Source organism: Alteriqipengyuania triglochinis, assembly GCF_054655655.1.
This window is the reverse complement of sequence record NZ_BAAHNC010000003.1, coordinates 388,216-445,886: the sequence shown is the minus strand read 5'-3', so window position 1 is coordinate 445,886 and position 57,671 is coordinate 388,216. Positions and strand designations below refer to the sequence as shown.

Annotated in this window: 43 protein-coding genes, 1 tRNA gene and 1 pseudogene (2 of these 45 only partly in view); 16 read left to right on the top strand and 29 right to left on the bottom strand. The window is 61.7% G+C overall.

Annotated features, from left to right (window positions below; all coding sequences use genetic code 11):
* The 3 genes from ACYQ0L_RS12310 to ACYQ0L_RS12300 form a co-directional block, all read left to right on the top strand.
* On the top strand, window positions 1-754 hold the 3' portion of the coding sequence (locus ACYQ0L_RS12310; RefSeq protein WP_459789530.1) for a PepSY-associated TM helix domain-containing protein. It extends 728 nt beyond the left edge of the window; only the last 754 of its 1,482 coding nucleotides appear in the window; the start codon falls outside the window, past its left edge; its stop codon occupies window positions 752-754.
* Window positions 755-899: 145 nt separating this feature from the next.
* Window positions 900-3,782, top strand: a complete 2,883-nt coding sequence (locus tag ACYQ0L_RS12305; protein ID WP_459789528.1) for a TonB-dependent receptor — start codon at window positions 900-902, stop codon at window positions 3,780-3,782.
* A complete protein-coding gene (locus tag ACYQ0L_RS12300) occupies window positions 3,782-4,840 on the top strand; it encodes a phytase (RefSeq protein ID WP_459789527.1) in 1,059 nt (352 codons plus the stop codon). The genes ACYQ0L_RS12305 and ACYQ0L_RS12300 overlap by 1 nt, the downstream gene beginning before the upstream one ends.
* A 69-nt stretch (window positions 4,841-4,909) precedes the next feature.
* Here ACYQ0L_RS12300 and ligD read toward each other — a convergent pair whose 3' ends face one another.
* From ligD to ACYQ0L_RS12230, 14 genes and pseudogenes are all read right to left on the bottom strand, one after another.
* Window positions 4,910-7,435 (bottom strand): DNA ligase D, encoded by a 2,526-nt coding sequence (gene ligD, locus ACYQ0L_RS12295; protein ID WP_459789526.1) that lies wholly within the window; start codon window positions 7,433-7,435, stop codon window positions 4,910-4,912.
* A 1-nt stretch (window position 7,436) separates the two neighbouring features.
* Entirely contained in the window at window positions 7,437-8,276 is an 840-nt protein-coding gene (gene ku / locus ACYQ0L_RS12290) for a non-homologous end joining protein Ku (protein ID WP_459789525.1), read from the bottom strand.
* A gap of 61 nt (window positions 8,277-8,337) precedes the next feature.
* On the bottom strand, window positions 8,338-10,578 hold the full coding sequence (locus ACYQ0L_RS12285; RefSeq protein ID WP_459789523.1) for a TonB-dependent receptor: 2,241 nt from the start codon (window positions 10,576-10,578) through the stop codon (window positions 8,338-8,340).
* A 177-nt stretch (window positions 10,579-10,755) separates the two neighbouring features.
* Window positions 10,756-11,037, bottom strand: coding sequence for a UvrB/UvrC motif-containing protein (locus ACYQ0L_RS12280; RefSeq protein ID WP_459789522.1), 282 nt, complete (start codon window positions 11,035-11,037; stop codon window positions 10,756-10,758).
* A gap of 87 nt (window positions 11,038-11,124) precedes the next feature.
* Window positions 11,125-11,466, bottom strand: a complete 342-nt coding sequence (locus tag ACYQ0L_RS12275; RefSeq protein ID WP_459789673.1) for a Rossmann-fold NAD(P)-binding domain-containing protein — start codon at window positions 11,464-11,466, stop codon at window positions 11,125-11,127.
* 371 nt (window positions 11,467-11,837) lie between these two features.
* Window positions 11,838-11,942 (bottom strand): annotated as a pseudogene (locus ACYQ0L_RS14925) (3-beta hydroxysteroid dehydrogenase); the annotation flags it as partial.
* Window positions 11,943-12,436: 494 nt separating this feature from the next.
* Window positions 12,437-13,135, bottom strand: coding sequence for a response regulator transcription factor (locus tag ACYQ0L_RS12265; RefSeq protein WP_459789521.1), 699 nt, complete (start codon window positions 13,133-13,135; stop codon window positions 12,437-12,439).
* The gene (locus tag ACYQ0L_RS12260; protein WP_459789520.1) at window positions 13,128-15,773 is read right to left on the bottom strand and encodes an ATP-binding protein; all 2,646 of its coding nucleotides are present in this window, start codon (window positions 15,771-15,773) and stop codon (window positions 13,128-13,130) included. Before ACYQ0L_RS12260 ends, ACYQ0L_RS12265 begins: the two co-directional genes overlap by 8 nt.
* 12 nt (window positions 15,774-15,785) lie before the next feature.
* Entirely contained in the window at window positions 15,786-16,340 is a 555-nt protein-coding gene (gene kdpC, locus ACYQ0L_RS12255) for a potassium-transporting ATPase subunit KdpC (protein ID WP_459789518.1), read from the bottom strand.
* A 28-nt stretch (window positions 16,341-16,368) separates the two neighbouring features.
* The gene (kdpA, locus tag ACYQ0L_RS12250; RefSeq protein WP_459789517.1) at window positions 16,369-18,027 is read right to left on the bottom strand and encodes a potassium-transporting ATPase subunit KdpA; all 1,659 of its coding nucleotides are present in this window, start codon (window positions 18,025-18,027) and stop codon (window positions 16,369-16,371) included.
* Window positions 18,028-18,047: 20 nt separating this feature from the next.
* Complete coding sequence (kdpB, locus tag ACYQ0L_RS12245) at window positions 18,048-20,072, bottom strand: potassium-transporting ATPase subunit KdpB (RefSeq protein WP_459789516.1); 2,025 nt, start codon at window positions 20,070-20,072, stop codon at window positions 18,048-18,050.
* Window positions 20,072-20,161: a K(+)-transporting ATPase subunit F gene (kdpF, locus tag ACYQ0L_RS12240; RefSeq protein ID WP_459789514.1), complete on the bottom strand. Its 90-nt coding sequence runs from the start codon at window positions 20,159-20,161 to the stop codon at window positions 20,072-20,074. Before kdpF ends, kdpB begins: the two co-directional genes overlap by 1 nt.
* Before the next feature lie 146 nt (window positions 20,162-20,307).
* Window positions 20,308-20,511: a site-specific integrase gene (locus ACYQ0L_RS12235; RefSeq protein WP_459789513.1), complete on the bottom strand. Its 204-nt coding sequence runs from the start codon at window positions 20,509-20,511 to the stop codon at window positions 20,308-20,310.
* A gap of 144 nt (window positions 20,512-20,655) precedes the next feature.
* Window positions 20,656-21,561, bottom strand: a complete 906-nt coding sequence (locus tag ACYQ0L_RS12230; protein ID WP_459789512.1) for a LysR family transcriptional regulator — start codon at window positions 21,559-21,561, stop codon at window positions 20,656-20,658.
* A gap of 102 nt (window positions 21,562-21,663) precedes the next feature.
* On the opposite strand from ACYQ0L_RS12230, the gene ACYQ0L_RS12225 reads away from it, so the two are divergent.
* From ACYQ0L_RS12225 to ACYQ0L_RS12215, 3 genes are all read left to right on the top strand, one after another.
* Entirely contained in the window at window positions 21,664-22,530 is an 867-nt protein-coding gene (locus tag ACYQ0L_RS12225; protein ID WP_459789511.1) for an SDR family oxidoreductase, read from the top strand.
* A 760-nt stretch (window positions 22,531-23,290) separates the two neighbouring features.
* On the top strand, window positions 23,291-26,428 hold the full coding sequence (locus tag ACYQ0L_RS12220; RefSeq protein ID WP_459789509.1) for a PAS domain S-box protein: 3,138 nt from the start codon (window positions 23,291-23,293) through the stop codon (window positions 26,426-26,428).
* Between the two features lie 495 nt (window positions 26,429-26,923).
* The gene (locus tag ACYQ0L_RS12215) at window positions 26,924-28,957 is read left to right on the top strand and encodes a hypothetical protein (protein WP_459789507.1); all 2,034 of its coding nucleotides are present in this window, start codon (window positions 26,924-26,926) and stop codon (window positions 28,955-28,957) included.
* Window positions 28,958-29,058: 101 nt separating this feature from the next.
* Here the strand turns inward: ACYQ0L_RS12215 and ACYQ0L_RS12210 are convergent, their stop codons facing one another.
* The 3 genes from ACYQ0L_RS12210 to ACYQ0L_RS12200 all read right to left on the bottom strand — a co-directional run bounded on the left by ACYQ0L_RS12210 (window position 29,059) and on the right by ACYQ0L_RS12200 (window position 31,901).
* The gene (locus ACYQ0L_RS12210) at window positions 29,059-30,006 is read right to left on the bottom strand and encodes a tyrosine-type recombinase/integrase (RefSeq protein WP_459789506.1); all 948 of its coding nucleotides are present in this window, start codon (window positions 30,004-30,006) and stop codon (window positions 29,059-29,061) included.
* 75 nt (window positions 30,007-30,081) lie between these two features.
* Entirely contained in the window at window positions 30,082-30,378 is a 297-nt protein-coding gene (locus ACYQ0L_RS12205; protein WP_459789505.1) for a hypothetical protein, read from the bottom strand.
* Between the two features lie 1,136 nt (window positions 30,379-31,514).
* A complete protein-coding gene (locus ACYQ0L_RS12200; protein WP_459789504.1) occupies window positions 31,515-31,901 on the bottom strand; it encodes a hypothetical protein in 387 nt (128 codons plus the stop codon).
* 156 nt (window positions 31,902-32,057) lie between these two features.
* Here ACYQ0L_RS12200 and ACYQ0L_RS12195 point away from each other — a divergent pair, with 156 nt between their 5' ends.
* Window positions 32,058-32,774, top strand: a complete 717-nt coding sequence (locus ACYQ0L_RS12195; protein WP_459789502.1) for a recombinase family protein — start codon at window positions 32,058-32,060, stop codon at window positions 32,772-32,774.
* A 1,053-nt stretch (window positions 32,775-33,827) separates the two neighbouring features.
* Here the strand turns inward: ACYQ0L_RS12195 and ACYQ0L_RS12190 are convergent.
* A complete protein-coding gene (locus ACYQ0L_RS12190; RefSeq protein WP_459789500.1) occupies window positions 33,828-35,021 on the bottom strand; it encodes a hypothetical protein in 1,194 nt (397 codons plus the stop codon).
* 401 nt (window positions 35,022-35,422) lie between these two features.
* Here ACYQ0L_RS12190 and ACYQ0L_RS12185 point away from each other — a divergent pair, with 401 nt between their 5' ends.
* The 3 genes from ACYQ0L_RS12185 (at window position 35,423) to ACYQ0L_RS12175 (ending at window position 41,065) form a co-directional block, all read left to right on the top strand.
* On the top strand, window positions 35,423-35,950 hold the full coding sequence (locus tag ACYQ0L_RS12185; RefSeq protein WP_459789498.1) for a hypothetical protein: 528 nt from the start codon (window positions 35,423-35,425) through the stop codon (window positions 35,948-35,950).
* 262 nt (window positions 35,951-36,212) lie between these two features.
* Window positions 36,213-40,163 carry an NACHT domain-containing antiphage protein EruA gene (gene eruA, locus ACYQ0L_RS12180; RefSeq protein ID WP_488193061.1) on the top strand — a complete coding sequence of 1,317 codons (3,951 nt, stop codon included), beginning with the start codon at window positions 36,213-36,215 and terminating at the stop codon, window positions 40,161-40,163.
* Between the two features lie 95 nt (window positions 40,164-40,258).
* On the top strand, window positions 40,259-41,065 hold the full coding sequence (locus tag ACYQ0L_RS12175; protein WP_459789494.1) for an ATP-binding protein: 807 nt from the start codon (window positions 40,259-40,261) through the stop codon (window positions 41,063-41,065).
* Window positions 41,066-41,104: 39 nt separating this feature from the next.
* Here ACYQ0L_RS12175 and ACYQ0L_RS12170 read toward each other — a convergent pair.
* The 6 genes from ACYQ0L_RS12170 to aspS all read right to left on the bottom strand — a co-directional run bounded on the left by ACYQ0L_RS12170 (window position 41,105) and on the right by aspS (window position 46,343).
* A tRNA-Met gene (locus ACYQ0L_RS12170) sits at window positions 41,105-41,181 on the bottom strand.
* Window positions 41,182-41,296: 115 nt separating this feature from the next.
* Window positions 41,297-41,863, bottom strand: coding sequence for a 2'-5' RNA ligase family protein (locus ACYQ0L_RS12165; RefSeq protein ID WP_459789493.1), 567 nt, complete (start codon window positions 41,861-41,863; stop codon window positions 41,297-41,299).
* Window positions 41,827-42,789, bottom strand: a complete 963-nt coding sequence (gene mltG / locus ACYQ0L_RS12160; protein WP_459789491.1) for an endolytic transglycosylase MltG — start codon at window positions 42,787-42,789, stop codon at window positions 41,827-41,829. Before mltG ends, ACYQ0L_RS12165 begins: the two co-directional genes overlap by 37 nt.
* Window positions 42,789-44,048: a beta-ketoacyl-ACP synthase II gene (gene fabF / locus ACYQ0L_RS12155; protein ID WP_459789489.1), complete on the bottom strand. Its 1,260-nt coding sequence runs from the start codon at window positions 44,046-44,048 to the stop codon at window positions 42,789-42,791. Before fabF ends, mltG begins: the two co-directional genes overlap by 1 nt.
* Window positions 44,049-44,156: 108 nt before the next feature.
* Window positions 44,157-44,393: an acyl carrier protein gene (locus tag ACYQ0L_RS12150; RefSeq protein WP_010412439.1), complete on the bottom strand. Its 237-nt coding sequence runs from the start codon at window positions 44,391-44,393 to the stop codon at window positions 44,157-44,159.
* Between the two features lie 129 nt (window positions 44,394-44,522).
* Window positions 44,523-46,343, bottom strand: a complete 1,821-nt coding sequence (gene aspS / locus ACYQ0L_RS12145) for an aspartate--tRNA ligase (RefSeq protein ID WP_459789487.1) — start codon at window positions 46,341-46,343, stop codon at window positions 44,523-44,525.
* Between the two features lie 197 nt (window positions 46,344-46,540).
* Here aspS and rnd point away from each other — a divergent pair, with 197 nt between their 5' ends.
* The 3 genes from rnd (at window position 46,541) to ACYQ0L_RS12130 (ending at window position 49,779) form a co-directional block, all read left to right on the top strand.
* Entirely contained in the window at window positions 46,541-47,719 is a 1,179-nt protein-coding gene (rnd, locus tag ACYQ0L_RS12140) for a ribonuclease D (RefSeq protein WP_459789486.1), read from the top strand.
* A 6-nt stretch (window positions 47,720-47,725) separates the two neighbouring features.
* A complete protein-coding gene (locus tag ACYQ0L_RS12135; protein WP_459789485.1) occupies window positions 47,726-48,622 on the top strand; it encodes a hydrogen peroxide-inducible genes activator in 897 nt (298 codons plus the stop codon).
* A gap of 194 nt (window positions 48,623-48,816) precedes the next feature.
* The gene (locus ACYQ0L_RS12130; protein ID WP_459789483.1) at window positions 48,817-49,779 is read left to right on the top strand and encodes a division plane positioning ATPase MipZ; all 963 of its coding nucleotides are present in this window, start codon (window positions 48,817-48,819) and stop codon (window positions 49,777-49,779) included.
* Window positions 49,780-49,802: 23 nt separating this feature from the next.
* Here the strand turns inward: ACYQ0L_RS12130 and ACYQ0L_RS12125 are convergent, their stop codons facing one another.
* Window positions 49,803-50,948, bottom strand: coding sequence for a GGDEF domain-containing protein (locus ACYQ0L_RS12125; RefSeq protein ID WP_459789482.1), 1,146 nt, complete (start codon window positions 50,946-50,948; stop codon window positions 49,803-49,805).
* 129 nt (window positions 50,949-51,077) lie between these two features.
* A complete protein-coding gene (gene pgsA / locus ACYQ0L_RS12120; protein ID WP_459789481.1) occupies window positions 51,078-51,647 on the bottom strand; it encodes a CDP-diacylglycerol--glycerol-3-phosphate 3-phosphatidyltransferase in 570 nt (189 codons plus the stop codon).
* 125 nt (window positions 51,648-51,772) lie between these two features.
* Between pgsA and ACYQ0L_RS12115 the strand changes: the two genes are divergently transcribed.
* Window positions 51,773-53,086, top strand: coding sequence for an MFS transporter (locus tag ACYQ0L_RS12115; protein WP_459789479.1), 1,314 nt, complete (start codon window positions 51,773-51,775; stop codon window positions 53,084-53,086).
* Window positions 53,087-53,424: 338 nt separating this feature from the next.
* A complete protein-coding gene (locus ACYQ0L_RS12110; RefSeq protein WP_459789478.1) occupies window positions 53,425-55,092 on the top strand; it encodes a thiamine pyrophosphate-dependent enzyme in 1,668 nt (555 codons plus the stop codon).
* A 61-nt stretch (window positions 55,093-55,153) separates the two neighbouring features.
* Here the strand turns inward: ACYQ0L_RS12110 and ACYQ0L_RS12105 are convergent, their stop codons facing one another.
* The 3 genes from ACYQ0L_RS12105 to ACYQ0L_RS12095 form a co-directional block, all read right to left on the bottom strand.
* Window positions 55,154-55,324, bottom strand: a complete 171-nt coding sequence (locus tag ACYQ0L_RS12105) for a CsbD family protein (RefSeq protein ID WP_459789477.1) — start codon at window positions 55,322-55,324, stop codon at window positions 55,154-55,156.
* A 115-nt stretch (window positions 55,325-55,439) separates the two neighbouring features.
* The gene (locus tag ACYQ0L_RS12100) at window positions 55,440-56,192 is read right to left on the bottom strand and encodes an SDR family oxidoreductase (protein WP_459789476.1); all 753 of its coding nucleotides are present in this window, start codon (window positions 56,190-56,192) and stop codon (window positions 55,440-55,442) included.
* 80 nt (window positions 56,193-56,272) lie between these two features.
* A complete protein-coding gene (locus tag ACYQ0L_RS12095; protein ID WP_459789475.1) occupies window positions 56,273-56,665 on the bottom strand; it encodes an EVE domain-containing protein in 393 nt (130 codons plus the stop codon).
* Window positions 56,666-56,878: 213 nt separating this feature from the next.
* Here ACYQ0L_RS12095 and ACYQ0L_RS12090 point away from each other — a divergent pair, with 213 nt between their 5' ends.
* Window positions 56,879-57,671, top strand: the 5' end (the start) of a protein-coding gene (locus tag ACYQ0L_RS12090) for a putative bifunctional diguanylate cyclase/phosphodiesterase (RefSeq protein WP_459789473.1). The gene runs 881 nt beyond the window's last position; 793 of the gene's 1,674 nt are visible here — the first part of the coding sequence; its start codon is at window positions 56,879-56,881; the stop codon falls past the right edge of the window.

Genomic DNA, 57,671 nt, shown 5'->3' with positions numbered 1-57,671 from the left:
CCCCGCCCCGCTGCCCAACATCGCGCGGGCGATGCAGTATGTTTCGCAGCGCTTCCCGGAGACCGTGCCGACCTATGTCGTGGTGCACGATCCCATGACGAAGGGGCAGTTCGTCCAGATCATTGCCGAACATCCGCGCCGGCTGATCTACGGTGAAGCCTACAGTTTCGACGGGGCAGGCAACTACCAGGGCAAGGTCGGCATCTCGGATGGCGAGATCGGCCGGCAGGCCGCCGCGTCGACCTACAACCTGCATTTCGGCAATTTCGCGGGCCTGCCGGTGGAGCTTGCCTATATCGGCTTCGGTCTGGCGCTGGCCGTGATGACCGCAACCGGCACCACGCTCTGGCTACGCAAGCGCCAGCGCAAGGGGTTCGAGACGCAGCGCCTCCAGGCAATGTGGCTCGTCGTGGTCTGGGGCATTCCGCTCGCACTCGTGTTGGCCGCGTGGCTGCGCTTCCTCGCAGGCCCCGACGCACCGCTGGTGGGCGCCTTCTGGATCGGGCTCGCGGTGGCCCTGGTGGCAGCGGCGGTCCTGCCGCAGACCTTCACCGACACACGGATGCGCAATATCCTCGCAGTGAGCGTCGCGCTGACAGGAGTCGGTCACATTGTGGCATTCGGGCCGGGCGATATCGGCGTGATTGCGCTCGACGTGGTGCTGATCCTGTGCGCGGCAGCGATCGGGAAACGGCCCCGCAAATCCGCGCCCCGCGCCACGGCCGAGGTCGAGTCACACGGCCTCCCGGCATAATGGAACGTAGACAGCGCACCGGGATGTGAGGCACCGAAGCAACATTTTTCCGCTGTCATCCAACTGCCTTATGCCCGTCGCCCAAGCGTAACCTTGGGCCACTAGCGGCGCACCCCAACGGGATAACAATTGGGGTTCTCTGCTCATGACGAAGTTGCGTTTCACTACGCGTGTTGGAATTCTCGCGCTGTCGACTGCCCTTGCCGCACCGGCCCTCGCCGGCGACGTGCGCGGCATCGTGACCGACGAGAGCGACACGGTCGCTCTGCGCGCGGCCGAAGTGCGGATCGTCGAACTCAACCGCTCCGCCTCGACCGAACGCGACGGCTCCTTCCTCATCGCGGACGTGCCGGCGGGCGATTACACAATCGAAGCGCGTTACATCGGTGCCGACACGACCACGCGGACCATCACGGTCCCCGCGACCGGAACGGTCAGCGTCACGCTGCCGCTCGTTTCCGATACGGGCGAGACCATTCTCGTGGTCGGCCAGCGCGCCAATCAGGCGAGCGCCCTCTCGCGCAAGCGCGAATCGGACACTGTCGGCGACGTGCTGACCCGCGATGCGATTGGCCAGTTCCCCGACCAGAACGTGGCCGAATCGCTGCGCCGCCTGCCGGGCGTCAACGTGCTGAACGACCAGGGCGAAGGCCGCTTCGTGAGCGTTCGCGGCCTGGACCCCGATCTGGTCTCGACCTCGCTCAACGGCGTGCGTGTCCCCTCGCCCGAGAGCGATGTGCGTTCGGTCGCGCTCGACGTGATTTCGAGCGACATCATCGAATCGATCGAGGTGAAGAAATCGCTCACGCCGGACATGGACGGCGACACGATCGGTGCCTCGGTCGAGATCGAAACGACCAGCGCATTCGACCGCCGCAAGGATTTGCTGACCGCCAAGCTCGAGGGCAGCTACAACGATTATGCCGACCACCTCAGCCCCAAGGGCAGCGTGGATTTCGCCACGCGGCTGACCGACAACCTTGGCGTCTCGGGCGGCGTTTCCTACTACAAGCGCAAGTTCGAAACCGACAATATCGAAGCAGACGACTGGGCGGACGAAGGCACGATCTTCCCGGCCGAAGTCCAGTATCGGGACTACGACGTAGAGCGTGAGCGGTTCAGCGCCTCGCTCAACTTCGACGTCCGCGCCGGCGACTCGACCACGCTTTACGCCCGCGGCATCTACAGCGAGTTCGACGACCAGGAATATCGCCGTCGCACGACCTTCGACCTCGGCGATTTCGAGGATCTCGGACCGACCACCGTCTCCGCGAACGGCGCGACCTTCTCCGACGCGGAAATCGACGATCCGGAAAGCGACGATCCCGATGAAACGGTCCGCCAGCGGATCGCGGTCGAACGCGACATCAAGGACCGCTTCGAAACCCAGAAAATCCGCACCCTCGTCCTCGGCGGCGATAGCGACTGGGGCGACTGGTTCGCCGAATATTCCGGCAGCTGGGCCAAGTCCTCGGAAAACGAGAGCGGCAGCATCGACCCGACCGAATTCCGCCAGCGATTCTCGAATGACGGCCTGACCGTCGGCTTCGACTATTCGGACCCGCGCCGCCCGATGTACTCGGTCATCGCCGATCCGGGCACCTTCTACGACGCAGCCGAGTACGAGCTCAACGATCTCGAGCGCACCGCACTGTCCGATGCGCAGGATGAGGAATACGCCGCCAAGTTCGACCTCGGCCGCCGTTTCGCAATGGAGAGCGGCGAATTCACCGTACAAGCAGGCTTCAAGGGCCGCTGGCGCGACAAGAGCTACGATAAGAACGCCGAGTTCTACGAATATGATGGCCCGGGCACCTATTCGCTCGCCGACGTTCTCGGCACCCAGACCTACCGCCTTGCAGACATCGGCCCCGTGGCGAGCTACACCGGCCCGACCGACTATTTCTACGCCAACTTCGACGAATTCGAGTTCGTCCAGGTCGACAGCGACTTCGACAGCGCGGTCGAGGATTACTCGGTCGAAGAAGACATCATGGCCGGATATCTGCTCGGCCGGTACGACAGCGCATCCCTGCGCGTGATCGGCGGCGTCCGGCTGGAAAGCACCTCCAATACCATCGTCGGCAACACGGTCACCTTGGTCGAGGAAGGCGGCGATCTGCCCGGCGGCGGAACCGCAGACGAAGACGCAGTCTTCGTCAGCCCCGTGGCGTTCGAGAAGGATTACGACGACTGGCTGCCCAGCCTCAACATCCGCTGGGAAGCCCAGCCGAACCTGATCATGCGGCTGGCCGGGTACAAGAGCCTGGTGCGTCCCAAGCTCAGCAAGCTCGCCCCGCGCTTCGCGGTCGAGCAGAAAGACGACAACGAGCGTGAGGGCGAATTCGGCAACCCCGCTCTCAAACCGTATCGCGCGTGGAATTTCGATGCTTCGCTCGAATATTACATGACCAGCAACGGGGCGATCACAGCCGCGGTCTTCTACAAGGACATCGATGATTACATCGTCGATACCTTGCAGCAAAACGACACCTTTAACGGCATTGCCTATGACGAGGCAGTGATCCCGATCAACGGCGAGAAGGCGAAGGTCTTCGGCTTCGAGGCTGGCTTCTCCCAGTCGCTCGATTTCCTCCCCGGCCTGCTGAGCGGTTTCCTGGTGCAGGCGAACTACACCTACACCGATGCGACGGGCACGGTCTTCACCGACGGCGATGCCGAGGATCCGCGCGACATCCCGCTGCCGGCGACCTCGCGCCACACCTTCAACGTGGCGCTCGGTTACGACAAGGGGCCGATCGACCTGCGCCTCGCGGGCACCTATCGCGACAGGTACCTCGACGAGATCGCCGACGAGGCCGAGCTGGATCGCTATGTCGACAACCACTTCCAGCTCGACCTGACCGCGAAGTACAGGCTGACCGACAACATCAAGCTGTTCTACGAGTGGGTGAACATCAACAACGCGAAGTACTACGCGTACAACAACCTCGGCGGGCAGCGGAATCTCTACCAGTTCGAGGAATATAGCTGGACCATGAAAGGCGGCGTGAGGGTGACCTTCTGATGAGCAATCGGTTTCAATATCTCGCCACGGCCAGCCTCGCGCTGGCGGTGGCCGGCTGCACCACCATGCCCGTCATGGGCGATCCGGCCGTATCGGTTTACGCCACGGCGGAGACCAAGCCGGTCGGCACCGCCAACGACGACGCAGCCGACGATCCCGCGATCTGGCGCAATGCTCAGGATCCGTCGAAGAGCCTGATTGTCGGTACCGACAAGAAGGCGGGCCTGCACGTCTACAACCTCGAAGGCGAAGACCTCTCCTTCCTGGGTGGCGGCCTGTTCAATAATGTCGATCTGGTGACGCTGTCCGATGGCACGGTGCTGGTTGCCGCGAGCGACCGGACCGATCCGGCCAACTCTGCCATCGCGCTGTTCCGGCTCGACACCGCCACCGCGCGGCTTGAACCCATCGGTTCGGTAGCGAGTGGTGCGGGCGAGGCCTATGGCCTGTGCTTGTGGACGCCTCCGATCGGCATGGCGGGCGATGCGGCGATTGCTTTCGCGGTGCTCAAGGACGGCACGATCAATCAGGTGCGCCTGCGCGCCAATGGTACCGGCATGCTTGAGCGCACCATGCGCGTGCCCAGCCAGGCAGAGGGCTGCGTGGTCGACCATCGTACATCGCAGCTCTACGTGGGCGAGGAAAACGGTGGCATTTGGAGCTTCCGCGTCGGCGGGTCGGCGAATGAGTCGGGTCAACTGCTCGCGCCGATCGACAATGCCACGCTGGTGGCCGATGTCGAAGGCCTTGCCCTGATGCCGGAGGGGCGTGACGGCGGTTATCTGATTGCGTCGTCGCAAGGCGACAGCACCTATGCAGTGTTCCGGCTGCCCGGGATGGAGCCGGTCGGTCGGTTCCGGATCGCGCCCGGAACGTTCGGCGCTACTGAGGAAACCGACGGTATCGACCTCCACCCCGGCAGCTTCGGCCCGGACTATCCCGATGGCCTGTTCGTCGCACAGGACGGGATCAACCCACCCGCCGCGCAGAACTTCAAGCTCGTCTCCTGGGCGGCCATTATGGGTGCTCTGGAGCAGCAGAGCGACGAGACCGAGTAACGGGCCAAAGGCTGGCGAAATCCTGGCTTGATGTTGGGACAGCCCTTCCTCGGCCAGGATACACCAAGTTCACAGATCGGGGAGCTTCTGCGAAGCGGCTCCCCACCCGGCCAGTGCCTTGTTCGTGGCCCGCTCGATCAGCCTTTCGGCATCGTCGATCGAGAACGGCTTGGCGTCCTTCATTTCTTTTAGCTCGTTCCACGCGATCGGCACCGCCACCGGTGCGCCCGAACGCGCCCGCGCCGAATAGGGCACCACGGCGGTGCTGCCGCGCTGGTTGCGCAGCCAGTCGATGAAGATCTTTCCCTTGCGCTTGGCCTTGCTCATTGTGGCGATGAAGCGATCGGGCTCGGCGATGCTCAGCGCCTCGGCGAAGCGGCGCGCGAAATCCTTGTGCGCCTCCCAATTGTGTCCGGGCGTGAGCGGCACGACCACGTGCACGCCCTTCCCGCCCGACAGCATCGCGAAGCTGACGAGCCCGATATCGGATAGCCTGGCGCGAATATCGCGCGCCGCCTGTTTCACATCGCCGAAATCGAGCCCTTCGTCGGGGTCGAGATCGAAGACCATCCGGTCGGGCGCCTCGACATCGTCGGTCCGCGCGCCCCAGCCGTGGAATTCGATCGTGCCCATCTGCACGCATTGGAGGATGCCATGCGCATCCTCGACATAGAGGTAATCTTCGCTCCCGCCGTCCTTTTCGCGGATAGGGACATGGTGGACCGCATCGCCGAACGCGCCACTATCGTGCTTCTGGAAGAAACACTTCTTCGCGCGGCCCTGCGGACAGCGCACCAGGCTGATCGGGCGGCGTCCGGCGAATGTCAGCATCAGCGGCGCGATGGCCGCGTAATAGTCGGCCAGCGCACCCTTTGTCTGTCCGCTGTCTGGGAACACCACGCGATCGCGGCTGGTGATCTTCACATCCGGTTCGGGCTCTGGTGGAGGCGCCGCTTTTTCGGGCACGACCGACTTGGCGTCCTTGTCGCTGCGCAAGCCGAGATAGCTGCCGTGGCGCACATTTCCGTCGGAAGTGAATTCGGCAAAGGCGATCTCAGCGACGAGTTTGGGCGTGAGCCAGGTCACGCCCCGCGCGCTCGCGGTGTCGGTTTCGACGGGCGGCGTCTTGCGCTCGAGCCGCCGCATCTTCGCCGCCAGATCGTCGAGCTCGTCGGATGTAAAACCGGTCCCGACATTGCCCTTGTAGACCAGCTCGTCGCCTTCGTGCTGGGCCAGCAGCAGCGACGCGAAAGGCCGTCCCTTCGCCTTGCTCGCCTTCCACCCGACCACGACGAATTCCTGCCGCCGCGTGCATTTCACCTTCACCCAGGCCTTGCTGCGCGAATGGCGATAGGGGGCGTCGATCTTCTTTGCGATGATCCCCTCCTGCCCCGATCGGCACATCGCGGCGTACAGCTTCTCGCCCGCACCGATCACATGGTCGGCAACGTGGATCGGCGCGTCGGCCCCGGCCAGCAGTGCTTCGAGCCTCTCCTTGCGCTCGATATTGGGTAGCCTGGTCAGGTCCTCCCCATCGAGCGACAGCAGGTCGAAGCCGTGAAACGCCAGCGCGTCGTCTTTCGACTGGCTGCCATGGCCACGCTTCAGCACCTTCTGCAGCGTCGAAAAATCGGGATTGCCCTTGCTGTCATAGGCCACGATCTCGCCGTCGATCAGGCAGGCGGGCAGGTCTAGGTCGGCAAAGGCATCGACCAGCGGGCCGAACTTCTCGCTCCAGTCCTTTCCGCTGCGGGTATAGACGCGGACCTCGTCGCCTTTCGCGGCGACCAGCGCGCGATACCCGTCGAATTTGATCTCGTGCATCCAGCCATTGCCGGTCGGCACATCGTCGACCAGCGTGGCCAGTTGGGGCTTGGCGAATTTGGGGAGCCGCGCCGCCTTGCGCTTGCGGCGCGGCTTGGTTTCCTTCGCATTGTGAGCCGAGGCCTTTTCCATCTGCGCGAGGAAGGCATCGTCCTTCTTCCCCGCCAGCGGAAATTCGCCGTCCTTGTCTGCTGCGATCTCGGCCATCGAGCGTCCGGTCAGCACGCTGGTGAGTTCGCGCTCGACCAGCGCATCGCCTTCCTCGGCATGGTCATCCTGCAATTTGCGCAGCAGCCAGTTCTCGCGCTTCTCGCCGGGCTTTTTCTTCAGGCGGATAAGCAGCCATTCGCCCTTCATCCGTTCACCCTCGAGGCAGAAATGCAGGTGGCCCTCGTCGATATCCTTCGCGCTCTTGCCCTTGATCGGGGCCCAGCTTCCCCTGTCCCACAGCATCACGGTGCCCCCGCCGTATTCGCCCTTGGGGATGGTCCCTTCGAATTCGGCATAGGACATCGGGTGATCCTCTGTCCGCACTGCCAGCCGCTTGATATCGGGATCGGGCGACGGGCCCTTGGTCACCGCCCAGCTCTTGAGCACGCCGTCGATCTCCAGCCGCAAGTCCCAGTGCAGCCGCGTCGCATCGTGCTTCTGGACGACGAAGAGATTGCCGTCCGCGCTGGCCTGCGCCTTGCCCGACGGTTCGGGCGTCTTCGCAAAGTCGCGCTTGGCGTTGTAGGTCGCCAGCGGATCGGCGCGCTTGCGCTTCGCCATCTCAGGCGCTCTTCTTGCGCTTGGAGGAAGACTTCCCGCCCGAACCCTTCTTGTCGCCGACCGACTTCTTCAGCGCGGCCATCAGGTCGATCACATTGCCGCCCTCTTCGCCGTCGGGCGCGTCGACATCCTCGATCACGGCTGTCTTGCTCTTCGATTTGGCCTTCTTGTCGATCAGCTTCTTCAGCGCATCGACATAGCGATCCTCGAATTCGCTCGCGTCGAAGGGCGCGCTCTTTTCCTCGATCAGCGTGGTGGCGAGATCGAGCAGTTCCTTTTTCGGCTTGGTCTCGTCGATATCGTGGAAGAACGACTGGCCCTTGCGCACCTCGTCGGCATAGCGCAGCGTTTCGAGCAGCAGGCCCTTGCCGCACGGCTTGATCGCGACGAGCTTCTCGCTCCCGCGCACCGACAATTGCCCGAGCGCAACCTTCTTCGCCTTGCGCAGCGCCTCGCGCAGCACGACGAAGGCTTCTTCGGCCAGATCGTCCTTGGGCGCGACGTAATAGGGTTTTTCGTAATAGAGCGGGTCGATCTCGCCGGCATCGACGAATTGCACGAGTTCGAGCGTCTTGCGGCTCTCGATCTTGACCGCTTCGATCTCCTCATCGTCGAGCAGGACGTATTCGCCCTTCGAAATCTCGTAACCCTTGATGATGTCGTCGCGATCGACCGGGCCGACGCCGGGTACGGTCTTTTCGTATTTGACCCGTTTGCCGCTGGGTTCGTGGATTTGGTTGAACGAGATCTTCGCGCCGGACTTGCTGGCCGAATAGATTTCCACTGGGATCGAGACGAGCGCGAGCCTGATCTGTCCCTGCCAATATGCCCGTGCCGCCATTCCCGTTCTCCTTGCAGCGAGTGAGCGCGCGAAAGCCGTGCAAGGTTCCGGCCCGGTGGCCCTAGAACGCGAAGGACACCGATCCTCCGAAGGTCCGCGGGTCGGAGCGGAAGGTGTTGTAGCCGATGAAGCCGTAGCCCGAGACCGCGTAATCGCGGTTCGTGAGGTTGCGGCCCCAGATGCTCACCTCGATCCCCGATGTATCGAAGGCGAGACTTGCACGGCTTGCCAGCGTGAGAACATCGCCCTGGCTACGCTCCGCCAGGCCCGACGGGTCGAGATAGAAGCGGCTGCGGAAGTTGGCATTCGTGCTCAGCGCAAACCCGACGTCACGGCTGACGCGTGTTTCATAGCGCACCCCGGCGTTCGCCGAAAACTCCGGCGCAAACGGAAGCGGCTGGCCGTCGTAGAGGTCAGCATTACCGCCGATAGCGCTATCCTGCCGAATACGCGCGCGGTTCCAGACCCCTCCCAGCTCGAGATCGAGGCCGCTCAGGGGCGTCCAGCCCAGCTGCGCCTCGACACCGTAGGATCGCGCGGCATCGAGGTTGGAGAGCGAATTGGAAACGATGGTCGATCCGTCGGGCAATGCGAACTCGACGAAGATTCTCGCCTGCGGATCCTGATAATCGCTGTAGAAGCCCGCGAACGAATAGCGCAGCGTGGCCGCCCTGCCCTTCACCCCGGCCTCGATCGTCGTGACGGTCTCGGCGGCGAAAAGGCCCTCGTCGGCGTAATGCAGCGCGTTGTTCGCGATCTCGCCGTTGAAGCCGCCCGACTTGTAGCCATTGGCGATCGAGACATAGGCGTTCGCATCCCCGAACGCGTAGCTCAGCGCCGCATTGCCGCTGAGCCGGGTCGTCTCGATGACATTGCCGCCCTTCGCGGGGCCCAGGCCATCGCGGTTGTTGAAGGCACGCACCCCGTCGCGAAAGACATGCACTCCCTCGCCCTGCCCGCGAATATCCTCGTAGGTCAGCCGCAGACCCGCCGTCAGCGTCAGCCGCGCGGCCAGCTCGAGCGTGTTGTAGGTGAACGCGGCGAGCGACACGCGCTCCTGTGCAATATCGGTGACCAGCGTCGCAGCCGGGGCATCGCTCGCCGGGGTTGGCCCTACCCGGCCGGGTGCGCCGACGTAATTGCACGAGCCGACCAGCGTTTGCGGATCGAGCTCGCCGCACCAGATCGTGTAGCGCTGGCTGAAGTCCTCCAGCGAAGCCGCGACACCCAGCAGCACCGACCCTCCAGTAAACTGCCGGCTGAGCCGCGCTTCGTGGGAGAATTGCGCAAAGTCGCGCGCGTAGGAGAGATTGGAGTTGGACGAGGGATCGCCGGAGGGCGCTGCGGTACCGTCGAAATCGAAGCCGTAGTTCTGGCGATAGCCCTCGAACGCGGTGAGGGAGAAAAGCTCCCATGCGCCCAGCGGCAGCGTCGTTTCGGCCGAGACACCATAGAAGGCGTTGTCGCTGTCCTGCACGCCGTCGCCAGCCGACTCGATCTGGTGCTTGCTTAGATCGAGCGAGGAGTTGCGCGGCATCGGGTTGATGCCCTTGTCCTGCTCGTAATGGCCGCGCAGCAGCATGCTGCCTACGCCCCGATCGAGCAGGGCCGAAAGACGCAGGCCGAACTCGTCGGTCTCGCCGCCCGCCTCGGCCGGGCCTGCGACATTCTCCAGCACCGGGGAGCGGCTGACGTAAGTGGTCGCAAGGCGCGCATAGGCCCCTTCCGCGATGCGACCGCCGACCGCCGCATCGACATCGACGCGGTCGAAATTACCGTAGCCCAGCCGTGCGTAATTGGCGTCCTCGGCATCCGGACGGCGGGAAATGAGGTTGACGGCGCCTGCCGACGCATTGCGCCCGTAAAGCGTGCCCTGCGGCCCCTTCAGGACTTCCACGCGCTCCAGGTCGTAGAGCAGCGCGCTCGTCTGCACATTGGTCGCCTGGAAAACCCCGTCGGCATAGACGGCTGCTGCGGTCGGGGTCAGCGCCTGGTGGTCGACCGCGCCGATACCGCGAATCTGGAACGCGACCTGCGTGCCGTTGGCAACCGCCGCTTCGACGCCGGGCAGCATTTCGGCGAGGTCTTCCGCGCCGGTAAAGCCCTGCGCCTGATCGAGCGCATCTTCGTCGAGCAGCAGGACCGATCCGGGGACGCGCTCGATCGAGAGCGGCTGCCGCGTGGCTGTGACGACGATGACCTCGTCGTCAGCAAGAACGTCTTCGCCCGGCTCCTGCGCGATGGCCGTGCCGGGGATCGCGCAGGCGACCAGCGAGATGACCGCGCAACCGGAGGATTTCATTCAGGATCTCATCGATGGAAACACGCCGGGGAGGTGACGTCCCGGCGCACTAGGGCCTGGCTTCGGGCGGCGGAATATCGCTCTGCCAGTTCTCCACACCCGCCCTTCGAACGATGGGCCATAGCCATCGATCGTTGAAGGACCGGAAAGGACAGCCACAAAACCGCCCTCAGGGCCTCACCTGCGTTTCCGCGAAGACGAGCCGGTCGTCATCAGGTCGGGCTTTGGCGGCGGCTTCCACTCGGGCGGAGGAACCGGGCGCTGTCTGCTCGTGCCGAGGCCCATGGCGCCGGGCCGCTGCCGGATCAGACCCGAAGTGTCGGCCTGTGCGGCGTCCGCGGCATCTGCCCCGCCCCGAAGGAGATTGATCTGGTCACGAAGTCGCCGCGCTTCCTCGAAATCGAGCGCATTCGCGGCGGCTTCCATTTCGCGCTGCAGGTCTTCGATCGTCTTGTCCATCACCCTTCAACGCATCGGTGCGGGTTTCGGTGCCAGCGCGCCTCGCCGCGAATGCGTTGCTGACACGTCTGCAATTCCCTAGCTCGACTAATCCAACCGCTCGATATCGGCCATGAGACCGATCTGCTCGGGAGCCCAGCCAAGCGTGCGTCTCGTCCACTCGTTCGAGGCCGGGCCGTTGTTTTCGACCCACATCGCGAGCGCACCGAAATGGTCTTCCGCCTCCTCCGGGCTCGGGGATCTCGCGAGCAGGCCCAGCTGCCGACCGATCGCCTCCGCAATCTCGCGGAAGGGCGCGCTTTCTTCGGCAACCACATGATAGGCTTCGCCGTGTGTACCGCGCTCGAGCGCGAGACGGTAGACGCGCGGGGCATCCAGGCGGTGGACAGCCAGCCACAGGTTGCTGCCGTCGCCGATATGAGCGGACACGCCCTTCTGGTGCGCGAGAGGGCGAGCGTCGGGACGAACCCGTGCGTTTCGCCCTTGCCGTGGACCGAGCGTGGGTTGCGCACGACATTCGCGTGGCTGTCGCTCTCGGCCAAGGCGAACGCGGTCTGCTGCGAAGCGCGCGGAAAGGCGGGCATCACCTGGGGCCGATCCGTTTCCTTCGCCTTCTTGCCCATCAGGTGCAGAAAACCTCCGGTGAAGATGATCGGACGCGTCGATCCGGCCAATACTTCGCCGAAAATTTCGATCGCCCCGCGGTCCTCCGCCGCCAGCACGTCTATACGCGAGATGTCGAGGCCGAAAGCCGTGTGAATGATGCCCTCCGCATCCTGTGCCCCCCGGCGCAGGACATCGAGATCACTCAGCGAACCGACCATCACCATGGCACCGGAGGACGCGAGTGCCGCGCCCTTTTCCTCCGATCGCACCAGACCGACGACCGAATGCCCCGCCTCCATCAGTTCCTGGGCGACCACCGAGCCAATCCAGCCATCGCGCTTGTCGGAAATACACGCATTGCGACCTCCTTGCCGCTCCGGGCGAAACGAAGGAAGGTCATGGCCAAATCTGCATCGACAGCGCGGCCACCCTCGCAGCCCAAATCTGCATGGCCGCCTTCGCCGATGCCACGCTTTCTTGGCTTGAGGACGAGGAGCCCGGATTGGGGAAAGGTCTCGATCTGGTCGAAGAAGCCCTGAGGGGGCTTTTTTAGCGGGAAATTGAAAATGGTAACGGAAGAGCGACCCGAACCGCCGACACGCACATTATGATTCCAACCGAAGTGAGCGCGTGGACGAAGCTACGTAGACCCCGGCAGGCACGCCATTGGGGCTTTCCAAATCGGACACCATGTTATCCTAAGTCCGAAGTTGCCCCCCCGCCCGAAGGGGCAAGTCAGAAAACCCGAGCCGCGCGGTCAGCATACAGTCCGATGTGCTGTGCAAAAATCAAATCAGACACTCCGCCCTTGGTTCACAGCTACACGATAGCCCACGCCCGGTTCGTTCACGATCAGCCGCGGATGGCTCGGATCTTGCTCCATCTTCCGTCGTAGGGAGCGGATCGCGACCCGCAGATAGTCCAAGTCCTGACGGTGGGTAGGCCCCCAGACCGTCTCTAGCAGACTCTCGTGCGTCACAACGCGTCCCGGGCGGTCGGCCAGCGCCCAGAGCAGGTTGAACTCGCGCGGCGTCAGTTCGACTTTCTCGCCCCGCAAAGTGACGGCATGCGCCTCGCGGTCGATCGTGCCATCGGCGAATTCGCGCGAAGCGCTATCGGCGAGCGGGCCTGCCTTGCGCCGCAGTGCGGAACGAACCCGGGCGAGCAACTCCTCGCTGTCGAACGGCTTGGTGACGAAATCATCGGCACCCAGATCGAGAGCAGCGACCTTTTCCTCGGTCGCGTCGCGCGCGGTCAGGACGATGACCGCGAGCCCCAGCGCGGCAAGCTGCGGGACGATCTCGAGCCCATCGCGGTCGGGCAGGCCAAGGTCGAGGAGCGCGACCAGCGGTGCCGGCTGAGCCTTTGCCAATCGCAACGCTTCCCCTGCGCTCGCCGCCTCGGCATGGCTGATGCCGGTGCGATCGAGCGCGCCGACGAGCAGACGCCGGATCGCGGTCTCGTCGTCGATAATCAGCACATCGCTACGCATCGTCAGCGGTCTCCTCGGACACGACCGTAGCCTGTGGCAGCGCGATCGCGAACACTGCGCCGCCGCCCTCGCGATTCTCCGCGGCGATGGAGCCACCCACCGCCTCGACGAAGTTCTTTGCGATCCACAGGCCAAGGCCCGAACCGCCCACGCGATCGGTTCCTTCGAGCCGCTCGAACCGGTCGAACAGCGCGGCAGCGTCCGCCGGCAGGCCCGGCCCCCGGTCGAGCACCCGCAGCGCCACGTCATCGTCCCTGCAATCGAGCTCGATCAGAATGTTGCTCGCTTGGGGTGAGAATTTGAGCGCGTTGTCGATCAGGTTGATCAGCACATGGCGGACCAGCAGAGCATCTGTATGCACCAGCGGGCAGTCGGCATCGATCGCAGTGTCGACCCGCGTGTCAGGGCCGGACTGCTGAAGATCGCGTAGGACCGCGGCGATCACATCGGTCATGTCCACGCTCTCCATGCTGGGCCGGATCGCGCCATGCTCGATCCGCGCGGCTTCTAGCAGATCGTTCAGGAAGCGCTGCAATCGGCGCGATTCCTCCCGCGCGATGAGGACTTCGCTGGCAAATGATCCCTCGGACGGGATCGCCTCGGTCGCGGCGATCACTGCGGTGAGCGGCGTGCGTAGATCGTGCGCGATACTGCCGAGCAGGGCGCCGCGCAGCTGGTCGCGCTGCTGCAGGGCATCCACCTCGCGCGCACGCGCTTCCAGCACCAGCCGCTCGTGCGCCAAGGCGGTCTGGTCGACCAGCGAGGCCAGCAGAGTTGCATCGTCGGGTCGGATTACGCGCTGTTGCGACGGTCGCGCGATGCCCAGCACTCCCATCATTCCAAGCGCGGTCCTGAGCGGGTGGAACTGCCAGTCGGCCGCATTCAGCGTGCCCGTATCGCGGCCCGCAGGCTCGCCGTTTTCGAGCGTCCACTTCGCCGCCGCCTCATCGACCATGTCGAGCTCGCGATAGTGCTCGTTGCCGCGCACCACCAGCCGGTCATCCTCGATCGAAACGAGGATCGCCTCCACATCAAGCAGGCCGCTGATCTCGCTGCACGCGACGCGCGCAGTCTCGTCCCGGTCGGAGAGCCCGCCCATGAGTCCGGCGAAGCGCGCCAGCGAGGCGTTGAGCCGGGCGACCCCCGCGCTGGTTTCGGCCTGACGTCGCACCTTGCCAGCCAGCCCACCGATGACCACTGCTACCGCGAACAGGACCGCGAAAGTGACGATGTCCGCCGTGCTGTAGATGTTGAGCGTATGAAGCGGCTGCGTGAAGAAGAAATTGTATCCCAGCGCCGCCCAGATCGAGGCCCAGATGCCGGGACGCATACCGAGCAGTGTTGCGCTGACCACGACCGGGAGCAGCAGGACCAGATCGATCGCGCTGCGCGAGATGACCGGCTGGGCAAAATGCAGCCCGAGGATGGTGAACGCCACCAGCCAGAAGGCGAAGATATTGTTGCGCTGCGAGTAAGGGTCCTTCGGCCGTGCTGGCCTCTCGTCGGCTTCGTCGACGGGGACCACGTGGACCGAAACGTCCTTGGCTTTGCGTATGACCTCCTGTGCGATCGAGCCGTGCCGCCACTCGAACCAGCGGCTGCGACGGCTCTTGCCGATCACGATCTGGCTCGCCCGCAATTCGCGTGCCTGATCGACCAGCGCTTGGCCCACGTCGGTCGCCGCGACTGTCATCAGCGAGGCGCCGAGCGACGACGCGAGCGCGAGATTGTCCGCCAATTGCTCGCGCTGCGCGCCGTAAACCGCGCGCGCGCTGCCACTTTCGATCACCACCGCAGTCCAGGGGGCGTGCAGCATGTCCGCCAGCCGCTTGGCCTCGCGCACCACGCGAGCTCCGCCCTTACCGGGGCTTACTGCCACTATCAGACGATCGCGGGAGACGAACCCGCCGCGTTCGCCGCTCAGTTCTAGCTGATCGTTCAACCGCCGATCGACATTCCTTGCTGCGTAACGAAGCGCGAGCTCGCGTAGGGCCGCGAGCTTGGTCGGTGTGAAGAAGTTGGACAACGCGTGCCCGGCAGTCTCTGGCAGGTAGATCTTGCCCGCCTCGAGCCGTTCGATCAGCGCTTCGGGAGGCAGGTCGACGGCGATGATCTCGGCATGTTCGAGGATGTTGTCGGGCACAGTCTCACGCACGCGGACGTGGGTGACACCGGCCACGATATCGTTGAGGCTCTCCAGATGCTGGATATTGATCGTGGTTGCGACGTCGATGCCCGAGACGAGCAGTTCGGCAACATCCTGCCAGCGTTTGGGATGGCGACAGCCGGGTGCGTTGGTATGCGCGAGTTCATCGACCAGAATGAGCTGCGGGCGCCGTGACAGCGCCGCATCGATGTCGAACTCTTCCAGCCGGTGGCCTTCGTGGTCGTAATGTCGGCGCGGCATTACTTCCAGTGGGCCGAGCAGGAGCGCCGTCTCGCTGCGGCCATGGGTTTCGGCGACCCCCACGACCACGTCGAGACCCTCGGCCTGCCGCCGTGCCGCGTCCTGCAGCATCCGGTAGGTCTTGCCGACGCCGGGTGCCGCGCCGAGGTAGACGGTCAGGCGACCGCGTTCCTCGGCGCGGACCAGCCGCAGGAACCGTTCGGCATCGTTGCTGGGCTGCTGGTCGACCATTGTTCGTCTCGCCTATTCTTCCAGCCGGTCGAGCGCCAGATTGAGTTGCAGCACGTTCACGATACGCTCGGGCGCGAAGATCGCACCCGGCGCGGCGGCCTGCTGCTCGATCAGGTCGCGCACCCGGGCCGGATCGAGCTCGCGCGCGGCTGCGACCCGGTCGGCCTGATAGACTGCCCCGTCGAGCGAGATGTGCGGGTCGAGCCCACCACCCGATGCCGCCACCAGATCCGCCGGAATTGGACTGTCGACAGTCGCGCCGTAACGCGCGACGGTCTCTGCGGCGCGCGCGGCGAGGTCCGCGCTGGTGGGCGACAGGTTGCTCCCCCCCGCGCCCATGCCGTCGTATCCGGCGGCCGAGGGGCGCGGCCAGAAGTAGCGCGCGCTGGTGAAGTCCTGCGCGATCAGCTCGCTGCCCACGGCCTGCCCGTCCGCTTCGATGATCGAACCATTGGCCTGATAGGGCGCCAAGGTCTGCGCGAAGGCGAGCATCAGTCCGGCATAGCCAACCACACAGACGAGGATCGTCACCAGCCACAGGCGGAGCGAGGGAAGGACATAGTTCATCGTTTCGTATCCTTGATTAGGGCTGCGGTCAGCGCATGAAGGTGAGGTGTTCGGCTACGGGTCCGAGCGCGGCGGCGGGGAAGAAGGTCAGCGCGCCGAAGATCAGGATGGTGATGAACAGCATCACGCCAAAGGTGCTGCTCTCCACGCTGAGCGTGCCTGCGCTTTCTGCGCTGCGGCGCTTGGCCATCAGCGAGCCGACGATGGCGAGCGGGACGATAATGGGTAAGTAGCGGCCGATCAGCATCACGAGCCCGGTGGCGATGTTCCACGGCACGGTGTTGTCGGCAAGACCCTCGAACCCGGATCCGTTGTTCGCGGCTGCCGAGCTGAACTCGTAGAGGATCTCGGAAAAGCCGTGCGCACCGATATTGTTGAGCGTGTCCTGCCCCCAGGCAGTGGCGGCGAACAGCGCAGTGCCGCCGAGGATCAGCACCGGGTGGCTGATCAACGCCAGCACCGCCAGCCGCATCTCGCGCCCCTCGATCCGGTGGCCGAGATATTCGGGCGTGCGTCCCACCATCATGCCTGCGACGAACACCGCGACGACGATGTAGAGTAACATGTTGATCATGCCGACGCCGACGCCGCCGAAGGTCTCGTTGAGCCACATGCCCGCCATCGGCACGAGCCCGGTCATCGGGTTGAGGCTGTCGTGCATCGCACCGACCGAACCATTGCTGGTGGAAGTGGTCAGCACCGCCCACAGCGGGCCGGTGGTGGCGCCGAGGCGCAGTTCCTTTCCTTCGAGGTTGCCGACGTCCTGCGCCACGGGCAGGTCGACGAAGGCCTGGGTCGGCGCGGTTTCGAAACCGACCGACGCGGTTATCTTGATCAGCAAGAGCGCCGCCATCACGCCGAACACGACCATGGCATGCCTGGGCCGGCCGATGATCCGACCGAACATCCACACACACGCCATCGGGATCAGGATGATTGCGATCATTTCTAACGCGTTCGACCAGAAGGTCGGGTTCTCCAGCGGGTGGGTCGAGTTGGGGCCGAAGAAGCCGCCGCCATTGGTGCCCAGCTGCTTGATCGCCACGAAGGCGGCGGCCGGCCCTCGCGCAATCGTTTGCGCCACGCCTTCGAGCGTGGTGACCTGCGCCGCGCCCTGCAGCGTCATCGGCACGCCGTTCAGCGCGATCACCGCCGCGACGATGATCGCCAGCGGCAGCAGCACACAGAACGAGGCGCGCTGCATGTCGACGAAGAAGTTGCCCATCGTCGGTTTTCCGCCAATCCCTCGTGCCAGCGCAGCGAGGGCGGCAATGCCGGTTGCAGCAGAGACGAACTGCAGCCACATCAGCCCGCCGATCTGAGCGAGGTAGCTCCAGGTGCTCTCGCCGGAATAGTGCTGCAAGTTCGTGTTTGTGGTGAAGCTGGCCGCAGTGTTGAACACTAGGTCAAGTGAGGCCGCGCTCTGACCGTCGGGGTTGAACGGCAGCATGTGCTGCATCGCCAGCAGCGTGAAGACGAAGCCGAACATCACGATGTTGAAGGCGATCAAGGCGAGCGAATACTGCTTCCAGTCCTGTTCGGGAGAACCGCCGACTGTGCGAGCGAACAGCCCGTCGGCGCGTGCGAAGCGGCCCGAGAAGAGTCCGGCCATATATTTGCCGAGCTGCCACGCCAGCAGCGCTGTGCCGCCGACGATCAGGATGATGGTGAGAATGGCGGAAAGCATGGAAATGTCCTTTCGCGGGCTTACGCGAGGCCGAGGCCGGAGACGGCGAGATCGATAAGCTTGATGCCGACGAAGGGGGCGATCACGCCGCCCACGCCGTAGATGCCGAGATTGCGCAGCAACTGGCTGGCGGCGGGCATCGGGCGATACGCGACCCCCTTCAGCGCCAGCGGCACCAGCAGGGGGATGATGATCGCGTTGAAGATGATCGCCGAAAGGATCGCGCTCTGCGGGCTCGCGAGACCCATCACGTTGATCGCACCCAGCGAGGGGTAAAGCACCACGAAGATCGCCGGGAGGATCGCGAAGTATTTCGCCACGTCGTTGGCAATCGAGAAGGTGGTGAGGCTGCCACGCGTCATCAGCAACTGCTTGCCGATGCCGACGACTTCGATCAGCTTGGTCGGGTCGCTGTCGAGATCGACCATGTTGCCCGCTTCCCGCGCGGCTTGCGTGCCGGTGTTCATTGCCACGCCCACATCCGACTGGGCGAGAGCGGGCGCATCGTTGGTCCCGTCACCGCACATGGCGACCAGCTTGCCCTCGGCCTGCTCCTTGCGGATGTAAGCGAGCTTGTCTTCGGGGGTCGCCTCGGCAAGGAAATCGTCGACTCCGGCTTCGGCAGCGATGGCCGCAGCGGTCAGCGGATTGTCGCCAGTGATCATCACGGTGCGGATGCCCATCCGGCGCAGTTCGACGAAGCGCTCGCGAATACCCGTCTTGATAATGTCCTTGAGATGAATCGCGCCGAGCAAGCGTCCGTTCTCGACTACCGCCAGGGGAGTGCCACCGGCATGCGCGATCCGGTCGGTGATCTTCTTCAGCGCCAGCACCGTATTTTCGGGAAAATCACCCAGCTTGAGCACCGCGTCGACCGCGCCCTTGCGGATCGTCCGGCCAGGCAAGTCGACCCCGCTCACGCGGGTCTGCGCTGTAAAGGCGACCGGTTCGGCGTCGCTCGGCAACGCCGCGTCGCCCCCCGCCAGCGCCACGATCGAACGACCTTCGGGCGTCGTGTCGGCGAGGCTGGAAAGCCGCGCGGCCTCGATCAGGTCGGCCTCGGCGATGCCAGGCAGAGCGACGAACTCGCTCGCCTGACGGTCGCCGATCGTGATCGTGCCGGTCTTGTCGAGCAGCAATGTGCCGACATCGCCCGCCGCCTCGACCGCGCGGCCCGACTTGGCGAGCACGTTGAAACGGATAAGCCGGTCCATTCCGGCAATGCCAATGGCTGAGAGAAGTGCCGAGATGGTCGTCGGGATCAGCGCCACGAACAGCGCGATCAGCACCGGCACGGCAATCGCGCCACCGGCGAACTCCGCGAAGGCAGGCAGCGTGCCGACCGCGACGAGGAAGATCAGTGTAAGCCCGGTGAGCAGGATCGTCAGCGCAATCTCGTTCGGCGTCTTCTGCCGGCTCGCACCTTCGACCAGCACGATCATCCGGTCGAGGAAGCCGCTGCCCGGCTCGGCGGTCACTTTCACGCGTATTTCATCCGAGATCACGGTCGTGCCCGCGGTCACCGCCGACCGATCGCCGCCCGCCTCGCGGATCACCGGCGCGCTTTCGCCGGTGATCGCCGCCTCGTTGACCGACGCGACCCCGGCGACGACTTCACCATCGGCAGGTATTTGCTGACCTTCGCAGACCAGCACGATGTCGCCGTGGCGCAGCTCGGTCGCGGAGATCTTCTCGGTAGCGCCATTCTTGCCGACCCTGAGCGCGACCAGGCTTTCCTTGGTGTCTCGCAGTGCCTTGGCCTGCGCCTTGCCGCGTCCTTCGGCGAGCGCTTCGGCAAAATTGCCGAACAGCACGGTCAGCCACAGCCAGAAGACCAGCTGGGCCTGGAAGCCGATATCCTCGGCCCCGGTCGCGATCCCGCGCAGCAGGATCACGGTCGCGGTCGCGGCAACGATTCCCGTGACGAACATCACCGGATTGCGAACCAGCGTGCGCGGATCGAGCTTCACGAAGGCGTCGCGGATCGCAGGGACGACCAACTCTCGCTGGAAGAGCCCGGTTTGGCCAGGTGTAGCGCGCTCCATCAGAAGCGCTCCGGCCGCAGGAGGACTGCAGTCAGATAGACCAGCAGGCCGAGCGCCACGAGCCCTACGAGGATGAGATCGAATGTCATGCGAAACAGCTCCCTTGTTCGAAAGCCGCTCTGGACCTCGCGCACATGAAAATTCGCCGGGTGATCGCGCGCGTTGGCATTAAATCCGGATGAAAAGGGGATGGTCGCCGCCCGTTCGTCCTCCAAACGAGTATACTTCCGGGGACTCATGCAGTCGGCATTGTGCACCCGGCGCGAAAAATCGTATCGCTCGCCGAACCGCCGCGGCGTTCCAACCATGCCAACAACGGGGTGCGGAGATCACCGGTTAGTTCAAACTGAACCGGGCGATCGGTCTTGTGTTGGATGACATTCGCTCGGTTGCGAATTTCGAAACCATCCACCACGTCGCCGATCTTGATCTCGACCAAGTCACAACCGTGAACTTCCTGTCGATCACTAGATTGAGAAGCGCTTTATCTCGCGAGCGACCTTCCCGATCGAGATGGAAGTGGATCACCCGGTTTTGCTTCTGGGGTAAAGAGCGCTTTAGGAGTGATTTACGCCTGCCTTAGTTAGCTGTCGCGGCGGCGGTCCCCCGCAAGATAGGCCGCGAGTTCTTCCGGCATCCCTTTGGGAAAAGCCGACTTCAGCAAATCGAGGAAAGCTGACACCCGCGCGCTGAGGAGGCGGCGTGACGGATAAAGCGCCCAGATCGCGATATCGGATTCCGCAACATCTCCCCATTTTACCAGCCGGCCTGCCTCCAGATCGCCTGCGACCAACGATACGGGGAGCCGGGAGACACCGGCTCCGGCACGAACCGCATCGCGAATTGCGATGAGCGACGAGAGCGTGAGGACCGGTTCGACCGACATGATGAAATGTCCTTCGGCCGTGGCTATCGGCCAGTTGTCTGACCGATCGCTGCCGCGCACCACAGCGCGGACCGGCCCGCTAGCGAGCCGCGAAAAATCGGGCGCCGCTACCACCACCAGCCTGTCATGAAGGAAAGCGCGGCCAACTAGCGATTCGTCCGGATCGGGATTGACGCGAATGGCAAGGTCATAACCCTCCTCCAACATATCGACGGGCCGGTCCTCACTGGTGACCTCAAGGCGCACTTCGGGATACTGCACCGCGAACTCCGCTGCCAGACGGCCTAAGGCAGTCTGCGAAAACAAAAGGGGCGCGCTGATCCGCAGCGATCCCCGGAGACGGTCGCCGCCCGATGCGATGGACCGGGTAGTCTCTTCAAGCTCAGCCAACAGTGCGCCCGCACGTTCTGACAAGGCGCGCCCTTCCTCTGTCAGCTTCAAGTCGCGCGCCCCTCGTTCAAACAGACGCAGGTCTAGGCTCGCCTCCAGTTCGGCGACGCGGCGCGAGAGCGTCGCCTTCGGTCGGTTCGCGGCCCGAGCCGCTTTGCCAAAGCCGCCATGGCGGGCGACCAGTGTAAAATCGGCAAGTGCAATCAGGTCCATGATCGTTCCACCTGTGAGACGCGGTGTCTATATTTCGCGTCTGGTGAACCACCTGTGGATCGATCACTTTCTCCTCGTCAACAATTTTGAAGAGACACTATCATGACCATTCTTGTTACCGGAGCCACCGGCCGTGTCGGCCGCCATGTCGTCGATCAGCTCGTGCAGCGGGGTGCCCCCGTCCGCGTACTGACACGCGATCCCGCCAAAGCCGACTTTCCCGCAGGCGTAGAGGTCTCACAAGGCGACATGCTCGATCTGGACGCAATGCGTTCGGCCTTTGTCGGTGTGTCCACGCTATTCCTGCTCAATGCGGTGACGGGCGATGAATTCACGCAGGCGATCATCACGCTCAACACCGCTAGCGAGGCTGGGATCGACCGCATCGTCTATCTCTCGGTCTTCGATGCCGAGAGGGCCGTCAATGTGCCGCATTTCGCAGTCAAGCGCGGGGCGGAGCGGATGCTGGAGCAGATGGGCTTCGGCGCCACGATCCTCCGACCGACCTATTTCATCGATAACGAGGCGATGGTGAAGGACGTCATCATGAGCCACGACGTCTACCCGATGCCGATCGGCAGCAAGGGCGTTGCCATGGTCGATGCCCGTGACATTGCTGAGATCGCCGCGATCGAACTGGTTCGCCGTCACGATGCGGAAGGAAATCTGCCGATCAAGACAATCAATGCGGTCGGGCCGCAAACCCTGACCGGCGAAGGCGTTGCCGCCATCTGGTCCGACGTCCTGGGCCGCCCGATCGCCTATGGCGGGGATGATCCCAGCGGGTTCGAGCAGAATATGGCCGGGTTCATGCCAGCCTGGCAGGCGTACGAAATGCGCCTGATGGCCGAACGCTATGTCAGCCACGGGATGATCCCCGAGCCCGGAGATACCGATCGCCTGACCGCGATGCTCGGCCGCCCCTTGCATGATTACCGCGAGACGGCCGAGGCGCTGGCCGCTTCTTGACGTCGCCTACGAAACGAAAAGCGATTCAAATATCAACTATAACCATCAACGGTTGCTCGTCAGGCTTCGGCCTGGCGACCACCACCTTGTTCGCAAATCGCGGTCGGAATGTCGGCGCCGCAAAGCGTGAACCGCACGAGACCATTCTGCCAACCTCCGACCGCCTCCGGCCGATCGCGCGACGTTACCGATCCGCAGAGCATTACAGGATCGGTCGAAGCGGCGGGATCGATCGATGCGCTGGCCAAAAATGCGGAGTTCGGGTTGCATGGCGCCGTAGCCCGCGAACTGTCTTCGGCTGCCATTTCAGAACCGGGCCCATCTTGCTGCCGGTCTAACGACCACTCTTTTAGGCTTTTCCCGAGCCGCACCGAACGCCCGATATTGGGGCGCGACGAAGACTGCATCCCGACGGTTCAAAGCCATTCCGCTACCGATTGAAAAGAAGCGAGTAGATTTCGGTCGAGCTTACAAAGAAAAGTGCAGAAATCTGGAATTGCTGCCAGCTTGGGAAGCGGCTGTTCCACCGGTCAAATCGTAGCGGAGGAGGGCCCCGCCCCGGACACCCGGGTTCCGCTGCTGATCGCAGAGATATGCATCTCGAACCGCGAGGCATGCAGTGAAGCGAGGTGGATTTACCCAAGTTCATGCGCCTAGCCGAATCCGGGGATCGTCCATCCTCGCCGTAGCTTTCCGACATGGCGTTTTGTTAGTACACAAACCGAGTGAAATTAATGATTTGAATGAGAGGTCGCCGATCATGCCGTCAGACGATGGTGCGTCCGCCCGCAGATTATCAGGCAATATCGCGCTGGTCGTCCTTCTGGCCCTCGCATTCGGGCTGTTTGCCTGGATAGGCATAGGTCTTACGCGCGAAAGCGGCCGTGTAGCGGCACTGTGGATACCCAATGCCATCGTGCTCGCCGCAGTTTTGCGTGCTGACAGGCGCACCTCGATTCAATTCCTCTGCGCCGCATTCCTAGCGAACTGCGCTACCAATCTCCTGACTGGCGACGACATAGCGTTGGCGCTTGGCCTCAGCCTGACGAATACGGCCGAGGTGCTTCTGGCACTCGCCCTGCTACATTATCTCAGCCCCGCACCGCTTGTGATGAGCAAACTGGGCGATCTGTGCAAACTTGTCGCCGCGAGCATCTTTGCTCCGATCTTGTCGGCTTGCCCGGCCGCGATGATCCTAGCTTTCCCGGGTTCAATCTTCTCGGCCGATGTGTGGCTCTCCTGGGTGGTTTCGGATGGCCTCGGCTTGCTGGTCGTCACACCGGTGATGCTGATCGCGATCGATGCCTGGCGAAATCGCCGCACACCAACCCGTAAAGAACTGCGGGAATGGGCAATATTCGTGTCGATCGTGTCGGCTGTCTCCGTCGTGGTATTTGCGCAGACGCGGTACCCCTTCCTTTTCCTGGTCGGCCCTATCTCGATTGTGGCTGCCTTCCGTACCGGGGTTCTCGGCACCGCAGTAGCCGTGCTGATCATTTCCGTCATAGCGTGGGTTGCGACCCTGTTCGGGTACGGTCCTGTCATGCTGGTTCGAGGCGACCTGTCGACGAAGCTGATCGTCCTGCAGCTCTTCATCGCGAGCACCTTCTTCATGGCCCTGCCTGTCGCATCGGCCCTCGCCGGGCTGGCGGGCATGCGACGCGAATTGCGCGAGAGCAGAGACACGGCGCAGTCGATTTTGCTGGGGATGCGCGACGTCGTATTTCGGGCGGATGCAGCTGGCCGATGGGTGTTTCTCAACCCTGCGTGGGAGGATCTTTCCGGCTACACGGTCGAGGAAAGCCTTGGCTGGCCAACCACGAAGCTGCTGACCTATGAATCGCTGGAAGATGCACGCGAAATCTATCCGAAAATTGTCTCGGGCGAGCTACGGGATTTCCAGCTGGAACAAGTCTTCACGGATGCGGCCGGCGCGAGGCATGATATTGTGGTCAATGTCAGGCGTCTCGCCGATGAGGATGGCAACTTCGCAGGGACAGCCGGCAATCTCCGCGATGTCACCCCCCAGAAAACCGCCGAACGACATCTGCGAGAAAGCGAAGAACGCTTTCGACTGCTGGCCGAGGCCGCACCTGTCGGCATTTTCCGGACAGGTCCGGACAATCGGCTAGCTTACGTGAATTCTGCCTGGAGCCACATGTCGGGGCTCACCCTTGAAGACGCGCAAAACAGTGGCTGGACGAGTGCCATCACCCCTGAAGATGTAGAGCGGATCTCTGCAGGTTGGGCAAAAGCCACAGCGCTATCGTCAGACTATCGCAGCGAGTTTCGCTGGCGACACGCAGACGGGGAAGAAACCTGGGTTGATGTGCTTGTTCAGCCTATCAGGCAAGCTGATGGCGAGGTCACGGGCTACATCGGCGTCTCGGTCGACATAACCGAGCGAAAGAAGATGGAATTCGAATTGAAAGAGGCCCGCCTGCGTGCCGAGGACGCAGCCAAGGCCAAATCGGCTTTCCTCGCGAACATGAGTCACGAACTTCGTACACCGATGAATGGTATTCTCGGCTTTACCGATCTTCTCCTCTCCGAACGCCTGACCGAGCGTCAGCAGAGGCACGCGCAATTGATCGCAGATTCGGGACGAGCGATGATGCGCCTACTCAACGATATTCTCGACATTTCGAAGATCGAAGCGGGACAGATGCAGATAGCCATCGAGCCGGTCGATGTTCGGCATAAACTGCTCAGCTGCGTGCGACTGCTGAAACCGCTAGCAGCTCAAAAAGGGGTCCAACTGGATCTGGAGGTTTCCGAGCAGGTTCCCGCCCACATCGTTGGCGATCCGCACAGACTGCGTCAGGTCGTCCTCAACCTGGTCGGAAACGCGGTCAAGTTCACGCACGAAGGAAGCATTTCCCTGCATGCCGACGTAGTGTCAGGTGCATCGAAACCGGTCCTGCGAATTCGCGTCGCCGACACGGGTATCGGAATCCCCGCAGACCGGATCGACGCCGTATTCCAGAGCTTTGCGCAGGCAGAAACCTCGACTGCGCGCAGATATGGCGGGACCGGCCTGGGGCTGAGCATCAGCCACAATCTGGTGGAGCTCATGAATGGGTCTATCTCGGTCGAGAGCAAAGAGGGTGAAGGAACGACCTTCACCGTCACCTTGCCGCTCGTCGAGGCGGACGTTCCGGAGCAGAGCTTCGATAACGATGCGAAAGTTGAACCCGTCGAGGCAGGATACACTGCGCGCGTGCTGGTCGCCGAAGACAACGATATCAACCAAGAGCTGATCACCGCTATGGGCAAGCGGATAGGGCTCGATCTCGAAATTGCCGCAAACGGCGAGGAAGCAATTGAACGCGTGATAGCGGCACGGGACGGCGGCAACCGCTTCGATCTGGTGCTGATGGACGTTCAGATGCCGGTCGTTGATGGTCTGGAAGCCACGCGCAGATTGCGGGCTGCAGGGATCAATGCTGAAGAACTGCCGATCATTGCGATTACTGCGAATGCCTACGCGGAAGATATCAGGGCCTGCCTGTTGGCGGGCATGCAAGCACACCTCGCGAAGCCCCTGAAATTGCAAGGCTTGCGCGAAATCCTCAAGCAATGGGGCCCGCGCAAACCTGATGCTTCGCGTACCGCTGCCGACATACAGATGCCGGCTTCACTGCTGGAAAAATACGGTGATCGAAAGCAGAAGGTCCTGACAACGATCGAAGAAAGTCTGGGCGTAGACCGGATCGATGAAGCTCGACTGGAAGAACTGAAGGAACTGCTGCACAAGCTTGCCGGAACCGCTGGGCTGTTTGGCGATGATCGCCTTGGCGAACTGGCGTCAAGCATCGAGCACGCGCTGATCGCGGAGCCAGATCGGAGTGCCCAAATTCTCAGCGAGAGTTTCCCGCGCTTTCGAGAAGCGAGCTGAGCGCCACGGCCCCATATTGATTCGGAAGGCGAGCGCGGAATTGCAGCGGCGGCGAAAATACGCGCAAAGGCGCGCGAATTGATCGTTGGCCCCTGACCTTCTGAAGCGCCGTCCAACCGCCGGATTGGCAGGCAGCGCCCCGTCCCAACCAATATGCAAGAGTTCATCGACGAGCGCAAACCACTCCGGCCATCATTCGCCGAGTGTTTGGAAATGGTAGCGGAGGAGGGACTCGAACCCCCGACACGCGGATTATGATTCCAACGGAATTGAGGCGTAGACGCGTCTATGTAGTCGTTTGACCTTACCCATCTGCGAATGAGGCTAAATTTGGCAACATCATCGCCGATTTCTCGGCTGTCCACATGCTACTGTCGGCGTCGTGGCGCTCATTATGAGCAGTAGGAGGCAGCGCTGGACATTGGCGACTTGACCTCTCAGCGACCATGTCCGACGCTCGGATTTCGTTATAACTAGCCAATCAGGAAGGCGCGTATGTCGGACTACTCCATAGAGAATTTTTGGCGTTCGCGGCTTCCTTCAAGTCGATCAGCTACTCCCACGGCCCTCGCTGGATGGGAAAGCGAAGTATCAGCTCTTCCAACCTTTGTCGAAGCTCCGCTCTCGAAGAGCATCCTTTACGGTGATGGAGCCGATCCCGCCACTAGCCCCCTTATCCTCGTCTCCGCAGCTGGCGCGGTCGGCAAGTCCACTCTCGCACGCCAGATCGCCTCGGAAACTGGCGCGGTCTACATTGACTTGGGTAAAGCCGATCCGGTCGGTGGTAACACCCTATCTGGAGGTTTGGTGAAGTCTCGGCTGTTGACCGACTGGGAGTCCGATTCAGCGACTGTCCTCATCGATGGATTGGACGAAGCCAGGCTCCGGGTAACGCAGGACGGCTTCAATGCCTTCATCGACGATGTCGCCTATTTAGCAAATGAGCGATCGACGCCAACTGTTCTATTTGGGCGTACCGGCGCCATTCAAGATGCGTGGCTGCTTCTTGCTGATAAGGTGCCCGTCACGGTTCTCGAAATCGGATACTACACGCCAGACCTTGCGAACCGTTTTGCTATGGCGCAGCTTCGGCGACGCAAGCCAGACTACGCTTTCATGGATGCGGCGGATCGAGCAATCGAGCTTTTATTGGCTGGCCTGCGGGAAGATGTGGGAGGCGACGGCGACAGGTTCGCGGGCTATGCACCTGTGCTCCAGGCCGTCGCGGAACAAATAGCTCTTGACCCCAACCCTGCCGCGCTGATCGCGAAAATCGAGCGCGGTGAGCAGCCGGTTACGCTACATACGATTATCGACGCTATCCTCAAGCGCGAGCAGACAAAGCTTGCACCATTGGCCTTCGAGGATACGTCACTTAAGGAGAGGCTCTACGATCCGGGCGAACAGCTCGCCCGTTTAGCGACGCGAGTATACGCGCAACCCACTCCTCCGATACCGCCGATGAGCGCTAGCGATGCGGAGACTTACGCGAATGCGCTTGAGACATGGGTGGCGGATCATCCTTTCCTCGACGGGGCTCGCACGCCGGTGTCGGCCGTTTTCGACGCGGTGATTGCCGGTATTGCTCTATGCGATGCGCGGACCGCTGACGCGGCGGCATCGAGGGAACTAGCGAAAGGCGCAGCGGCGAACCCTTTCCTCGCCGAATTCTACCTCGCCGCCCAAACTGAAGGATACATCCGGCCCGAACACGTTGGCATTATCTATGCCTCGCTCCGCGCACGTTTGTCGATCGGCGATGAGGCCAGCCTATCAATCGAGGGGATTGAATCGGAAGACGAGCTAGAACAGCTCAGAGCCGAAATAGAAATAACATTGGTTAGGGCCGGCAGCGAAAGGCCCCGCGTGCTGTCATTTGACACAGAGCAGACGGGCGTTGTGCGGCTTGGCAGCTTCGTTGAAGACGTCGAGGTAACCGCGCCGCACGCGGATCTAGAGATCGGAGGCAACCCGGAGGCAATTTTAGTGTCCCCCGTCACGATACAGGCCAAACACCTTACGATCCGCGCCGAGCGCCTGATAGTCGAAAGCCAGCCACACCAAGCGACTAACGCGGTCAGCCTCCAGTCCGATACAGCCGACACTACGGACGTCAGCAGTGTTCCAGTGTCCAACGGCGACGTTATCCTTACCGTAAATTGGCAAGGCGATGAAGCGTATCCATGGACTAACTTCCGTAGCGCCCCCACCATCGTGCAAGATCCTAGGACGGCGGAAGCTCTACGACGGTTCCGTAAGTTCGTGATCTCCTTCCGCTCGCACTCAAAGGGAGCTTTGAAGCGGTTTGCCGGCAAACTAGAGCACGAACGAATGGTGAAAGGAACAGGCAGCGCGGTATTAGAGCATATGCGCTCTACCGGCATCGTTGCTACTGACGGATCAATGTATACACTCTTCCCGGACAAGCTCGCCCAGATGGCCGATACGTCATATGTGGCCATCATGACGCGGCAATTCTCCGAAGGCACCATCGCGTTTGTTCAGGATGCGATAGCCGGTGGCGACTAGCGGGCGGAGGATTGAAACCGTCACTTACGCCGACCTTAGGGCGCCCACCCGCTTGTAATGTTAGCAGAACTCCAGTCGGCATTCAGTGGTGCCGCTCTCCGTTACGCCGCCAACAGCCCACGCTCCATCTCACCCATTAGATCCACGTCCTTCGCGGGGTCATGAAACAGGTGGCCATAGACGTCATAGGTCATGGTGATGGACGAATGCCCCAGCATGGTCTGGATCTTCTTTGGCGGCCAGCCCTGCTCGATGAAGAGCGAGGCGGCAGCGTGACGCATGGCGTGCATTGAAAACCTCGGTGCGCCCTCCGCGTCCACGATGCTGCACTTCAGCATGAGTGGTTTGAACACACGGTTGTAGATATTCGAGTGCGTCTCGATATTGCCCACACCGTTGGGAAAGACCAAGTCGAGATCGCCCTTCGGGCAGGCAGGCTTCCAGTCTGTCAGCACTTTTGCGAGAAGTGGCCCCATCGGGATTTCCCGACGGCTCGATTTGCTCTTTGTGTTGCCCATGTCGCAGTAGCGATCGGCACGCTCACGAACGGTAATGACGGACCGATCGAAATCGATCGCATCCCACTTCAGGCCCCGTAGCTCCGACATTCGGAAACCCGTCATTAGCGCGGTCATGATGAGCGGCTTGTGACGCTCCGGCGCGTTCGCGATCAGCGCACGGATCTCATCCTTCGTCGGGAAGACCCGATCTGGATCATGACGCTCCGAGCGACGTAGCTTCACGTCGCGTGCAACATTGTGCTGCACGAGCCCCCGCTCTTGGGCAGCACTTATGATCGAGCGCAGGCTCGTGAGGCATTTCTTCGCCATCGCGCGCGTGCTGTCGCGCAGCATGCTGTCGAGGAACTCGCGCACATGGACGGCGCTGAACTCCTTGAGCATCAGATAACCGATCTTCGGCTCAATGTGGTTCTTCACATGGCCGCGGTAGGAATGAAGCGTAGCGCGTTCGAGCTGTTCGAGCTCGCAGCGATCAAGCCAGATTTCGGCTGCATCGCTGATGGTCACTTGGTCTGTGGGGGTAGTCATTGAGCATATCCTAGAACGTTGGTTTATCCCGCTATTCTAGGAAACGCGGAGCGAGCTGTCGGGTGGATTCCGTGCCTACTCGCTGGGTTTTTGTGTCTGCTCTTTCTCGCGTGTGCGCTTTGCCAGATCACCGACGATGCGCGCCACGCTCGCCCAATTTTCAACAACGAAGCGTCGCTTCTCGGCGAGGCTTGCTCGCGAGTAGTGGTATGAAATCTGGTCGGACCTGGAAGAAGCACCACGCCGCTTGCGATAACCCATCTCGATCGCAGCAGCGTATGTGCTGATCTCTCCGCGCTCGATCTTGTCGATCAGGTCCTGCCGACCGTCCTGTTCGAGCCGCCGAAGATAGTCGTCGTTATTGCCTGCCATGCCCCTCTGTAGACGCGTCTACGTTTGCGCGTCAATGCATAGATCACCGGCGTGTCGGTGATCGATTTTTTCCGACCTCACATTAGCCCCGCAGAGCATTTTTCAGTCCGAGCCCGAACGGCTCCATGGTATACTGATGGCAAGTCAGTTCTGGCCCGCGACAATCGGTTAGCGACCGCGCGTTGTCATAGCACAGGGGATACGAGCCGCCCGCCCCGCGGCAACATGGTAGCCGAGACTAAGATCGGAGCCAGGCGAGTGCGCGTTAAGGGAAAATCGGCCGGCACCACCGGCAGGTGAAAGCCCGGCTCCTTCTGGAGCGAAAGGTTGCCAATTGATGGGGCTTATGCCCCTGCCCCGTGAGAATTGCAGGAAAGTTCAGCGGGGTGAACCCAGCAGGTGCTGGGTGACCGAACGGGCCGAGAGGCCGGGGTTTCGGAGCAGATAGGCTGGTAATGCGTTCCGCCAGCCTGATCGTCGCACGATCGATGCTCTCTACCACTTCCCATGGGATAACCAGGAATAACCCCTACGCTACCATGCTGACTTCTTTGCATGGTGGCGGGGGGATAAAGGTCTTCCTTGGGATGGTAATTTGGATCTGGATTCAAATTCACATGCAAAAATGATCTGGATCGATGCTGCGAAGCAGCGTCGTTCCGCTACCGGGCGAAGCCCGGTAGCACTGAACCATGAAGACCATGAAACGCACGAACACAATGACACCCGCCGAAGCCATGCAAGCCCCTGCACCATGAACTTCACGAAGCATGGTTACTCCGGTCCAATGGTAGCTGTGCTGATGGATTCTATGGTTACATGGATCGGATGGTCATGGGCTGGATGAAATCATGAAGTCCCATGTCTTGTTGGGTCTGCGGTTCTTTAACAACCTGTTTCTGAATTTCTGCCCTACACTTAGGAATCCGTAAGTTCCTGTTTACAGGACAGAACCCTCCTTCGGCGCGAAGACAGCCTCGTTGAGTCACTAAACAATTTCAACTTCCATCCCCACGGAGAGGACCATGGTTGCGGCAAACTCCGCAGGGAATGGAAGTCTTAGAAACGGCTGGTTTCAATGACCCGGATGGCGCCGAAATTCTGGTGTGTTTTCATTCAGCGCCATCCACCGGCGGTTAGCCTTGGTTGTCCGACTCGTAGTCCACATAGCGCTCAGGGAACTTATGCAGGTTACGTCGATAACGATCCATATGGTGAGGCATATGAGCGCTCGTAGGGAGAATATCGATCAATCCGGTGATCACGCTTTCCATCAGATCAAAGTAACCAGCGGAGTAACTGAGCATTCGAGTGGTTGCCGGCTCCATATCCGACACCTCCTCCAACGCGTCATCGCACAAGGCCGCGTAAGCAGCGAAGTCGTCGAAATGGCCATTTGCGCGGCGCGCCGTGCCCCCAACCCAACGCTCCCAATCTTCTCCGGTCGAGTCCGGGTTGAGCAGATGATAAGCGCGATTGGCGGCTTCAAATGGATCGTAGGCGAGAGGGATGTTCGTTTTCATCTTGGGTTAAGAGCACAATTTGCCGTTTGTCTCTTGGCGAATTACACCCCTCATTTGTTCTCACCCCTCTCTTTCTGAGACAGGGAAAATATCGCTACCCACCAATAGGTTATCTGCCTATCAGGATGGATCGGCATTGGGTGCGATTTTACGTTTATGGTGACCTTCAGTGCTGATCGAATATGGGTTCCACGCCTCAGCGGCAAGTGTGTGGCCTATCTGCGGACATCGAACCGGCCGCACAGCCGGCTTCGTGCTGACGCACAGCTTGCAGCCGTGAATGCTTCGCTGCGACCAGGTCGAACGAAACTCATCGAGAAATTCACGGAATTTGAGCCTCTGGACGCTGGGATACGGCCAGAACTAATGCGAGCAGCTCAATTTTGCTGCGACAACGACGCTGTCCTTCTGATTGGTCAAATCGAGCGGATGAGGTCTGCGGTGCGTTGGCTTGGTTACCTTCATGAGCATCGTGTGAAATTTCGGGGCGCAGACGCGCCGCATATCAATCACCTGAGCTACAACCAATTTGTTGCCGCCGATCTACATCAGCGCAAAGAGATCGGGCAAAGAGTCAGAGAGGCTCTAGCCGACGCGCAAAAATCTGGGACCGTGCTAGGCCGGAAAAATGGATGTCCTGGCGAACTCCTTTTGGGCCCCGAAGCCAGCGCCAAAGCCCGACAAAGAAATGCGCTCCAGCGGGACTCCCGCATAATGGAACAAATTCGCCTCATCCAATATAGAGGGGTCACGTCGTTGACCGGCATCGCAACTCGGCTCAATCAAATGAAAATTCCAGCACCGCGCGGTGGGCAATGGAGTGCCACGCAAGTGCAGCGGGTAATGAACAGATTGTCTGAAGAGCAGTCCTGATGAAAGATCGCACCTAGCGTATCAAGGAGATTTCGTGCGCTGCTGACCCAGACAGTATTTTGCGTGACTAGACCACTTTGCTCACCCTCGCCCTCTTGCTCGCCACAGTTCCGATCATCCCCGCCGGTGATACCTTCACCTGCACTCCCACGGCGGTCTGGGATGGCGACGGTCCGGTATGGTGGGCAGAAGGGCCTCGTGTGCGCTTGTCTGGTATCGCGGCGCGCGAGGCAGACGGGACCTGCAATGCCAACCAGCCGTGCCCCGACGCAACCGCCGGGCAGGCACGCGACACCCTCGCGGCACTGATCGGCACTCCTGGTGGTTTCAGCGCCCTTGGGCATCGCCTCGTCAGCGGCCCTACGATGCGTTGTCGATCGATTGGCTCGGCTGGTGGCAACAGGACACTGCGGCATGGTGCCTATCACCTGTCAGCGGCGACGTGAGCTGCGCCATGGTGCGATCGGGCACCGCCCTTCGGTGGGATCGCTATTGGGGCGCTCATCGCTGTTAGAAGAACCACATCGCGATCGAGAACACTGTCAGCGCCACGAGTAGCCCAACCTCGACATGGAGGAGCTTCAGCCGTTGCAAGCGCAGCCCTTACCCTTCTTGCAGTTCTTATCCCTAGCGATGCAGCTATCGCCGCATGCCTTACCCTTCTTACAGACCTTGCAGCACGCCTCGCTCGCGTAGGCAGTGCCACAGATCGGCGCTGCCGCCCCTGCAAGTGACGTTGTTGCTAGAGCCAGTGCGGCCGGGACACCCAGATGGCCGACGTAGAACAACGCCTTGGGTGTGGCAGTTGTGGTTCGCGACGAGTTAGGGTCAGGCTGGCGTTCGGGGATTGACCTCCAATGCTGATGGTAGCTGCGCGGGTTATCTGCGCTCGAACCGCCCTATGTGCTTTTCCTTATGAACGGCTCAAGGCAATCGGCGTCGCGAACAGCCAGTCGAGGTAGGCGGCGAGCAGCGTGGCTGGACAAAGTAGAGATTTTCCTTCGCCGATCACTCTGCCCACCACGGCCCTTCTACGGAGAAGCGAGATCCATTTCAGGGGGCCTTAATGGGTTCGCAGAACACCGTGATCCTTTCATCTGCCTTGTCGTCCGGTTCGCGTAGCACGAGCCAGTCGAGACCATAATATCCGGTTCGACACTGAAGAATGCCAGTAGCCTTGCGAGCACCATCCGTCGGATCGACGAGCGAGTAGCTGACAACCATCCCAGCGGTCATGACGACTGGGTCTTTCAGGGTCACGCGCCGCAGGAAAGACTTGCGCTTAATCGCGCTGCCACTGGAGAATTCTGTGTTGACTGTTGCAATCAACGAATTTTCGAGCAGTTTGGAATAGCGTGCGAGGTTGTAGATCGGCCGGCGCCCCGAAGCGTCCGGCGTGGTTAGGTTCTTAATCAGAGCTTCGGCACCAGTCAGGCTGGCTTGGAGCGCTTGGTATTGAGCGGTCTCCTTGTCAGCGGTCGTCGCGCCTTCTTGAGCTTTCTTGGCTCTGTCCACGGCTTCGGAAAGGCCGCCGTAAGCGACGATGGTTGCGTTGTTTTCGTTGAGACTCATGCGGTCGCCGGGCCGTTTTAGTGTTCCGCCCGTTCCGACAAGCATATCCAGCAGCAGAGTATTGGACGCTTTGAACGGGACGGAGGACACGGTCGTTTCTCGCGAAAGAAGACTGGCCAGCACCTGCGTTCCTGCTGCAATCGTTGGCGGTCCAAAACTCGCGGGCAATCGGCCTCCACCGCCCAGAGATTGACGAGATTGATAAGCTTCGGTGCGTTCCCGCAGTTCTGTCACCGCCTTTTCTAGCATTCGGTTTATGACGAGCGCGTCGCCCCAAGCGGGTGCCTCGCCTTGGGCAAGCACGACGATCTCCTTGTCGTCCCCAACACTTTTGAGCGTGTCGCGAAGCTTTTTCGCTGTCGCTTGCACGACGTAACTGCCGAGCATAGTTGTCTCAAGCGCGCCTGCGCCTTCACCGGATAGGGACGTGTTATTTGAGAAAGCGGGCGGCGTGAGCAACTTTACCTGCGAATCGACGATGGATTGCTGCGCTGTTAGCCGCCTGGCCTCAAGCTCCGCTTCTTCGACAAGAATTTGTTCGGGCGTCTTGGCCTCTCCCGCGTCCGCGCTTCCGCCATCGCCCACGGCGACTTCCTGCGCTGCCAGCGGCAAAGCAAATACGAGCGTGGCCGCCACCGCAATCGCTGCGGCGTTCGCAATTCTATTCGTTTTCATGGTGCAATCCCCCCTCAAATTCACCCGACCCGCAAATTAACATATAGGACGCCAGCCTTTTTAGCCATAGGGCGGGCCATTATTCGCGCGGGTAATTGGGCTGAAATCGGTCCTGGGCGGAATAAAAACCGTAAAGCGGGCAAGCCTAGCTATTGCTAAACTTACCGTGTTCATTTGGAATAGCTTTCGCCTCATCGAGCTTTGCGAGGACCAGATAGTCAAACGACAGCTTTTGACACCGGCGTGTGATCCGCGGATCGGCCGATAGTGTGCTGCGTAACAGTCGTCGCGCTCTTCGCCCGACGAACGATCCCACACCGCTCACCGTATTGCCCACCCGCTTCCAATGCGGGGCGCACGTAAACCTAGCTGCACCAACCACAGCAAGAAGGTCTGCACACATGAAGTTCCACCTCTACGAATGCGTCATCAAGCGTCAGAACGGCGAGGTACGCGGTCACATCGTCGCTCCCTCGAAGGACAGGGCCTGGATGGTCGCCGTCGAACACGATGAGGCGCTCGGCCACGACCACGAGGATCTGACCCTGACGCGCGTAGACAAGACGCTTGACGATGATCGCAGGCGTGGTCTGGATGCCCTCTTGGAGAGCGCCCCGGTTGGGTTTGCAAGCTGGTGCGAGATCGGCTGGGTCGCGCACACTGCTCCGGTCCAGCAACTGAAACTCTACCGGCTCAAGGACGCTGACGGTCACGACCTGTTCGCGATCGCACCCCACATCGACATCGCGGCCTCGGTGTTCACGACCGCGTTGCGCGTGCCTATCGGTGAGACACGCATGCTTCAGATTGCGGACGGCATGAAGGATCTGCCACACGACAAGGTGCGCAATCTGAGGCAGCTTCTGGAGCTCGGACCAATCGGATTTGCGCTCTTCGAAACTGATGAGCAGCGATGGATTGTTGTCTAGTGTGTGAAGCTTCGGCGGTCGGCTGGTCAGCGCGGCAACGGTCCGGCCCGATCGGCTTGCTCGAAGGGGACGTCTAGCGCGGCTGGTCGCGAGCCTGAGTCAACCGAAATGAGCTTGCCTCGAACTGGTATCCCGGTTCGAGGCAGGCCGATGCCCCACCCAGTTTATTCGGATCACGAAATGTGGGGCAAAGTTGACAACTTAGGTATGCTGACAGTGGATCGGGATTGCCCACAATGACCGGGAACTGCATGTAGACACCGTGACCTACATCGACAGAACACTTTGGTTCGATAGCTCGCTCGGAAGAAGCGTTGTTAGAGAGGATGAGCTATTCTCTCTAACGGCCCCTCTCGTTGTCCTAGGCGAGCCAGGGATGGGCAAGAGCGAATTGCTCAAGAAACTCGCAAAGCACAGCGAGCATCCCTTGGTCACTGCTCGACAGCTAATAAATCGAGCGGACCTGCAATCGCTCGTGGACGATGGCTCAACGATCCTCATTGACGCTTTGGATGAAGTGCCATCAAGAGCAGTCGGCGACGCAGTGGATCTGGTGCTGCAAAAGCTTGGCCAGATTGGCTGCCCACGTTTCATACTCTCTTGCCGCGTCGCCGACTGGAGGTCAGCAACATCCGCCGCAGCGATATCAGAACAGTATGAGGAACGGCCCCTTGAACTTCATCTAGAAGAGCTGGATCGAGATGAGCAGATAAGGTTTCTATCTGTGCACGTGGGAGACGCTTGCTCGCAGGAGCTTGTTGAGCATTTCTCCGCATTTGGTTTGGAAGGTCTGCTGGGTAATCCCCAAACGCTAGATCTGATACGTCGCCTACCGCTTGACCAAGCATTGCCGAGCACTCGCACTGCCCTTTTCGAGTTAGCAGTGGAAGAGCTGAGAAAGGAACATCGCGATGGTGGTCCTGAGCTGGCGAAGACTGACCTCTTGGCTACAGCAGGCGCGGCCTTTGCCGGATTAATTCTCGGCGGCAAAACATTCGCTTCAAGACGGTCGGCAGCGAACCTGGAAGAGGATGAAGCTTCACTCACCGAGCTCAAACAGCTATGCAGTGACAAGCTTGAGATTGCCCTTGATACAAGACTATTTAGGGCCGCTGGGAACGACCGCTTCTCTTTCTGCCATAAACTGATAGGTGAGTTTCTTGGAGCGGCATGGCTCGCGAAGAAAGCGGATACGCGTAGGAAACGTAAGCGTCTTTTGGAATTGTTTAGTTCACGAGGCTTGGTTCCAGCAAATCTCCGCGGTCTTCACGCTTGGTTGGCAAGGGATCAAAAGCTCGCGCTAGAGGTGATCGAGACCGACCCCATGGGTCTCATCGAGTATGGGGACGCGGATGGACTCCCACCCGAACAGGGCAATGCTCTCTTCGACGCACTTGAGCTATTGGCCAGCAAGAATCCTTGGTTTAAAAATTGGCACCAAGTGCGTGCCACAGCTCTGGTGGCCGAGCCCCTACGTGAGCGCGCCCAGAAGGTTCTCCTTGATCGGAATGCGCCGTTTCATTTGCGGGCAGTGATTGCTGACCAACTGAATGAAGTGAGCGTCGCTTCTAGGTTTCGTGGCGCGGCCATCGCGATACTCTTTGATGGAGGCGATGACATCTATCTCAGACGCAAGGCTGCGGAAGCCGTTGCGCTTCTAAATGATGAGAACTTCAGCGCGCACCTTGAAGCACTGCTCTCACAAGGAACTCGGGCGTCCGCAAAAATAGCTTATGAGTTCATCGAAATTGCAGGCGTCGAGCATTTTTCCGACGATCAAGTCATCCGCGCGGTGCTTGCTCACGATGGGTTGATATTTTGCGAGGTTCCAAGAAAGCCGCAATCTACTTCCCTTCTGGGCTTCTGGAGATTTGAAGAGCGCGTTCCGGTAGAGCGCCTAGACGGTCTCCTTGAAACCCTGACACATTATACTTCGGCCCTCTTGAAAGAGCATGCAGGCATTGATGAAAACCAGTTGATTGACTTCGCGTATGGGTTGATCTTGCGGCGACTAAATCAAGGCACCGTAGACCCGCTAAAACTCTGGGAATGGCTGAAACCTTTCAGCAAGCAGGATGGATATCATCGAGACCACGAGAAAGCGCTCGCAACCTGGTTCAAAGAACATGCGGACGAGCGAAGGGCAATCCAACGTCATGTTCTTTTTGACGCACGAGATCACTCGATCAATTATAAAGGCTACCGGCTCTCACGTAGTTCCGCTAGTCTGTATCCAAGCGAAGCAGACGTTGCCTATCTACTAGGTCAGCTCGACCCAGAAGACCGGAACTCGAACAAATGGCGAGAGCTGCTCTCATTGGTCCGGCACGATGGTGAAGAGGGGCAACTCGCACGAGAGGCCGCCAAACCATTTGTCCTCAATAATCCAGAAATGCTGGACTGGTTGGACAGGCTTGCCATCCCCAACGCACCTGAGTGGCAAGTTAAGCAAGAGCGTCGGCGAAGGAAGGAAGAAAGGAAGCGAGCCGCCAGATATCAAGAGCATCGGCGAGATTATCTCCTTCATATCGACGATGTGCGCGAAGGAACGTTCGGCTCGATCCACGGACCGGCGCAAGCATATCTCAAGATGTTTCGAGACATCGGGGACAACCTCAAACCCAATGAGCGGATAGCGGAATGGCTTGGCGAAGATGTTGCCCGAGCTGCGCTTGATGGTTTCGAGCAGTTCCTTATGCGAAAACCCACTTTGGTCACTGCCACCAGAATAGCCGTAAGCTACGCCAAGGCCACACAATGGAACGCGACGAATATAATCGTAGCGGCTTTGGCAGAACGACTTAGAACGCGCTGCGAGCCCTTCGAGGGGGTTACTGATGAGCGATTAATGGCTGGGCTCTTTCGGGTCTGGTTCTCACGGATAGACGATCACGCGGGCTTCCCAGAGCTGCAGGAACGGCTTGAAGCCGAACTGCTTCGACGTGGAGCGCTGGGACGTGCATTTCGATTGTTTATCGTGCCCCAGCTCAAGAAACGAAAGGACCACGTTGACCAGCTTTACCCCCTGATGCGCTCCAAGCAGTATGGCGATTTAGCGACCAGCATGGCGGTAGAATGGCTGCAGGCGTGCCCAGACTTGCCAACTGGTCCAGAGATGGAATTAGTCGATCGCTTGGTATCATCGGGCCGCCTTGATGAACTCCGATCACTTGTAGCAATTCGCCTCTCGCAAGACCTTGATGATGAGCGAAGAAGAAGCTGGGACGCGATCCAAGTATATGTAGATTTTGAAGGGGCAGTTGATCGCCTGACACAACCGCTTCAACCCGAGCTACTTTGGCATCTTCGCGCTAGGATTGGCGGAGGAAGATCGGACAAAAGGCCTATGTCGCCCTTGAGTTCGGCCCAACGCACATGGATTGTCAGTTCGTTTCGGAAGCTTTGGCCGAATAGACTCAGACCCGAAGGCGCTAGCTCTGGTGACCAGAATTACTGGGATGCCTCAGACTACCTTAAGAAGCAGATCTCGTTGCTCGGCGAAGACACTGACGAACAGGCACGAGAGGGTTTGGCGTGCCTAAAAGGAGAGCCAGAGGATGAATACACCGATTACATTCGTGTGGTAATCGCCGAACAGCAACAAAAGCTGGCCGAACAAACCTATCGAATTCCAAGTCTGGATGAGATCTGCACAATCCTTGAAGGTGGCCAGATAGTCGATCAGGCAGACCTTAGAGCTGTCATGCTGGACGCATTACAGGATGTCCAAGCGAAACTTAAAGGCGATCCTGTCGACTGGTATAAAGGCTTCTTCAGCGATGACGGCACTAAGCATAGAGACGAGGAAGCTTGCCGCGATGAGATAATCAAGATGCTCCAAACGGTGGAGCCAAGTCTTGAGTATATTCCTGAATCGCACGCCGCCGATGACAAGCGAGTGGACATAGTCGCGCGAGCGCGATCAAAGATCATTTTGCCGATCGAGATAAAGGGCCAATGGCATTCTAAGATTTGGACGGCTGCAGATAAGCAGCTGGACATCCTTTACTCTAATGACTGGCGAGCGGAACATGGCATTTATCTTGTGCTGTGGTTCGGCCCTAACGAAAAGCTCAAGCCACCGCCTAATGGGGCCAAAAAGCCAAGCACGCCAACGGACTTGGCTGATGCCCTCTTCGCTAATAGTAAGGCCGCTCAGGAGGATCGGGTCTCGATCGTCGTTCTGGACCTCACTCGCCCCGCTTCGTGTTAATCGACAGAGCCACGCTGATAGAAGCGCACGAACTAGTCGGATTCAATTCCCAAACCCCAAATTTCTTGTTGCCGAACCGCGAAAGCAGTCAAGAGGTGAGCTCCGCGTCCAAGGCAATTCCCCTGGTCACCATGTGGCATCGAGGTCGCTTTGAACCGAGCCTCATCGCAGACTCACCTGATCGGAGCCGCTTGTGGCGAGATGAAGCGTTGAGGGAAGCGCTTTCCACGATTGAGCAAGAACATGGGATCACTGTCGGCGACCTTGCATTCTGGCGAGAAATCGCACGCTTCAACGGATGCGATAAACGCGGGATCCAACAAAATACCGGGATGAAAAGGGACGCCTTTGATGATCTCGTCTCAACCTACTTAGAGCGTGATCTGCTTTTCTATCTTGAGGAGTGGCAGTCAAACGCCACCGAAGAGCCTCCAAGGCAACTACTTTATTGGACTGATCCCGGCATGCTGAATCACATTCTCGATCTTCGCGAGGAAGCACTGCTTGACTGGACGGGGAAGCAACCCGAAAGCCTTCGTGAGCAACAAGAATTTATCCGCGGCAAGAGCTGGGAAGGGTTTGCCATATCGGCGTTGCTAAGAGCGACTTTGGGGGCAACGAGGGGACGCTTTTGGCAAGCACCGAGCGGCGAGATTGACCTGATCTTAGATTGGGTGAACTCGGACAAAATCTGGGCAGTTGAAATGACCACCGGGCGAAGAAAAGTCGTCGACGGCGGCTTCAAAAGCGGATTTCAAGCCACCGATTCTGATCGTGCAATGATAGTTCATCCCGCAAATCAGATGCCCCCGTCCCTCCAAGGATCGAGCCGCGTGGACTTCGACATAGAGAAGATGACCCTCGAAGCAGCGCTCAAAGCGGTTCTAGAGGGTCCTGCCTGACGAACGGTCGTAGTTTCAAGCCATACTCTTCTTGAAGAATGGTAGCGGAGGAGGGACTCGAACCCCCGACACGCGGATTATGATTCCGCTGCTCTAACCACCTGAGCTACTCCGCCCCAGTTGCCGCCGCGCGAAGCGCGCTGCGATGGGCCCGCCGGAGCGTTAACTCGACGGCAGGCGGCGCTCTTACGGTGCAGGCACGCCTCGGTCAAGCGGCAGATTCCATGGCGGTCACACGCGCGCTTTTCCACGAAAAGCGACCTCATGGACCGGGTCCCACGGACCACCCAGATAGCGGTGGAGGGCGAGGCCGCGAAAGCGAAACGCGCGCTCCTCTACCTCGCCCGCAAGCTGGGCCTGGAGGGTCTTGGCCGCCTTGTTCGAAACCTTGTTCTGTACCGTGATGTGCAGCCGCTTGCCGCCCGAATCCTGCTCGGTCAGCAGGCCGTGGAAATGTTCGGCTAGCATTGCACGCACGCGCAGCAGACCTTCACTCTCCAGCCGAATCGCCGTCCCCCCGCCGAGCGACATGATGCCCGCGATCCGCGCATCGATCGGTGCGAATTCGCCGGCGAGCTGGCGGATGTGCTGGACGACCTCCGCCTCGCAGAAGCCGGGCAGCGCGTGGAACAGCGTGACATGGGCGGCGAGATGATTGCGCTCCGGCGGGAAATGCGCGGTGCGCAGCGCGGTCGCCCAGCCCTGCAGATCCTCGGGCAGTTGCGCGGTCAGGATGAGTGGCGCGCTACCGGACGAGATGGTCACATCTCTCCGCGTTCGCGGCGCAGCTTGTACCATTCGGCCACGTTGGCGTTGTGCTCTTCCAGCGTCTCCGCGAACTCGTGTCCTCCGGTACCGTCGGCCACCATGTACAGCGCGTCGGTTTCGGCCGGGTCGAGCACTGCGGCAATCGCCTCGCGCCCCGGATTGGTGATCGGGCCGGTCGGCAGGCCGACGCGGGTATAGGTGTTGTAGCCGTTGACCGCCGCGATCTCGGACTGCTTGATGCGCCGGCCGAGCGGCTTGCCCTTGGTGATCGGGTAGATGATCGTCGGATCGGCCTGCAGCAGCATGCCTTGCTTGACGCGGTTGGAATAGAGCCCAGCAACCATCCGGCGTTCACGCGCCACACCGGTTTCCTTTTCGACGATCGAGGCGAGCGTTACCGCTTCCTCGATATTGTCGACCGCGATGTTCCCGCCCCGCTTGGGCCAGGCCTCCGCGAGGTAATTGCGCATCGCCGCCTGCATCCGGGCGAGCACCGCCGCGCGGTCTTCCCCACGCTCGAAATCATAGGTGTCGGGCAGCACGCTGCCTTCCTTGGGCACCGGAATCTCGCCCGTCAGCAGGTCTTCCGCCATCAGCGTCTCGAACACGAGGATCGAGGGCATGCCTTCGGGGATAGTGACGAAGCGGCGGATGACCTCGCCATGCTGCAACGTGTCGAGGATCGTCGCAGGGCTGGCCCCGCCGGGCAGCAGAAACTCGCCTGCCTTGATCGGATCGCCACTGCCAAGGATCTTCGCCCGCAGCAGGAAAGCCTGCTGGCTGGCGATCAGGCCCTCTTCCTGCAGCTGGCCCGCCACCGAAGTGAGCGTGGAGCCAGAACGGACGATGAAGGACGTATCGTCATCGGCCGGGCCGTTGCCGTACCAGCCCCAGGCGAACCAGCCGCCCGCCACCGCTACAGCTATGAGCAAGAGGGCGGCGAGCGCGCGGATCATCAGTCTACCTTGGCCATCACGAGGCTGGCATTGGTGCCCCCGAAGCCGAAGCTGTTGTTGAGCACGGCCTTCACCTCCCGCTGTTTCGCGGTGTGCGGCACCAGGTCGACGCCTTCGGTGCCGTCGTCAGGATCGTCGAGGTTGAGCGTAGGCGGAACGATCTGGTCGCGCATCGCGAGGATGCAGAAGATGCTCTCGACCGCGCCTGCGCCACCCAGAAGGTGGCCGATGGCGGACTTGGTGCTGCTCATCGAAGCGCCGCCCAGATCGTCGCCGAAGACGCGCTTGGCCGCCGCGAGTTCGATCGTGTCGGCCATGGTCGAGGTGCCGTGTGCGTTGATGTAGTCGATATCGCCCGGCTCCAGCCCCGCCTTGCGCAGCGCCATCCGCATCGAAAGTTCCGCGCCCTTGCCTTCGGGGTGCGGCGCGGTGACGTGGTAGGCATCGCCCGAGAGGCCGTAGCCGGTCACTTCGGCGTAGATCTTGGCGCCGCGCGCCTTGGCGTGCTCGTACTCCTCCAGCACGACAACGCCCGCGCCCTCGCCCAGCACAAAGCCTTCGCGATTGCGGTCATAGGGGCGGCTCGCCTGCTCGGGCCGGTCGTTGTAACCGGTGTTGAGCGCGCGGGCCTGAGCGAAGCCCGCGATGCCCAGCGGGTTGATGGTCGATTCGGAACCGCCAGCCAGCATGATGTCCGCATCGTCGTCGCGAATCATGCGCGCGGCATCCCCGATCGAGTGCGCGCCGGTGGAGCAGGCGGTGACCACGGCGTGGTTGGGGCCCATCAGACCGTAGCGGATCGAGACCTGCCCGCTGATGAGGTTGATGATGCGCCCGTGGACGAAGTGCGGGCTGACCCGGCCCGGCCCGCGCTCGTGCAGGTTGACCGATTCAGACTCGATCCCCGGAAGGCCGCCGATGCCCGCACCGATGGAGACGCCGGTGCGCTCCTTGGTCGCCTGATCCATTTCGGTAAGCCCGGCATCCTCGATCGCCTGCCCGGCCGCATCGAGGCCGTAGACGATGAAGGGATCGACCTGGCGCTGGATCTTCGTGTCCACGCGCTTGTCGGGATCGAACCCCCATTCGTGGTCCTTGCCCTTCACTTCGCAGGCGATGGTCGCCTTCTGGTTGGAAGCGTCGAAGCGGGTGATCGGCCCCGCCCCGCTCTTGCCTGCGATGAGGTTCTTCCACGAGGTTTCGACATCGCCACCAAGCGGGGTGACGAGGCCAAGTCCGGTTACGACGACGCGACGCATATTCATCTCCAAAAACAGCACAGGCCCGGCCCGCTAACCGGGTCGGGCCTGCAAATGGCGGCGGCAGGCGGCCGCCGCAAGCACATGATAGGTTTAGCCCCTCGGGACTTAGCCCTTGTGCTCTTCGATGTACTTGGTGGCGTCGCCGACCGTGCTGATCTTCTCAGCCGCATCGTCGGGGATTTCCACACCGAATTCTTCTTCGAAGGCCATCACCAGCTCAACGATGTCGAGGCTGTCCGCGCCCAGATCGTCGATAAAGCTGGCGTCCTGCGTCACCTTGTCGGCTTCCACGCCCAGGTGTTCGACGACGATCTTCTGTACGCGGTCGGCGGTATCGCTCATTACTTTGCCTCTCAGGTGTTCGTGAATTGAATTGGCGTTTGCCCTAATCAACGCCGCGCAAGCTGGCAAGTGCCAGCTCCTATCGATTAAACGCCACTTCCCACAGGCATATGGCGCTCGTTCGATCCGTCAGGCGTCGCCTGCGCGGTCGACACGCGTTGCTTCAGGCGCATCGGGTTTGGGCTGCTCGACGGTGCGGATCGACAGTTCACGAAGCTGCTTGGGGCTGACGATCGACGGCGCGCCCATCATCAGGTCCTGTGCGCGCTGGTTCATCGGGAAGACGATGACTTCGCGGATGTTCGGCTCGTCCGCCAGCAGCATCACGATCCGGTCGATCCCCGGGGCCGAACCGCCGTGCGGCGGAGCGCCCAGCTTGAACGCCTCGATCATGCCGGAGAAGTTCGCGTCGACGTCTTCTTTCGAATAACCCGCAACTTCGAACGCTTTGTACATGATGTCCGGGCGGTGGTTACGAATGGCGCCGCTGGACAGCTCGTAGCCGTTGCACACGATGTCGTACTGCCACGCTTTGATCTCGAGCGGATCCTGGTTCTCCAGCGCGTCCATCTCGCCCTGCGGCATCGAGAACGGGTTGTGGCTGAAATCGATGCGCTTGAGTTCCTCGTCGTATTCGAACATCGGGAAATCGACGATCCAGCAGAACTTGAAGCAGCCCTGTTCGATCAGCTCGAGCTGCTCGCCCACGCGCGTGCGTGCGGCACCGGCCAGCTTTTCGACCTCCTTGGGCTTGCCCGCCGCGAAGAACAGGCCGTCGTTTTCACCCAGGCCCAGCTCGTCATAGAGCTTGGCCATCTCTTCCGGCCCGTGGTTCTTGGCGATCGGCCCGCCGAACTCGCCGCCCTTGCGGGTGACGTAGCCGAGCCCCGAATAGCCCTCGCGCCGCGCCCAGTCGTTCATCTCGTCGAAGAACTTGCGGCTCTTCTCGTTGGTGCTGGGTGCGGGGATGGCGCGCACGATGCCGCCACCGCCGACGATCTTCTCGAAGATGCCGAAGCCGCTCTTCTCGAAGTGATGCGTCACGTCGGTGATCAGGATCGGATTGCGCAGGTCCGGCTTGTCGCTGCCGTACTTGAGCATCGCCTCGGCATAGGGAATGCGCGGGAATTCGCCCGCGGGCGTCACGCTCTTGCCGCCCGAGAATTCCTCGAACACGCCGGCCAGCACGGGCTCGATCGTATTGAAGACATCTTCCTGCGTCACGAAGCTCATCTCGAAGTCGAGCTGGTAGAATTCGGGGCTGCGGTCGGCGCGCAGGTCTTCGTCGCGGAAGCACGGGGCGATCTGGAAATAGCGATCGAACCCGGCGACCATCAGCAGCTGCTTGAACATCTGCGGCGCCTGCGGAAGCGCGTAGAAGCGGCCTGGGTGCAGGCGGCTGGGCACCAGGTAATCGCGCGCGCCCTCGGGCGACGATGCACCGAGGATCGGGGTCTGGAATTCGGAGAAGCCCTGGTCGATCATCCGGCGGCGCAGGCTCGTGATGACCTTATTGCGCAGCATGATGTTGGCATGCACGCGCTCGCGCCGCAGGTCGACGAAGCGATACTTGAGGCGGATGTCCTCGGGATATTCCTGCTCGCCCGCGACCGGCAGCGGAAGTTCCTCGGCCGCGGACTGCACCGTGGCGGACTTCGCGAAGACCTCGATATCGCCGGTCGGCAGGTTCGCGTTGCGCGTTTCCTGCGAGCGCGCCTTGACCACGCCGTCGATCGTGATGACGCTTTCGGACTTGAGCGAATCCAGCAGGCTCAGCGCTTCGCTGTCCTCGTCCGCGACGATCTGCGTGATGCCGTAATGGTCGCGCAGGTCGATGAACAGCACGCCGCCATGGTCACGCTTGCGGTGCACCCAGCCCGACAGGCGAACGGTATCGCCGACATGATCCTCGCGAAGCTGTGCGCAAGTATGGGTACGGTAGGCGTGCATCTTGGAAACTTTCCGGTTCGGGGATTAGGCGCTAGGGGCGACACCGCGGATGGTCGGCATATGCCCGATTGCTTGCACGCGCTAACAGGCGATGGACCCCGATTTGTCAAGGCGAGGCTTTGGCAGACAGGGTCCGTTTCGATGGGGCCACACCGGTCCGGGGGCGGTACTCCGCCCGACCGTTTGAAAGACGACACATGAAAATTCACGACCTGATTACCACCACCGACAAGCTCGCCGAACTGTGCGAACGCCTTGGCAAGGGCGACTTCGTATGCGTCGACACCGAGTTCATGCGGGAAAATACCTATTGGCCAGAGCTCTGCCTGGTCCAGATCGGCGACGAGAACGAAGCTGCGGCGATCGACCCGCTGGCCGACGGGATCGACCTCAAGCCCCTGCTCGACCTGCTGACCGAGAACGAAGACGTGCTGAAGGTCTTCCACGCAGGCAGTCAGGATGTGGAGATCTTCTACAACCTCACCGGCAAGACCCCGCACCCGATCTTCGACACGCAGATCGCGATGATGGCGATCAGCCAGTCCGAACAGATCGGCTATGCCAATCTGGTGGAGCACTGGCTGGACAAGACGATCGACAAGGGCGCGCGCTTCACCGACTGGAGCCGCCGTCCGCTGACCGACCGTCAGCTGGAATACGCGATCGGCGACGTCACCTATCTGGCGACGATCTTCCCGCGCATTCTCAAGAAGCTGATCAAGACGGATCGCGGCCTGTGGCTCAACGCCGAGATGGAGAAGCTCGCCGACCCCGAAAACTACGCGATCGAGCCCGACAGGGCATGGAAGCGCATCCGCGCACAGGGCCGCAACGCGCAGGTGCTCGGGCGGCTGAAGGCAGTTGCCGCATGGCGCGAGGGCGAGGCGCAGCACAAGAATATCCCGCGCGGACGGATCATGCGCGACGAAACGCTGGCCGACATCGCCTCGCATCCGCCCAAGAAGCAGGGTGACCTCGCCAAGGTGCGCGGCCTCTCCAACGCGTGGAAGGACAACGAGATCGGCAACCGGCTGATGGAGGTGCTCGAAGAGGCGGAGCCGCTGCCGTCGGACGAGATGCCCCAGCGCACCAGTCGCGGGGCGCCGCTGGGCAAGGAAGGCGCGCTGGTGGCTGACCTGCTCAAGCTGCTGCTCAAGATCCGCGCCCGCGAGATCGACGTAGCCCCGCGCCTGCTGACCCGCTCGGACGAGCTGGAGCAACTGGCCGCCGGCGTGCGCAATCTGCCGATCCTCGAAGGGTGGCGGCGCGAGGTTTTCGGCAGCGACGCGCTCGACCTCGTCGAAGGCAAGCTCGCCTTCGCGGTCGAACAGGGCAAGCTCAAGATGACCCATATCGACGACGAGGTGGAGGGCTAGCCCCCGATGAGCACGTACCTGCCCACGATCCGCCAACTGCAGTATCTCGTCGCGCTGCACGAGCATGGCCATTTCGGCCGCGCGGCGGAGGCCAGCTTCGTGTCGCAGTCGACGCTGTCGGCAGGTATTCGCGAGCTGGAGACGCTGCTGGATGTGACTTTGGTGGAGCGCAGCCGCCGCGTGGTGCGCTTCACCCCGCTGGGTCAGCAGGTGGTGGAGAAGGCCCACGCGCTGCTGCGGCAGGCCGAAGACCTGTCGGACCTCGTGCGCGCGGCGGGCCAGCCGCTTACTGGCGCCCTGCGCATGAGCGTGATCCCGACGATCGCGCCCTTCATGCTGCCCAAGATGCTGCCCCGGCTGCGGCGCGAACGCCCCGAGCTGGAGCTGTTCCTGCGCGAGGAAACCAGCAGCGACGCGGTGGAATCGCTCCATCACGGCCGCGTCGACTGCGCGCTGCTCGCGCTGCCCTTCCCCACCGGCGAGGTGGAGCAGGAGATCATCGCGGAAGACCGCTTCTTCGTCGCCTATCCGGGTGACGAACCGCGCGACCTGCCGCAGGAAATCCGTCCGGAGACGATCGAGGACGGGCGCCTGCTGCTGCTGGAGGACGGGCACTGCCTGAAAGAGCATGCCCTGGCCGCCTGCAACCGGCCCGAATTGCGGGCCGCGACCAGCATGATCGGGACCAGCCTGCACACGCTGGTCCAGATGGTCGATAACGGCCTTGGCGTGACCATGCTGCCCGAAATGGCGCTGGACGCGGGGATACTGGAAGGCACCAAGGTGATCGCCCGCCCGCTCGACGCACCGGCGGCCATGCGCGATATCGCCCTGATCTGGCGCAAGAACTCACCCCGTGAAAACGACTTCCGCCTGCTCGCGGACGAATTGCGCGCCGGCTAGTCTGCGTCCTCGCCCACCCGGCCAAGAAAAAATTTGGAAAGTCCGAGACAGGTGCCGCCGTTTTATGGCACATAATGGGCCCATCGGGGGACGGGGCCCTCACACTACATAACGACCGGGCCAGCCGTACCGCGCAAACCGTATTCGATTTCGAATGATTGCAATCACGGGGGCGAGCGCAAGCGATGACGGCAATGTGCAAGCACATTGATACTGGCGACGCAGCGGCGGGGCGGAAGGATCCATCGCGGATCGAGGAGGCGCCTCGCACGGTCGTGGCCGATATTGCCGCACGTCCCCGGCTTCGTCCGCAGGTCATCTCCTTCGCCAACGAGAAGGGCGGCGTGGGCAAGTCCACCCTCGCCTTTCACGTGGCCATCGCGCTTTCGCATCTGGGCCAGCGGGTGGTCGCGATCGACCTAGACCGGCGGCAGCGTACGCTGGAGCGGGGCCTCACCTATCGCAGCGGGACCGCCGCCAATCTCGGCGTTGCGCTGCCCTCCCCGCGCTTCTCGGTGCTCGACTATCCGAGCACGGCATCGCTCTATCAAACGATCAACCGCCTGGGTGCCGACGCGGATTTCGTGATCCTCGACGCCGCAGGTTCCGATTCCCCCATATTCCGCCGCGCCGTTGCGCTGGCGGACACGCTGGTCACACCGGTCAACGCCTCGTTCCTCGATCTGGAACTGCTGGGCCGGATCAATCCGGTGACCGGGGTCGCCGAACGCGCCGGGTGCTTCGGCCAGACCGTCTCGGACCTGCGCGAAGAGAAGCTGGCGCGCGATCTGGGGGGGATCGCATGGGTCGTGGTGAAGAACAGGGTGCGCACCACGGAGAAGCGCCACATGAGACAGGTCGATCACGCGCTCGAGCGGCTCGCGGCAAGCCATGATTTCCGGATCGGCCAGGGGTTGAGCGAAAGGGTGGCCTTCCGCGAACTGTTCCAGTTCGGCCTGACCCATCTCGACCTCGGGCTGATCCCAGACATGATCCGCCCCAAAGCACCCAGCCACGATGAAATCTCATCCCTGATCGGGGATCTCGGCCTGCAGATCGAAGCCCGCGATCCGGATGCGGCGTCGCACCGGCCCGGCGCACGGGTGCTCAAGCGCACCCGGCAGGATTTCCGCGCCGCACTCGGCGCTGCAATCTAGCTTTCGGTAATTTTCCGCCGGCGTCAGGCCGCTGCGGCGCAGTCGCTGGACAGCGAAATCCGGTTTCGGCCGCCTTCCTTCGCGCAATAGAGCGCTTCATCTGCGGCAGCGAGCCCTTCTCGCGGGTCCTGGAACTGTGCGACATCCGCGATCCCGCCGGAAAATGTCACCTGGCCGAACGGCCTGTCGGTCCGCCGGTTGATCATCCTGCGATCGGCGAGTTCTTCGCGCGCGAGATCGAGCCGGGCCAGAGCTTCGGCCGGCCCCAAACCGGCAAACAGCAGAACGAACTCCTCCCCGCCATGCCGGGCGATGTAACAATCATCGCCGCAGATGTTGGAGAGCGTCTGGGCGACAACCCGAATGATGCGATCGCCCGCCTCGTGCCCGTGCGAATCGTTGATCCCCTTGAAGCGGTCGATATCGCAGAACGCGACGCTAAGCGGACGGCCCTGCGTCGCGGCTTCGCGGTGCTCGTCCTGCAAGACGGTCTCGAACGCCCGCCGGTTGGGCAGACCGGTGAGATAGTCGACCTCCGCATCGCGCCGCGCGCGGTCCAGATTGACCCGCAGACGAGCAGTCTCGCGCTCGCTCGCGCGCAATTCCTCTTCGGTGTTGCGCGAGCGCGCGAGCATTTCCCGGGCGAAATCGGCGAGCCCCGCGATGACATCGTCGGTCGGGCGGGTGCCGGCGAGATCGTCCACATGGCGTTCCAGTTCATCGCCATATTCGGAAGTGGCGCGCCTGGCCGACTGGGTCGCACGCGACAATTCGTCGATCCCGTGCTCCAGCTTGTCTGCCAGCTTCTTCACCGCGCGATCATTGGCGCTCGCAGCCCCGGCAGCCGCTTCCTCCAGCCATTCGGCCGTCACAGCAAGCCCGGCCTGCACACGTGCCTCGATCGCACGGTTGAGCGCGGGGTTGAGGCCCGAGCAGGTCTCGTGCGCGCTGGCAAGCGTGGACGGCGTGATGTCGAGATCGTGATAGATCAGAAAGGCGCGCACGTCGTTCAGCAGACGGCGGCGCGCACGGCGCTCCGCCTTGGACACCCCGGAAGGCGCGCCATCATGCGCGTCGGACGCGAGGTGGGGACGCGAGCCAAACAGGCCCATGCGCTGCAGGATCGATTCTGCGGGGGGAATCTCTTCGAATGCAAGGTTCGTTGCCATGCCCCCTTATGGCCCACAGAACCTTTCTTCACTGCTAAAGCGCCGCGCACAATCTGGCTTTTCTTGCGCGGCGCGATGCAAATGCCTGATATTATTTCGGAGAAATTCCCGGCGAGAGCGAAAGCGCCGCTACGAATCCATGTGCCGCAAGCCCACGCGCAGGTAGTCGTAGCCCGTCACACAGGTGAGAATCGCGGCCGCCCACAGGGAGGCAAGGCCCAGCCACCGGATCGGCCCGATCTCGGGCAGGACGCCAGAGAGAATCAGCAGCCCCAGAGCAATCATCTGCAGCGTGGTCTTCCATTTGGCGAGACGGCTGACGGGCATCGAGACCTGGATTCCACCCAGAAACTCGCGCAGGCCCGAAACGATGATCTCGCGCATCAGGATGATAAGACCCGCAATGACATGGGCATCGCCGACCACGGGCCCGGTCAGCCCGCCCTTGGCCGTCAGGATCAGGATGACCGCAGCCACCATGATCTTGTCGGCAATCGGATCGAGAAACTGGCCCAGCCGCGAAACGGTGCCTGCGGAGCGCGCCAGCATACCGTCGAAATAGTCGGTGATCGCCGCCGCGCAGTAGAGCAGAAGCGCGAGCGCATATCCCAGCTGCCAGTCGGGCCACCAGAGGAACAGCACGAGCAGCGGCACGGCAAAAATCCGCGACAGGGTGAGGATGTTTGGAAGTGTCAGCATTCGGTCATCAATGCGCGTAGCCGAGGAGGGGTCCGAGAAAAAGCGCCAAGTGCCCTTTGCGAACATGCAGCGCCTGCTCTAACGGAAAGGTGATCGGCGCGAATGCTGCGCACCGGAGTGAATTTATGACGACGCTGAGATTGCTGCGACGGCGGCGCTTCCTGCCGCTGTTCTGCACCCAGCTGCTCAACGCCTTCAACGACAATCTCTACAAGACCGCGATGGTCCTGTTCGTGGTCTACGCGGTCTACAACGACCCCGAGACCGAAACCGTGTTCAGCGCGATCGCGACCGGATTGTTCATCGGGCCCTTCATCTTCGTGTCCGCGATCGCCGGGCAACTGGCGGATATGCGCGACAAGGCGAAGATCATCCGCACGGTTAAACTGTGCGAGATCGGCATCATGTGCGTCGGCGCGGCCGGTCTGTTCCTGGCCTGGCAAGGCACCGCGGTGCATGCCCTCGCCGTCCCGCTGATGCTGTTCGCGCTGTTCCTTGCGGGGCTTCAGTCGACCTTCCTCGGGCCGATCAAATACGCGATCCTGCCCCAGCATCTGCGCAAGACGGAGGTGCTGGCAGGCACGGGACTGGTCGAGGCGGGCACCTATGTCGCGATCCTGTTCGGCACGATCATCGCGGGCTGGATTCCGGTGGAGGCGGCCATGGTGGCAATCATCGCGACCGCGCTGGTCGGCTACGCGATGAGCCGGCAGATCCCCGCCGCCCCCGCGCTCGGCGAAATCGAACCGATCGACTGGAATATCGTGCGGTCATCCATCGCGCTCATCCGTTCGGTCCGGAAGGACCGGGTCGTGTGGCTGGCCACGCTTTCGATCAGCGTGTTCTGGATGGTCGGGGCGATCCTGTTCATCCAGTTCCCCCCGCTGGTGAAGAACGTGATCCACGCCAACAAGGAAGTCGCGACGCTGTTCATCGTGATGTTCTCGATCGGCATCGCGATCGGATCGGTAGTCATCAATCACCTGCTGAAGGGCGAGGTTTCGGCGCGTCACGCGCCTGCAGGGGTGGTGGCGATGGGCTTCTTCCTCATCACATTCTACGTCTTCGTGCGGCAGTGGCCGACCGGATTCGAGGGACCCTTCCTGACGGTGCCCGAGTTCCTGACCTATCCGCTGGCGTGGATCCTGATGATCAACCTGCTGCTGATTTCGGTTGCCGGCGGCATTTTCGTGGTCCCGCTTTACGCCTTCCTGACCACGCGGGTGGCGGGGAACATGGCGTCGCGCACCATCGCGGCAACCAACGTCATCAGCTCCAGCTACATGGTCTTCGGATCGGTCCTCGCGCTTGTGATGACCTATCTGGGCATATCGATCGCCGAACAGCTGCTCTCCAGCGTGGCGCTATGCCTGATCACCTGCTGGATGGCGCGCAAGCTCCATGCGGAGGAAGATCTGCCGAGCGTCCATCTCGACTAGAAAATGAACGTCAGCGCGCCTGCAAGACACACCACATAGGCGCCGAGAAAGCCCAGCCAGTCGTTCTTTGCCCACGGCCATCGGGCCGAGCGGCGAATCCGGTCGCGTCGCAGGTCGGGCCGAACCATCAGCGATGCACGGAAGGGGTGCCGCGCGGATTCGTTCGTAAGAACAAGGGATCGTCTCATAGAAAGCAGGGCTTAACCATTTGGTAAGCATAGGCGAGCGCGGGCTCGCCTGCGTCCGCGCATGGGACAGCCCTGCTCCACACATGCCGACGCCTGACGAGAATGTGCTGGCCGATTGCTCCCGAAGCGCGCCCGTTATAGGGCCACACCATGTCTGAAAGCACCACTCCGCAGGCTGCGCGCCTGCTCGTCGATTGCCTTGCAGAGCAAGGTTGCGATCGCATCTTCACCGTCCCGGGCGAGAGCTTCCTGCCCGTGCTCGACGCGCTGGTCGACCGGCCGGAGATCGACGTGATGACCTGCCGGCAGGAAGGCGGCGCCGCGTTCATGGCCTGTGCCGACGGCGCGATGACGGGCCGCCCCGGCATCGCCTTCGTCACCCGCGGCCCCGGCGCGACAAATGCCAGCATCGGCGTACATGTGGCCCATCAGGACAGCCAGCCGATGATCCTGTTCGTCGGAGATGTGGCCCGCGACATGCGCGATCGCGAAGGTTTCCAGGAAATCGATTTCCCGGCCTTCTTCGGTCCGGTCGCAAAATGGGCTGCGCGGATCGACCGGGCAGACCGGATCCCGGAATACATCGCCCGCGCCTATGCGACTGCGATCTCCGGCAGGCCCGGCCCGGTGGTGCTCGCCCTGCCTGAGGACATGCTCTACGACGCGACCGACGCCCTTCCCCGTGCGCAGGTCGCGCGCCCCTCGCAGGCGCCCTGCCCCGACGCGATGCAGGCGATGATGGCGCTGATAGGCGATGCCGCCGCGCCGCTCGCGATCATCGGCGGCGCCGGGTGGAACACCAAAGCGCGCGAATATTTCCAGCTGTTTGCCGAACGCCTCGGCCTGCCGGTGGCGACCGCTTTCCGGCGGCAGGACGCGATCTCGCCATCCTCGCCGGTCTATGCCGGGAATCTCGGCTATGGCCCCAATCCCGAGCTGGTCGAACGCACCAAGGCGGCGGACCTGCTGCTGGTCGTCGGTGCGCGGCTGGGCGAGGCGACGACCGACGGGTATCGCGTGCCGCCGCTGACCGACAGGGATCGCACGCTGATCCACATCCACCCGGACCCCGAAGAGCTCGGCAGCGTCTATCCGGCCGACCTCGCAATTTGCGCCAGCATGGACGAGTTCGCGGAAAGCGCCGCGCTCTGGGCGGGCGAAGACCCGATTCCCTTCGATGCGGGGGCCGAGGCGAACCGTGCATGGCAGGATTGGGCCACCGCACAGCCGAGCGATACGTATCCACTCGAGCTCGCCCAATGTGTCCAGTTCATGCGGGACACGCTTCCCGAGGATACGATCATCTGTAACGGAGCGGGCAATTTCGCGGGCTGGTGGCACCGCTATTGGCGCTATGCCGGATATCCGAGCCAGCTTGCGCCGACCTGCGGCGCGATGGGCTATGGAGTGCCCGCAGCCGTGGCCGCCGCGCGCCGTTTTCCTGAGCGGACCGTCGTCGCAGTGGCAGGCGATGGCGATTTCCTGATGAACGGGCAGGAACTGGCCAGCGCGGCGCAGGCCGGGTGCGAGATGATGGTCATCGTGGTCGACAACAGCGGCTACGGCACGATCCGCATGCACCAGGAGCGCGAGTTTCCCGAACGGATTTCGGCGACCCGGCTGGCCAACCCCGATTTTGCGGCCTTCGCCGCAAGCTTCGGTGCGTGGACGGCGACTGCGCAGACGACCGAGGAATTCAAGCAGGCCTTGGTGGACGCCCACGGCCGCACCGGCCTGCGGCTGATCCACGCGAAGATCGATATCGAACAGCTCGCCGCCAGCGGCGCCACCGTGAGCGGGCTCCGCTCTAAAGGCTGACAGCACGAAAAAGGGCGGCACCCGCAGGTACCGCCCCTTTTCTTGTCATGCCGTCAGGCGATCAGATATCGTCGCCGAGCGCGCCCTGGACTTCGCCCTTGGCCTGCTGGGCCTTGCCCTTGACTTCCTGACCCTTGCCGTCGGCACGGGTTTCGGGGTCGTTCGACTGCTGCTTTGCCTTACCAACTGCTTCGTTGACGTTGCCTTCAACCTTGCTCTTGAGTTCACCCATTGTGCTTCTCCGTTCTGTGCGTCGGCATCAGCGCCGATGTGTAAAAGAAACGGGGAAACAGGGCGTTACGTTCCCCCGCTCGGGCAAATAGCGCCCAAGCGAGTGAAGTTTGCGATCAACGCTTCGTCATGCCGCCATCGACCACGTATTCGGCGGCACTCACGTAGCTCGCGGCGTCTGAGAGAAGGAACAGCGCGACGTTCGCCACTTCCTCGGCTTCGCCCATCCGGCCCAGCGGAACCTGGCTGGTGACCTGGTCCTTGAACTTTTCCTGCGCATCGTCCGACATGCCGGTGCGGTTCACGAAATTGGTCGAGATGGGCCCCGGGCAGACCGAGTTGACGCGAATGTTGCGTTCGGCAAGCGCGCTTGCCCACGACCGCGCGAGCGACGCGCAAGCCGCCTTGGTCGCGGCATAAACCGCGCCCTGCGCCTGCCCGAGATAGGGCGCGACGGACGACGAGAGCAGGACCGAGCCGCCATCGTTCAGCATTCCGATGAGCTCGGCCATCTGCAGGACAGGCCCGCGCACGTTCGTGTTCATCATCTTGTCGAAGAATTCGGCATCGTTGGCGTCGTTGTCCTGGAACTTGCCGTAGCCGGCATTGAGCCAGAGGAGGTCGATCGAGCCCATCTGCTCCTTCACGATCCGGCCGAGCTCCTTAGCGGCTTCAGGATCGGCAGCATCGTTCTTGAGCACGAGAGATCCATCGGGAAGCGCGCCTTTCGCATCCTCGATATGGTCATCGCTGTGTCCGGTGACGGCGACCGTGCCGCCCTCGCTCGCGATGACCTTTGCCGCCTCCAGCCCGAAACCGCTGGTACCGCCTGTGATAAGTGCTTTCTTGCCTGCGAAACGCCGGGCCATCTTCTGTCTCCTGTGATCTTGAGTTTTCACAGGACCAATCGGCTGAACCTCGCCCTCGTTCCTTGGACTTTAGGCGGTACTCAGACGCCCGCCATCGACAGGATGAGGGACCACTCGTCAGGCTTTATCTCACAAACAGACAGGCGGGAAAGCTTGACCAGCTCCATCTCTTCCAGCTGCGGCTCGGCCTTGATTTCCTTCAGCGTGACGACACTCGGCAGCTTGGTCTTGGGCTTTACGCGCACCGCAGCCCATTTCCCGGTCTCATCGGTCGGGTCGGTCAGCCCGGCTTCGATGATCTCGACGATGCCCACGATCTCGCGCCCGATGTTCGAATGGTAGAAGAACGCCTGATCGCCCACCTCCATCGCGGCGAGATTGTTCTTAGCCTTGTGGTTTCGCACGCCGTCCCAGACGCCCGTACCTTCCTTTTCGAGGTCGTCCCAACCGTAAACGTCGGGTTCCGATTTCATCAGCCAGTAGCGCAAGGTTTCGCCTTCCCATCCTCATCAAGATTGCGTGCACCAACGCGCGAGTGCGCGCCCGGTGCCGCAACGCCCTGCCACGCGATCGCCTCGAAAGACGAATTGGTCGAAGCGAGTTTACCCGATTTTCAACATCAGCTGGCAAACACGGTCCCGCATCGAACCGAGCGAAGCTTCAAAGGACCAAAACTGTAGCGCGTCATGGGGGACGAGAAGGAGCAACCACCCCGCCTCGAAAAGGCGCAGCGCGACGTCGTGATGCTGGGCATTGCGACCGCGGCGATCATCATGTTCGTCGGCATCGGCGGCACCGTCATGCCCCAGGTGGCCCGCAGCCTTCTCGACAGCAGCGTCACCCCTCCGGACAGCGCTCTCGTCAATGCACTGCTGCTCAATATCGCGCTCATCATCTTCGGCTGGCGCCGTTACACGGATCTGCGCAACGAGATCGAACAACGCAGGCAGGCCGAGGAGCGCGCCCTGCACCTGTCGCAGATCGATCCGTTAACGGGCTGCTACAACCGCCGCTGCGCGACCGAAAAGCTGATGGAAGAGCTCTCCGCCATCGACAAGCACGGCTACACGGTCGCCTTCGTCATGATCGACCTCGATGGTTTCAAGGAAATCAACGACAATAACGGCCACCAGGCGGGCGACGCGGTTCTGCTCTCCATTGCCGCGCGGCTGAAAGAGATCGCGCCCCCCGGGGCAAGCGTCGCACGCCTTGGAGGCGACGAGTTTGCGGTCGTCCTGCCGATCGGCAGCGCGGATTTCGAACCGGTCGAGATGTGGGCGAGCAACATGGTCGCGCACGTCGCGCAACCGACGCAAACCGACAACGGACCGCTGGAGGTGACCATCTCGGCGGGAATCGCGGCTTGGGAACCGGAAACGCCCGTCCAAGATCCCGAATGCTCGGCGCGCAAGCTCATGCATCGCGCCGACCTTGCCATGTACCAGGCCAAGAGAGACGGGCGGAACCGCTACTGCTGGT

What these genes read in the sequence shown, in the direction of transcription:
- ACYQ0L_RS12305 (WP_459789528.1), top strand. Translation starts at nt 900, where the DNA reads ATGACGAAGTTGCGTTTCACTACGCGTGTTGGAATTCTCGCGCTGTCG.
- ACYQ0L_RS12300 (WP_459789527.1), top strand. Translation starts at nt 3,782, where the DNA reads ATGAGCAATCGGTTTCAATATCTCGCCACGGCCAGCCTCGCGCTGGCG.
- ligD (WP_459789526.1), bottom strand. Translation starts at nt 7,435, where the DNA reads ATGGCGAAGCGCAAGCGCGCCGATCCGCTGGCGACCTACAACGCCAAG.
- ku (WP_459789525.1), bottom strand. Translation starts at nt 8,276, where the DNA reads ATGGCGGCACGGGCATATTGGCAGGGACAGATCAGGCTCGCGCTCGTC.
- ACYQ0L_RS12285 (WP_459789523.1), bottom strand. Translation starts at nt 10,578, where the DNA reads ATGAAATCCTCCGGTTGCGCGGTCATCTCGCTGGTCGCCTGCGCGATC.
- ACYQ0L_RS12280 (WP_459789522.1), bottom strand. Translation starts at nt 11,037, where the DNA reads ATGGACAAGACGATCGAAGACCTGCAGCGCGAAATGGAAGCCGCCGCG.
- ACYQ0L_RS12265 (WP_459789521.1), bottom strand. Translation starts at nt 13,135, where the DNA reads ATGCGTAGCGATGTGCTGATTATCGACGACGAGACCGCGATCCGGCGT.
- ACYQ0L_RS12260 (WP_459789520.1), bottom strand. Translation starts at nt 15,773, where the DNA reads ATGGTCGACCAGCAGCCCAGCAACGATGCCGAACGGTTCCTGCGGCTG.
- kdpC (WP_459789518.1), bottom strand. Translation starts at nt 16,340, where the DNA reads ATGAACTATGTCCTTCCCTCGCTCCGCCTGTGGCTGGTGACGATCCTC.
- kdpA (WP_459789517.1), bottom strand. Translation starts at nt 18,027, where the DNA reads ATGCTTTCCGCCATTCTCACCATCATCCTGATCGTCGGCGGCACAGCG.
- kdpB (WP_459789516.1), bottom strand. Translation starts at nt 20,072, where the DNA reads ATGGAGCGCGCTACACCTGGCCAAACCGGGCTCTTCCAGCGAGAGTTG.
- kdpF (WP_459789514.1), bottom strand. Translation starts at nt 20,161, where the DNA reads ATGACATTCGATCTCATCCTCGTAGGGCTCGTGGCGCTCGGCCTGCTG.
- ACYQ0L_RS12230 (WP_459789512.1), bottom strand. Translation starts at nt 21,561, where the DNA reads ATGGACCTGATTGCACTTGCCGATTTTACACTGGTCGCCCGCCATGGC.
- ACYQ0L_RS12225 (WP_459789511.1), top strand. Translation starts at nt 21,664, where the DNA reads ATGACCATTCTTGTTACCGGAGCCACCGGCCGTGTCGGCCGCCATGTC.
- ACYQ0L_RS12220 (WP_459789509.1), top strand. Translation starts at nt 23,291, where the DNA reads ATGCCGTCAGACGATGGTGCGTCCGCCCGCAGATTATCAGGCAATATC.
- ACYQ0L_RS12215 (WP_459789507.1), top strand. Translation starts at nt 26,924, where the DNA reads ATGTCGGACTACTCCATAGAGAATTTTTGGCGTTCGCGGCTTCCTTCA.
- ACYQ0L_RS12210 (WP_459789506.1), bottom strand. Translation starts at nt 30,006, where the DNA reads ATGACTACCCCCACAGACCAAGTGACCATCAGCGATGCAGCCGAAATC.
- ACYQ0L_RS12205 (WP_459789505.1), bottom strand. Translation starts at nt 30,378, where the DNA reads ATGGCAGGCAATAACGACGACTATCTTCGGCGGCTCGAACAGGACGGT.
- ACYQ0L_RS12200 (WP_459789504.1), bottom strand. Translation starts at nt 31,901, where the DNA reads ATGAAAACGAACATCCCTCTCGCCTACGATCCATTTGAAGCCGCCAAT.
- ACYQ0L_RS12195 (WP_459789502.1), top strand. Translation starts at nt 32,058, where the DNA reads ATGGTGACCTTCAGTGCTGATCGAATATGGGTTCCACGCCTCAGCGGC.
- ACYQ0L_RS12190 (WP_459789500.1), bottom strand. Translation starts at nt 35,021, where the DNA reads ATGAAAACGAATAGAATTGCGAACGCCGCAGCGATTGCGGTGGCGGCC.
- ACYQ0L_RS12185 (WP_459789498.1), top strand. Translation starts at nt 35,423, where the DNA reads ATGAAGTTCCACCTCTACGAATGCGTCATCAAGCGTCAGAACGGCGAG.
- ACYQ0L_RS12165 (WP_459789493.1), bottom strand. Translation starts at nt 41,863, where the DNA reads ATGGTACAAGCTGCGCCGCGAACGCGGAGAGATGTGACCATCTCGTCC.
- mltG (WP_459789491.1), bottom strand. Translation starts at nt 42,789, where the DNA reads ATGATCCGCGCGCTCGCCGCCCTCTTGCTCATAGCTGTAGCGGTGGCG.
- fabF (WP_459789489.1), bottom strand. Translation starts at nt 44,048, where the DNA reads ATGCGTCGCGTCGTCGTAACCGGACTTGGCCTCGTCACCCCGCTTGGT.
- ACYQ0L_RS12150 (WP_010412439.1), bottom strand. Translation starts at nt 44,393, where the DNA reads ATGAGCGATACCGCCGACCGCGTACAGAAGATCGTCGTCGAACACCTG.
- aspS (WP_459789487.1), bottom strand. Translation starts at nt 46,343, where the DNA reads ATGCACGCCTACCGTACCCATACTTGCGCACAGCTTCGCGAGGATCAT.
- rnd (WP_459789486.1), top strand. Translation starts at nt 46,541, where the DNA reads ATGAAAATTCACGACCTGATTACCACCACCGACAAGCTCGCCGAACTG.
- ACYQ0L_RS12135 (WP_459789485.1), top strand. Translation starts at nt 47,726, where the DNA reads ATGAGCACGTACCTGCCCACGATCCGCCAACTGCAGTATCTCGTCGCG.
- ACYQ0L_RS12130 (WP_459789483.1), top strand. Translation starts at nt 48,817, where the DNA reads ATGTGCAAGCACATTGATACTGGCGACGCAGCGGCGGGGCGGAAGGAT.
- ACYQ0L_RS12125 (WP_459789482.1), bottom strand. Translation starts at nt 50,948, where the DNA reads ATGGCAACGAACCTTGCATTCGAAGAGATTCCCCCCGCAGAATCGATC.
- pgsA (WP_459789481.1), bottom strand. Translation starts at nt 51,647, where the DNA reads ATGCTGACACTTCCAAACATCCTCACCCTGTCGCGGATTTTTGCCGTG.
- ACYQ0L_RS12115 (WP_459789479.1), top strand. Translation starts at nt 51,773, where the DNA reads ATGACGACGCTGAGATTGCTGCGACGGCGGCGCTTCCTGCCGCTGTTC.
- ACYQ0L_RS12110 (WP_459789478.1), top strand. Translation starts at nt 53,425, where the DNA reads ATGTCTGAAAGCACCACTCCGCAGGCTGCGCGCCTGCTCGTCGATTGC.
- ACYQ0L_RS12105 (WP_459789477.1), bottom strand. Translation starts at nt 55,324, where the DNA reads ATGGGTGAACTCAAGAGCAAGGTTGAAGGCAACGTCAACGAAGCAGTT.
- ACYQ0L_RS12100 (WP_459789476.1), bottom strand. Translation starts at nt 56,192, where the DNA reads ATGGCCCGGCGTTTCGCAGGCAAGAAAGCACTTATCACAGGCGGTACC.
- ACYQ0L_RS12095 (WP_459789475.1), bottom strand. Translation starts at nt 56,665, where the DNA reads ATGAAATCGGAACCCGACGTTTACGGTTGGGACGACCTCGAAAAGGAA.